Source organism: Rhodococcus sp. P4_F5, from assembly GCF_056401315.1.
This window is the reverse complement of sequence record NZ_JBFUJP010000007.1, coordinates 57672-114971: the sequence shown is the minus strand read 5'-3', so window position 1 is coordinate 114971 and position 57300 is coordinate 57672. Positions and strand designations below refer to the sequence as shown.

Genomic DNA, 57300 nt, shown 5'->3' with positions numbered 1-57300 from the left:
CTCGAGGTCCGGCTGAGCGCGGGCACCGTCACCGTCGAGCTCGACACCTCCGGCACCGTCGACCTGGTCGCCGAGCGCAAGCGGCTCGAGAAGGACCTGGCGGCCGCGGAGAAGGAGCTGGCCGGCACCGCCGCGAAGCTCGGCAACGAGGCCTTCCTGGCGAAGGCGCCCGACGCCGTCGTCGACAAGATCCGCGGGCGCCAGAGCTTCGCCACCGAGGAAGTCGCGCGGATCACCGCCCGGCTCGAGGATCTGGGGAAGGCGTGAGCATGCCCGGCTCCGAGTCCGCGGCGGTGGACCTCGCGGAGCTCGCGCAGGTCGAGGCCGAACTCGACAAGCGTTGGCCCGAGACGAAGATCGAGCCGTCGCTCACCCGGATCGCTGCCCTGATGGACCTGCTGGGGTCGCCGCAGCACGGCTACCCGGCGATCCACGTCGCCGGCACCAACGGCAAGACGTCGGTGACCCGGATGATCGACGCGCTGCTCACCCGGATGCACCGGCGGGTGGGCCGGACCACCAGCCCGCACCTGCAGATCGCCACCGAGCGCATCAGCATCGACGGCAAGCCCATCTCGCCGCGGCTCTACGTCGACACCTACCGGGAGCTCGAGCCGTACATCGGCATGGTCGACGCCCAGTCGCAGGCGGCGGGTGGGCCGGCGATGAGCAAGTTCGAGGTGCTCACCGCGATGGCGTTCGCGGCCTTCGCCGAGGCCCCGGTCGACGTCGCGGTCATCGAGGTCGGGCTCGGCGGGAAGTGGGACGCCACCAACGTGATCGACGGTCAGGTCGCGGTGATCACCCCGATCAGCCTCGACCACGTCGAGTTCCTCGGCAGCGACCTCGCCGGCATCGCGGCGGAGAAGGCCGGGATCATCAAGAAGGCGCCGGAGTCGCTGGTGCCCCGCGACACCGTCGCGATCCTCGCCGAGCAGACCCCGGAGGTCGCGGAGGTGCTGCTGCGGCGCGCGGTCGAGGCCGATGCCGCGGTGGCGCGCGAGAACTCGGAGTTCCGGGTGCTCGCCCGCCGGATCGCGGTCGGCGGCCAGCAGCTCGAACTGCAGGGCCTCGGCGGCGTGTACACCGACATCTTCCTGCCCATGCACGGCGAGCACCAGGCCCGCAACGCCGCGCTGGCGCTGGCCGCGGTGGAGGCGTTCTTCGGGGCGGGTGCGGACCGCCAGCTCGACGTCGACGCGGTCCGGGAAGGCTTTGCCTCCCTGACGAATCCGGGTCGACTCGAGCGTGTCCGCAGCGCACCGACGGTGTTCCTCGACGCCGCGCACAACCCGGACGGCGCTCGCGCGCTGGCCGCCGCGCTGGCCGACGAGTTCGACTTCCGCAAGCTCGTCGGCGTCGTCGCGGTGATGGCGGACAAGGACGTCGAGGGTCTGCTGACCGCGTTCGAGCCCGTCTTCGACGAGATCGTCGTCACCCACAACGGCTCGCCGCGCGGGATGGACGTCGAGGAGTTGGCGAACCTCGCGGTCGCGCGGTTCGGCGACGAGCGGGTGGTGGTGGCGTCGACGCTGCCCGACGCGCTCGAGACCGCCATCGAGCTGGCCGAGGAGGTCGCCGAACCCGGTGAGTCCGTCTCCGGCGCCGGCGTCGTGGTCACCGGATCCGTCGTCACCGCGGGCATGGCCCGCACCCTGTTCGGAAAGGAACCGGCGTGAGCACACCTGACAACTCGACCGCACCCGAAGGGGGCGGCGAGGGGCAACCGCACGTCGAGGGACATGCGCCAGCTGAGGGGACGGGCTTCAAGCCGCCGACGAAGGACCCGTGGAAGAGCTTCCGCGGGGTCTGCGCGGGCACGCTGATCCTGGAGGCAATCGTTGTGCTGCTGGCGATCCCGGTGGTCGCGACCGTCGGCGGGGGACTGACCGCGGCCAGCGGCACCTACCTCGTCGTGCTCGCGCTGCTGATGATCCTCGGGGCGGGCGTGCAGGGCCGGTCGTGGGGGATGGCGTTCAACATCGTGCTGCAGGTCGCGCTGGTGGCCGGCTTCGCCGTGCACATCTCGATCGGCGTGATGGGACTGGTGTTCTCGTCGGTCTGGGCGTACCTGCTGTACCTGCGCCGCRACATCGTGGACCGGATGGAACAGGGACTGCTTCCGGGTCAACGGGACTGACGTTCTAGGCTGAGTGTTGTGACTGAGCGGACCCTGGTACTGATCAAGCCCGACGGAGTGGCCCGGCGTTTCGTCGGCGAGATCCTCGGCCGTGTCGAGCGCAAGGGGCTGTCCATCACAGCCCTCGAGCTCAAGACCGCGGACGAGGCGATCGCCGCGACGCACTACGCCGAGCACGAGGGCAGGCCCTTCTACCCGGGACTGCTGGAGTTCATCACCTCCGGGCCGCTCGTCGCCGCGGTGCTCGAGGGTCCGCGGGCGATCGCGGCGTTCCGGCAGCTCGCGGGCGGTACCGACCCGGTCGAGAAGGCCGTCCCCGGTTCCATCCGCGCCGACCTGGCATTGGACGGCCAGCAGAACCTGGTGCACGGCTCCGACTCCGTCGAGTCGGCCGAGCGGGAGATCGCGCTCTGGTTCCCGCACCTGGCCCGCGGCTAGCTTCCTTTTCGTACACCCCCTTCTCGCCCCGTCGGTGACAGCCGGCGGGGCGAACTGGTACCCCGCACCCAACCTCGGGTCGTGTCATCCAAACGCCACGGCAGTCACACCGGGCCGACCGGGTGGTCCGGCGAGGCGGGCCCCGCCGGTGCGCCTTGGCGCGGCCGGTCGTTGCGGTGTGGGATACTGGTATCGGTCGGACTCACATTTGCAACACGCGGGTCCGACCGGATGACACCACGGTTCGATGCCCTCATCGCTGCCACGGTGTGCGGACACCCCGCACACCCACGGCACGCTGGATGATCAGGCGCGCGGATCACGGAGCACCGCCATCCAGCCAGGCGTCGCACGAACTGGCAGTGACCAACGGTTCACTGCCAACCGCGCGGGGCGAGAACCAGACAATCCCACGTCCACCGTCGTGGGTACACATAGCAGTGCCCTCGCGTGGCCGCGTCACACCCGGAAAGTCAAGGTGGACGCGCCCGGGGGCCCGAGGAGACTTACGTGGCCGACAAAGCGCCGCTCGAATCACAGACTTCCGCCGCAGCAGATGCGGCACCGACCTTCCCGGACAAGATCCGGGTGCACGCACTGGCGAAACTGCTCGGTGTGACCAGCAAGCAGGTGCTTGCCCAGGTCGCCGAGCTCGGCTCGGAGCTGCGCAGCGCGCAGTCCAGCGTCGATCGTTCGCTCGCCGAGCAGGTTCACGCGGCGCTGAGCGGCGCCGCGGAGACGGCAGCCCCGTCGACCGAGGTCGCGGCGGTCGAGACCCCGGCCGTCGAGGTCGAGGCCCCGGTTGCCGAGGAGCCCAAGGCCAAGGCGCCCAGGCGTCGGGCCTCCCGGGCCAAGGCGGCGAAGGCCGAGGCACCCCAGACCGAGGCACCCCAGACCGAGGCGCCCGTTGCCGAGGTCCCGGCCGCCGAGGTTCCCGAGGTCGCGGCCCCCGCGGCCGAGGCCCAGCAAGGACTGTTCACGAACCTCGACAAGCCGCATGCGCACGTGCCGGCCGCAGCCGAGAGCGCGCCTGTGTTCCAGGCGCCGCTGTTCCTGCAGCCCGAGGCGGAGCCCGCCCCGCGTCGACGCCGTGCCCGCCGCGAGGCCGCGGCACCGGACGAGAACGCTCCCATCGAGGTCACCACCGTCGAGCCGTCGACGTCGGTCGCCGAGGTCGAGGCCGCAGCGCCGACCGAGGAGGACACCGCCGCAGTCGAGGCCCCCGCGGCCGACACCACCGTGGTCGAGGATCAGCACGCCGCCGAGTCCGACGAGGAGGGCGACGCGCAGAGCCGTCGTCGCCGTCGTGGCCGTCGTGGCCGTGGCCGTGGCCGTGGCGAGCAGGGCGGCGACGAGCAGTCGACGACCGAGGAGGAGTCCGCCGAGGAGGCGACGACCGACGAGCGCACCGAGGTCGCAGCAGTCGAGACCGAGGCAGCTGCCGAGGTCGCGGAGCCGGAGTCCGAGGCAGGCGAGGCGGAGGAGGCCGAGGAGGCCGGAGACGGTTCGAGCCGTCGCCGCCGTCGCCGCCGCCGCCGCAAGGGCAGCGGTGAGGGCGCCGAGGCCGGATCCGAGGAAGACGGCGTCGCCACGGTCGTGCACGAGCGCGAGCCGCGTACCAAGGCCCGCGTCAAGGACGAGGTCCAGGGCATTTCCGGCTCCACCCGGCTCGAGGCGAAGCGTCAGCGTCGCCGCGACGGTCGCGACGCCGGCCGTCGTCGGCCGCCGATCCTGACCGAGTCCGAGTTCCTGGCCCGCCGTGAGTCCGTCGACCGGGTGATGGTGGTCCGCGAGAAGACCGGCGCCGGGCACCAGTCCGGACTGACCCAGGTCGCGGTCCTTGAGGACGGCATCCTCGTCGAGCACTTCGTCACCAGTTCGGCGTCCGCGTCGATGGTCGGCAACGTCTACCTCGGCCGCGTCCAGAACGTGCTGCCCTCCATGGAGGCCGCGTTCATCGACATCGGCCGCGGCCGCAACGGTGTGCTGTACGCCGGCGAGGTCAACTGGGAGGCCGCCGGCCTCGGCGGCAACAGCCGCAAGATCGAGCAGGCGCTGCGTCCGGGCGACCAGGTGCTCGTCCAGGTCAGCAAGGACCCGGTCGGCCACAAGGGTGCCCGCCTGACCACCCAGATCTCGCTGGCCGGCCGCTTCCTCGTGTACGTGCCCGGCGGCAGCTCCACCGGCATCAGCCGCAAGCTGCCCGACACCGAGCGCAAGCGTCTCAAGGAGATCCTGCGCGAGATCGTGCCGCCGGAGGCAGGCGTCATCATCCGCACCGCCTCCGAGGGGGTCAGTGCGGAAGAGCTCGCGCGTGACGTCACCCGGCTGCAGAGCCAGTGGGCCGACATCGAGAAGCAGGCCGCCGACGCGGACAAGAGCAAGTCGAGCAGCCCGAAGGCGCTGTACGAAGAGCCGGACATGCTGGTCAAGGTCGTCCGTGACCTGTTCAACGAGGACTTCGCCAAGATCGTCATCGAGGGCGAGAAGTCCTGGTCGACGGTGCAGAACTACATCGCTGCCGTGGCACCCGACCTGCTGCCGCGGGTCGAGCGCTACTCGCCGTCCGCCGGCGGACCCGACGTGTTCGAGGTCAAGCGGATCGACGAGCAGCTCGCCAAGGCACTCGACCGCAAGGTGTGGCTGCCCTCGGGCGGCACCCTGGTGATCGACCGCACCGAGGCGATGACCGTGGTCGACGTCAACACCGGCAAGTTCACCGGCGCCGGCGGCAACCTCGAGGAGACCGTCACCCGGAACAACCTGGAGGCGGCCGAGGAGATCGTGCGGCAGATGCGCCTGCGCGACATCGGCGGCATGATCGTCGTCGACTTCATCGACATGGTGCTCGAGTCGAACCGGGACCTGGTCCTGCGCCGGCTCACCGAGGCGCTCGGTCGCGACCGGACGCGTCATCAGGTCTCCGAGGTCACCTCGCTCGGCCTGGTCCAGATGACCCGCAAGAAGCTGGGCACGGGGCTGGTCGAGGCGTTCTCCACCACCTGTGAGCACTGCCACGGCCGCGGCATCATCGTCCACGCCGACCCGATCGAGGAGAAGTCCGGCGACGACGGCTCGCGGGCCGCTGCGTCGAAGGGCGAGTCCGGCAGCCGTAAGCGGCGTGGACGCGGCGAGAAGGCGGCCACGCAGCCCGAGGCGCCGGAGGCCAAGAACGGTCACGAGGACGTGCACGACGTGGACGCGACGGTCAAGCGTGCGCATCCGGTCGCGCTGGCGATGGCCTCGCACCACCACGACGACGAGCAGGGCCATGAGGCCGAGCAGGGTCATGAGGCCGAGCCGAAGGCCGCCGAGGAGGCGGCCGAGGCCGGTGCCTTGAAGGTCGACGAGGCGCCCGTGGTGGCAGAGGTCGCAGTGCTCGAGGCCCCGGTTGTCGAGGCCCCGGTTGTCGAGGTCGTGGCTGAGGTCGCCGAGTCCGAGGTTGCCGAGGCAGGGGTCGCCGAGACGCCGGCGGCCGAGGTCGCCGCGCCCACGCGGGGACGTCGTCGTTCGCGGCGGTCCAGCCGGTCCGCTGCGGCCCCGGTGGCCGAGGAGTCGGATGCCGTTGCGGTGCTGGTGGTCCCGACGCCGGAGCCGGTCGCGGCGTCCGTCGTCGAGGCGCCGGTTGTCGCCGAGCCCGTCGTCGAGACGGTCGTCGAGCCCGTCGTCGAGCCGGTTGTCGCGGAGCCCGAGGCCGCCGCACCTGTGAAGTCCGACGGCGAGGTCAAGGCGCCCGCGCGCCGTCCCCGTCGCCGTGCGTCGGCCCGTCCCGCGGGTCCGCCGACGGACGCGTAGGCCGGACGAGTTCGGGGTGGCGGAGCCAGTTTGACCCTGGCCGCCGCCATCCCGTAATCTTGACCGGTCGCTACTCGGCGATATCGCTCGGCTGCGCCCAACAGGGCAGCGGCGGGCGCGCCTGAGGTAGCAAGCACACCAGACCAGTCGCTCGGCTCAAGCCGCGCGAGCACGTTCGAAGAAGCAAGGGGTAGCCCTCCGATGGCAACGTACGCGATCGTCAAGACCGGCGGAAAGCAGTACAAGGTCGCTGTTGGTGACCTCGTCAAGGTCGAGAAGATCGAGGGTGAGCCCGGCACTTCTGTCTCGCTGGCCCCGGTCCTCGTCGTCGACGGATCCGAGCTGACCACCGACGCCGACAAGCTGGCCAAGGTCACGGTCACCGGCGAGGTCGTCGAGCACACCAAGGGTCCGAAGATCCGCATCCACAAGTTCAAGAACAAGACCGGCTACCACAAGCGCCAGGGTCACCGTCAGAAGCTGACGGTCCTCAAGGTCACCGGTATCAACAACTAGTTCTTCTAGACTTAGTTTGCCCGAGGAGGGTCAACAACATGGCACATAAGAAGGGTGCATCCAGCTCCCGTAACGGTCGCGATTCGAACGCACAGCGACTCGGCGTGAAGCGCTTCGGCGGTCAGTCCGTCAGCGCCGGCGAGATCCTGGTGCGTCAGCGCGGAACCCACTTCCACCCCGGCGTGAACGTCGGACGTGGCGGCGACGACACGCTGTTCGCGCTCTCCGCGGGTGCGGTCGAGTTCGGCACCAAGCGTGGCCGCAAGACCGTCAACATCGTTCCGGCCGCGGCAGAGGCCTGATTCTGCTGCGAATATCGCCTCGCGACTGATGTCGCGGAGTGACGCTAAGCTCCCAGTAGGGGYGGGCCAGGGTCTCATACCCAGCCCGCCCCTACTGTTATTTACAGACTGAGGAAGGATCCGGCAGTCATGTCCCGATTCATTGACCGCGTGGTGCTGCACGTCAGCGCCGGAAATGGCGGCAATGGCTGCGCCTCCGTTCACCGCGAGAAGTTCAAGCCGCTAGGCGGACCAGACGGTGGTAACGGAGGCCGTGGCGGTGACGTCGTGCTCGAGGTCGACCCCAACGTGCACACGCTGCTGGACTTCCACTTCCATCCCCACGCCAAGGCCGGCAACGGCAAGCAGGGCGCCGGCAGCAACCGTGAGGGCGCCAACGGCGAGGACCTGATCCTGCGGGTGCCCGACGGCACCGTCGTGCTGGACAGCGAGGGCAATGTCATCGCCGACCTCATCGGTGCCGGCACCCGCTTCGCCGCCGCGCCCGGCGGCCGTGGTGGGCTCGGCAACGCCGCGCTCTCCTCGCGGGCCCGCAAGGCGCCCGGTTTCGCGCTGCTCGGCGAGGACGGTGTCGAACGCGACCTCGTCCTGGAGCTCAAGTCGGTCGCCGACGTCGGCCTGGTCGGCTTCCCGTCCGCGGGCAAGTCGTCGCTGGTGTCCGTGCTCTCGGCCGCCAAGCCGAAGATCGCCGACTACCCGTTCACCACGCTGCGTCCGAACCTGGGCGTGGTGTCCAGCGGCGACACCACCTTCACCATCGCCGACGTCCCCGGCCTGATCCCCGGCGCCAGCGAGGGCCGTGGCCTGGGCCTGGACTTCCTGCGGCACATCGAGCGCACCGCGGTGCTCGCCCATGTGGTGGACTGCGCGACCCTCGAGCCCGGCCGCGACCCGGTCTCCGACGTCGATGCCCTCGAGGCGGAGCTGGCGGCGTACAAGCCGGCCCTGTCGGAGGACGTCAGCCTCGGTGACCTCGCCAACCGGCCGCGAATCGTGATCCTCAACAAGGCCGACGTGCCCGAGGCGGCGGAACTGGCCGAGATGGTCACCCCCGACTTCGAGAAGCGTGGTTGGCCGGTCTTCACCATCTCGGCCGTCAGCCGGGACGGCTTGCGCCCGTTGACCTTTGCGCTTGCCAAGATGGTTGCGGACTACCGCGAGGCGCATCCGAAGCCGGAGCCGAAGCGCCAGATCCTCCGTCCGGTGGCGGCCAACCAGGCCGACTTCACCGTGATCGCGGACCCCGAGTCGCCCGGTGGATTCATCGTGCGCGGAATCCGGCCGGAACGCTGGGTTCGTCAGACCGCGTTCGACAACGACGAGGCCGTCGGCTACCTCGCGGACCGGCTTGCCCGGCTCGGCGTGGAGGCCGCGCTGGTCAAGCACGGTGCGCAGCCGGGCTGCTCGGTGACCATCGGGGACGTGAGCTTCGACTGGGAGCCGCAGACCCCGGCGGGCGTCGACCTGACCCGCACCGGCCGCGGCACCGACGCGCGGCTCGACCAGGTGGAGCGCATCGGCGCGTCCGAGCGCAAGCATGCGCACCGGATCCGGCGTGGGCTCGAGGGCCTGGACCCCGAAGAACAGTGACGGCGACCGCGGCCGCATCGGACACCAGGTCGGCGATCGCCACGGCGCGCAGCATCGTCGTGAAGATCGGGTCCTCGGCGCTGACCAGCCTCGAGGAGGGGCTCGACCACGCGGCACTCGACACCCTCGCGGACGCGATCGAGGCGCGGATGCGCGCCGGCTCCGACGTCGTGGTGGTCTCCTCGGGTGCGGTGGGCGCGGGCATCGCCCCGCTGGGACTGTCCAAGCGGCCGCGGGACCTGGCCACCAAGCAGGCCGCGGCCAGCGTCGGCCAGTTGGCCCTGGCGCATGCCTGGGGGACCTCCTTCGGGCGGTACGGGCGCACGGTCGGGCAGGTGCTGCTCACCGCCGACGACCTGGCCCGACGCACCCAGCACCGCAACGCGCAGCGGACCCTGGACCGGCTGCGGGTGCTGCACGCGGTGGCGATAGTGAACGAGAACGACACAGTGGCGACCACCGAGCTGCGGTTCGGCGACAACGACCGGCTGGCCGCGATGGTCGCGCACCTGGTGCAGGCCGACGCGCTGGTGCTGCTCTCGGACGTCGACGGGCTCTACGACGGTGACCCTCGTCGCGGCGGCGCCACCCTGATCCCGGAGGTGACCAGCCCCGAGGACCTCGACGGCGTGGTCGCGGGATCTGGGGGAGCGCTCGGCACCGGCGGCATGGCCTCGAAGCTGTCCGCGGCCCGGCTCGCGGCGGACTCGGGGGTGCCGGTGCTACTCGCCGCCGCCACCGATGCCGCGGCGGCACTGACCACCGCGGGCGTCGGCACGGCGTTCGCGGCACGGCCGAATCGGATGTCGGCGCGCAAGTTCTGGGTGCGGCACGCGGCCGACACCCAGGGCGCGCTGGAGCTGGACGCGGGTGCGGTCCGGGCCGTGGTGGACCGGCGGCGCTCGCTGTTGCCCGCCGGCATCACCGGTGTGGTCGGGCGGTTCCACGGCGGCGACGTGGTGTCGCTGGTCGGTCCGGACGCCGTCCCGGTGGCGCGCGGGGTAGTGGCGTACGACTTCGACGAGCTCGGCGAGATGCTCGGCCGGTCCACCCTGGAGCTGCCGTCGGAGTTGCAGCGTCCGGTCGTGCACGCGGACGACCTGGTGCCGCTCTAGCGGTCAGGGGCCTTCGGCGGCTTGTCCTGCGGGTCGCCGATGACCTTGGGTGGTCCTTCGGGGTGCAGTGCGCCGCCCTCGTTCACCCATTCGGAGATGTCGGCGGCATCCTCGGGGGTGACAGGCTTGCGTCTGCTGAAGAGCGATTTCACCTTGTCGCTGAACTTCGACATGCCCTGAGTCTACGGATGGGCGCCCAGGGCGGTGAGGGTCTGCGAGCACCCGGCATCCAGTTTGACCGTGGCGAATTCGTCGCCACGGGTGGCGCCCCGGTTCACGATCGCGACCGGTGTGCCGTGCTTGGCCGCGTGCCGGACGAACCGCAGCCCGGACATCACGGTCAGCGACGAGCCGAGTACCAGCACCAGGTCGGCGGCGTCGACCATCGCGTAGGCCGCCGCCACCCGTGGCTTCGGCACGCTCTCGCCGAAGTACACGATGTCTGGTTTGAGGATGCCGCCGCAGCGGTCGCAGTCCACCACCCGGAAGTGCGCGGTCTCCTCGATCACCGCGTCGGCGTCCGGGGCGATCTCGACTCCCGTTGCCGCGGAGACGGATTCGGCGAAGCCGGGGTTGGCCGCGGTGAGCCGCTCGGCCAGCGAGATGCGGGAGACCCGGTGCTCGCAGGTCATGCAGCGCACCTGCGCGTAGCTGCCGTGCAGGTCGACGACCGCGCGGCTGCCGGCCTTGGTGTGCAGCAGGTCCACGTTCTGGGTGAGCACCCCGGTGACCGTCCCGGACCGCTCGAGGGCGGCGAGTGCGCGGTGGCCGACGTTGGGCACGGTGGCGTCCATGAACCGCCAGCCCAGGTGGTTGCGTGCCCAGTAGTGCCGCCGGAACGCGGCGTCGCCCATGAACTGCTGGTACGTCATCGGGTTCCGCGGTGGCGAGTCCGGGCCGCGGTAGTCGGGAATTCCCGAGTCGGTGGACATGCCGGCGCCGGTCAACGCGACCACCCGCCGGCCGTCCACCAGTGCGGCGAGCCGGGCGAACCCGGTCTCGGATTCCAGGGCCGAAACGGACATGCCCACCAGGTTAGCCGTGTCCCGGGTGGGCATGCCCGTGCGGTCGCCGGGGCCAAGCTCGCCGCCGAGTTCCCGGGCCAAGCTCTCCGCCGAGTTCCCGGGGCCAAGTTCGCCGCCGAGTTCCCGGGGCCGAGCTCGCCGCCGAGTTCCCGGGGCCGAGCTCGCTGCCGAGTTCCCGGGCCCGTGGCGTCAGACCCGGCTCGGCACCTCGACCAGCGGGTACACCCCGTTCTCGTCGTGCACCTCGCGGCCGGTGACCGGGGGGTTGAAGACGCACAGCATCCGCATCTGGGTGACCGGCTCGACCCGGTGCCGCTCGTGGCCGTCGAGCAGGTACATCGAGCCGGGACGCAGCTCGTGGACCTCGCCGTTGTCGAGGTCGGTGAGGATGCCGTCGCCCTCGATCAGCCAGACCGCCTCGACGTGGTTGGCGTAGTGGAACTCGTTGACCGAACCGGCGCGGATGGTGGTCTCGTGGAACGAGAAACCGACGCCGTCCCCGCCGAGGACGATGCGCTTGCTGCGCCAGTTGCCGTCGGCGCTGGTGACGTCCCGGTCGGTGCCGGTGATCTCTTCGGTGGTGCGCACGATCATGGGGTTGCTCCTTCGCGGTTCAGGCGCAGACCTTGGCGGTGGCCTCGGCGAGAATGCTCAGTCCGTGGTCGAGCTCGGCGTCGGTGACGGTCAGCGGCGGCAGCAGCTTGACCACCTCGTCGGACGGCCCGGAGGTCTCGGCGAGCAGGCCCTCGTCGTAGGCGAGCCCGCAGACCTTGACCGCGTGCCCCGGGTCGTCGAAGACCAGGCCCTGCACCATGCCACGCCCGCGGGTGGACACCCCGGCGAAGCGGTCCGACAGGTTCGCGAAGATCTCGTGGATGCGCTTGCCCTTGGCGGCGGTCGAGCGGCTGAGCGCGTCGTCGGACCAGTAGTGGTCGAGCGCCGCGGTCGCCGTGACGAAGGCGGGGTTGTTGCCGCGGAAGGTGCCGTTGTGCTCGCCCGGGGCCCAGACGTCGAGTTCGGGCCGCATCAGGGTCAGCGCCATCGGCAGGCCGTAGCCGCCGATCGACTTCGACAGCGTCACGATGTCGGGGGTGATGCCGGCGACCTCGAACGAGAAGAACGGACCGGTGCGGCCGCAGCCCATCTGCACGTCGTCGACGATCAGCAGGATCCCGCGGCTCGAGCACAGGTCGGCGAGCGCCCGCAGCCACTCGGGCCGGGCCACGTTGACGCCACCCTCGCCCTGGACCGTCTCGACGATCACGGCGGCGGGTCGGTTGAGTCCGCTGCCGGCGTCGTCGAGGACCCGCTCGAACCAGTGGAAGTCCTCGGTGACGCCGTTGAAGTAGTTGTCGAACGGCATCGGGGTGGCGTGGACCAGCGGGACGCCGGCCCCGGCCCGCTTCATCGAGTTGCCGGTGACCGAGAGTGACCCGAGGGTCATTCCGTGAAAGGCATTGGTGAAGTTGATGATCGACTCGCGGCCGGTGACCTTACGGGCCAGCTTGAGGGCAGCCTCGACGGCGTTGGTGCCGGTGGGGCCGGGGAACTGGACCTTGTAGTCCAGGCCCCGGGGTTCGAGGATGTTGCGCTGGAAGGTCTCGAGGAACCGGCGCTTGGCGACGGTGTTCATGTCGAGGCCGTGGGTGATTCCGTCGCCGATCAGGTAGTCGAGGAGCGCCTCCTTCATCACCGGGTTGTTGTGTCCGTAGTTCAGTGCGCCTGCGCCTGCAAAGAAGTCGAGGTAGTCGCGGCCGTCCTCGGAGCGGATCCAGGATCCGGAGGCGGAGCTGAAGACCGCCGGCCACGACCTGCTGTAGCTGCGGACCTCGGACTCCAGGCTGGCGAAGATGTTGGTCTCTTCGAGGGTGTTCACTGCTCTCCTCTGTTGCTGTCGTCGCCGATGACGTAAAGCTCTTCGGGTTCGTGCTGGTCGGGAAAGTCGTTGGAGTCGAACAATTTACGGGTTGAGATGCTGGTGTACCGACTGCGCGCGACCGAGGCGAAGAGCGCCTGCGATCCGGTGTTGTCGGGACTGATCGTCGTCTCCAGCGTTGAGACACCTTGATGTGCAAGGTGATCGAGAAGGAAGTTCAGCATCGCGGAGGCGACGCCGCGGCCGCGCAGGGCGTCGTCGACGGCAACCTGCCACACGAAGACGGTCGTCGGGTCCGTCGGCCGGACGAATCCGGTGACGAAGCCCCCGACCCGACCGTCGTGCTCGGCCACCACGGAGGTTTCCGCAAAGTCCCTGCACCACAGCAGGTAGGAGTAGCTCGAGTTCAGGTCGAGGACCTCGGTGTCGCGGGCGATCTCCCACAGCCGGGCCGCGTCGGAGACTGCGGGCCGGCGCAGGGTCGGCGTGTCGTTCGGGCTCGCAGCGCCGGGCTCTTCTTGGTGCACCGCGCCGGGTTGGTCTGGGCGCACTGTGCCGTGCTCGTCGGGGCGCTTTGCGCCGTGTCGTTGTCGGGTCCCCGTGGGGGGAACTGAAATTGGGGTCGCACTTTCTGTAACGGGCGTCATTGGTCAAACGAACGTAACAATGGGCCCAACGGATTTCAGCTTCCTGCCGCCGGGCCCACCCGAGAACCCGGCGTCGGCACTGGTGAGCGCAGCAGTGTGAGCCTGGTCACATCGGCGTGCTCAGTTGACGCTCGCCAGGGCAAACGGCAGGACCGCCGGAGCGCCCGCGGCACGCAGTTCTCGCGCCGCCATCGTCAAGGTCCAGCCGGTATCGGTGAGGTCGTCGAGCAGCAGCACCGGGCCGTCCAGCTGACCGAGATCCGGTGCCAGCCACGCCCCGGCAAGGCCCGCCACCCGGTAGGCGGAATTGGCCGCGGACACCGGGGGATGGCCCGGTGTCCGGGCGAGCGAGCCCAGGTCGGTGAGCCGTCCCACCTCGGCCAGTCGGCGGGCGAGCGAGCCCACCAGCTGCGGACGGGTTGCGGACTCCATGGCCAGCACCGACGTGGGCCGCTGGTCCCAGTCCCAGGCGGCCAGGACCTTGACGCACGCGTCGACGACCGCGTCCGGGACCGGTCCGTCGGGTCCGTCGAACAGCGCCCGCAGCCGCTGGCCCCAGCCGAGGTCGGTGAGGCGGCCGAGCACCCGACCCGGCTGCGGACCGTCGGTGATCTTGCCGGACAGCGATACCCCGAGCTTGGCGAGACCGGTCGGCCACTGCTTGCGTGGCAGCAGGTCGACGCCCGGGCGGTCCAGTCGGGCGCGGGCCTGCGAGAGTGCCTGCTCGTCGACGTCGGCGGTGAGGGTGGGACCGGCACAGTTGTCGCACCGCCCGCACGGCTGCGGTTCCGCGGTGAGGCCCGGGTCGTCGAGTTGGCGGCGCAGGAACTCCATCCGGCACATGGTGGTGCGCTGGTAGTCGACCATGGCCTGCTGCTCGGACGCACGGGCCTGTTCGAGCCGTTCGTAGCGCGGCGCGTCGTACTCCCACGGCTGACCGGTGCCGACCCAGCCGCCGCGGACCCGGCGGACCGCGCCGTCCACGTCGAGGACCTTGAGGACCATCTCGAGCCGGGACCGGTTGAGCTCCACCTGCGGCTCGAGTGCCTGCGTGGACTGCGGCCGCTCGGTGTCGAGCACCTCGATCACCCGGCGCACCACGTGCTCGCGGGGGAACGCGACGCTGGCGAAGTAGCTCCAGATCTGCCCGTCCTCGTGGCCGGGGAGCAGCACCACCTCCGCGCTGTCCGTGGAGCGGCCGGCGCGACCGACCTGCTGGTAGTAGGAGATCGGCGAGGACGGTGCGCCGAGGTGCACCACGAACCCCAGGTCCGGCTTGTCGAAGCCCATGCCGAGCGCGGAGGTCGCGACGAGCGCCTTGACCCGGTTGCCGAGCAGGTCGGCCTCTAGCGACTCGCGCTCGGCCGGGTCGGTTTGCCCGGTGTACGCGGCGACGGCGTGCCCCTGGTCGGAGAGCAGTCCGGCCAGGTCTCGTGCGGCGGACACCGTGAGGGTGTAGATGATGCCGGAGCCGGGCAGCCGGTTCAGTTGCTGGCCGAGCCACGCCGCGCGCTTGGTGGCCTCGTCGATCTGGACCACGGACATCCGCAGCGACTCGCGTTCGAGACCGCCGCGCAGCACCAGCGTCTCGGCACCCCCGACCCCGAGCTGGGCGGAGACGTCCGCGACCACCCGGTCGTTCGCCGTCGCGGTCGTCGCCAGCACCGGGATGCCCTCGCCGAGCTCGCCGATCAGGGTCCGGATCCGGCGGTAGTCGGGACGGAAGTCGTGGCCCCAGTCGGAGACGCAGTGCGCCTCGTCGACCACCACGAGGCCGGCGTCGGCGGCGAGCGAGGGCAGCACCTGGTCGCGGAAGTCTGGGTTGTTCAGTCGCTCGGGGCTGACCAGCAGCACGTCGACGTCGCCGTCGGCGATCTGGCGGTGGATCTCGTCCCACTCCGTGACGTTGCCGGAGTTGATGGTCGCCGCGCGGACCCCGGCCCGCTCCGCCGAGGACACCTGGTTGCGCATCAGTGCGAGCAGCGGCGAGACGATCACGGTCGGTCCGTGCCCGCGGGCGCGCAGCAGCTTGGCGGCGATGAAGTAGACGGCGGACTTGCCCCAGCCGGTCCGCTGGACCACCAGTGCGCGCCGGCGCTGGACGACCAGCGCCTCGATCGCCGTCCACTGGTCCTCCCGCAGGCGGGCCCCGGGTCCGGCGAGTTCACGCAGCAGGCCCTCGGCCTCGGCGCGCAGGTCCGCGCCGGTGGTGGGGTCGGCGGTGGTGGTGTTCGCGCTCATGCCTGCCATCATGCCCGTCCGCACCGACATCGAACCTGTTGTGAGGATCCGCTGTGGTAGGCGTGACAGTAGGAGGTCATGAGGCCTTCACCCCACGATCGGGAGTCGCCTGATCCGGTGAACGGGTCGGGCGGTGGGGCAGGTGCTGGCGCAGGACGCGCAGCACGGTGCCCGGGGCCAGCAGCCGCTCCGGGCGATCGACCAGGGCCGCGACGCGGATGAATTTGGTAGCGAGCACGGGATCGTGCGCGGCGGCCGCGTGCAACCGCGGAAGGTAGGCGTTGCCGATCCGCACCTTCGGGGTTCGGGCTCCGATCACTTGGGGGAATGCCAGGTCCGCTCCGGTCGACATGTCCCACGGCACGTCGATCACCTTCGCGACGTCGCGGAAGAACGCACGGGGGTGAGGTTCGGTGCCGCGGTGCAGGTGACGGCGCAGCATGATCGCCTCGAGGGCGGCGACGGTCATGCCTTGGGCGTAGATCGGGTTGAAGCTGCACAGGCCGTCTCCCGTCACCAGGAGCCCGGTAGGGAATCGGGACAGGCGCTCGTACCGCCGGCGGACGCTCGCCGGGAACCGGAAGGGCCGAATCTTCTCAAGCGGCTCCGCGCCGTCGATCGCGTCGCCGAGATCCGGGATCCGCAGGGTCCGGGCGAAGTCGAGAAAGCCGTCCGGGTCGGTCGGCGGATAGTCGCCGAGCATGCCCATCAGCGTCACCAGGAAGCGGTTGCCCTCGAGCATCTGCAGCGCGCCGCCTCGCGGATTGTCGGGTGCCGGGCCGATCACGACCCCGAGATCATCACCCAACCCCGGGGCCGGGGCTCGGTAGATCCGGGTCGCGTAGCCGAGGCCCACCTGCACCTTCTCCTCCTTCGGCGCTGCGAAACCCAATTCTGCTAACCAGGTGGGGGTACGTGAGCCCCGCCCGGTCGCGTCGACTACCAGGCCTGCGTCGAGGATCTCGCTGGCGCTGCCGTCCGCCCGTCGAAGGACCCGGATCCCGGTAACGCGGCGGCGGTCGGGCGTGGTGGTCAGGCCAGCGACGTCGCAGCGATCCACGAGGGTGATACCGGGCAGTTCGCTAACCCTGGCTCGCACATAGCCCTCCAGGAATGGTCGGCTGGCGCTGACGACGGTCATCCCGCTCTCCGGCTGCGGGAGCCTATAACCGCTCAGACACCACCTCACATCGCGCAGGTTGTCCAGGGTCGGCACCCCCAGCGCGACCAGGTCGTCGGTGAAGCCGGGGAATAGCTCCTCCAGGACTTGCTGACCGCGTTCGATCAGCACGTGGGTGTGCCAGGCTTGGGGAACGCAGCGGCGCGGCTCCGCGGTGTTCGGGAGGTGATCGTGGTCGACCACCGTCACCTGCGCATACGCCTTGGACAGCACACGGGCCGCGAGTAGGCCGGCCATGCTGGCGCCGACAACGATCGCTCGGTTACCGATCTGAGTTGTCATGGGAGCCTCCTCGATGTGATGGATGACGACTACGAGGAAGGATGCGGGCAATCGGTGCTCAGTCACCAGCCCGAATGCTGCTCAGTGGTGTTCACTGCTCGTGTCCGTAGACCTCGCGGTCCCACAACCACGCGACGACCTGCGCGACGCCCTGGGTGAGGTGGCGCCGATACGTGCTGAACGGCAACCCGAGGACCTCGGCGGCGGCCTCCTGGGTGGTTGCCGGGCGCCGATAGGTCCGGTCGACCGCGCGCAGCAGCTTGTCGTCGCGGGGATTGTCGGCCAGGGCGTCCACCGCGTCGCGGAGCACGCCGTCGAGTTCGGCGACAGCCGGCTCGGCGCCGCCCCGATCGCACACCACCCGGGTGCGCAGCAAGGGGTTGCGCCGGAGCCGATCGGGGCGGTGCCAGTCGTGCAGCGCCTGCCGGACCGCCTGCTCGAACTCGGGTTGGGACAGCACCAGCAACTCCGGTGTCGGCCGCGGCCGTTCGGCGGGGCTGTCGGACAAGGCACGCTCGGTGATCTGTTCGAGCCAGGCGTCGACCGGGACGCGGCGGAAGTCGTGCGCGAACAGCCCGTAACTGCGCGCCCCGACCTCGAAATCGGCGCCCACGGCGCGTGGAAGGTCGGCGACCGCGAAGTACTCGTTCCACCGGTCCGGCTCGGCCAGTGTGACGAAGTCCCAGGAGAGCCTCGGGGTACACAGGTACCGCTGCATGGTGATGATCGGGATGGCGTTCATCGTGGGCGACGGGTCCTGGTAGGCGTCGTCGTCGATGATGAACCGAGTCTGGGTGATCGTCTCCCCGTACCGCGGTGGCGACTGCGTGAGGGCGAAGGCCCAGGCCGCCGCGGCACCGGGATCGGCAACCAGGTCGTCGGCGGATGCGCCGCTCAGATCGATCAGGCCGAAGAATCCGCGCGGGGCGCCGTCGGGGCGGCGCACGATGTAGAACCCGGCGGGCTGACACCGGAACCAGGCGGCCGCGATGGTTGCCGACTCGGCACCCTCGTGCGAGCGGGCCAACTCGATGATCGTCTCGCGGTCCTCCGCGGACGCGGGCTCCGGGTAGTGGTGGCCCCACGACTGCCAGTCCACCGGTGACAAGACCCCAGGCAGATTGCGGAACACGAACTTCAGGTCGAAGATCAGGCGCTGCTGTTCGCGGCCGGTACATGAGGTCAACCGGCGACGGAGATGCCGCCACACGCGGTGGAACACCTGCGTGTAGGCGTCGAGGTCGCGCCATCGCAGATCCGCGTCGATGACATCGCGGGCCATGTCGTGCGGGAACAGGCCCTCCGGGCCGGCGTCGACGAACGACAGCCGCCGCAGCCACGCGAACACCTCGTGCGCGTCGTCGAGCTCGAGGACATCCCGCAGCATGGTCTCGGTGGTCACCCGGGCAAGGGCGCACACCTCGAGCGCCCTCCGGTGCAGGGGGCTCGGCTCGACCGCGATGAACCGCTCCATCAGCACCCCCATGAGGTCGGGGGTCAACGGGTCGGAGGCCACCTCGCCGCCGCGCGATGCCACATCGGCCACCAGTGCCAGCGCCAGAGGATGTCCGTGTGTGACCTGGCAGATCCGCTCATGCAGAGGCGGCGGCACCGCCACCGCGCGCAGATACTCGCGGCACTCCTCCGGGGTGAGGTTGCGCAGGGACACCACGCGCAGCAGCTCGCTCCACGCCGCGTCGGCCCGCCACAGTGGGCTCGGCGGTGTCCGGGACGCGATGAAGGTCAGTGCCGTCGCCGGTAGCCGCGGCAGTAACTGGGTGCGCATCCACTCGTCGATCGGCTCCAGAACTTCATAGGTGTCGATGAGGACGCAGAGTCGTTCCTCGTCGCGCACGATCGCGCAGTCGCGCACGGCGACCGCGTCGCGCAGCACCTCGAGAACAGCCGAGGGGGTAGGGGTGATGTCACGGCCGTCGAGCCGGACGACCGAGGCGCCGGCCTCCGCCGCGATCTCCGCGAACGCGTCGAGTAGTGCGGTCTTCCCGATTCCTCCCGGACCGTGCAAATACAGCACGGACCACCGCGGATCGGCCGACTCCAGCCTCGCCCGGACTAATTCACGCTCACCCTGGCGCCCAACGTAGGTTTGCCGGCGCCTCGAGTTCAGGACATCTCCGAGCGGTAACGAGGACCGTGCCGTGCCCTCCATACGACCAATGCTAGGAGCAGAACTACGGAGAACGCGCAAAACGGCGTGATCCGGATGTCTGGCGGTCGTTCTTGATGGCTCGAACTTCGTCCCACACCTGATGGGCGTGTCTCAAGACGATGGCAGTGGCATTTCGAGACACCGTGACAGGTCCAATCGCCGAACAACCAACGGATATAGCCTTTGCGGACTGGTCGACGGGTCTTGGGTGGCAGGGTTGGGCAGGACATGACGGGCGGCGCGACCGGGAAGCTTGGGGACTTCAYGCCGGAGGAGCTGGACAGAGCAGTCGAAGTGAATCTGCGTGTGCCGATGCCGATGACTCACCAGCTGTTGCCCGGAATGGTTCACCGTCGGCGTGGCCACTTCGTTTAGATCTCGTCGATCGCCGGCAAGGTCCCCTCCACCCGACTGGCCATCTACTCGGCGACGAAGTTCGGGCTGCGCGTTCTCGACGTCGCTCCGCCAGGATCTCCACGGATCCGGGGTGAGCACGTCGGTGATCTTTCCCGGGTCGGTCGTGGACGCCGGCATGCTGGCCGACGCACACCTCCCGTCCTCGCCGGGCTCCAAAGGTGCTTCGTCCAGTGCCGTCGGGCGTGGCGTGATCACCGCCATCGAGAAAGACCGGGCAGAAGTCGATGTCGCAGATCTCCCGGAACGCATCGCGGCGAAGCTCGGGGGCGTGGCACCCGGCCTCATGGCACGCCTGACCCAGAGGACAGACGCCATCACCTACGCCGAACAGGTGAGCAACGGCCTTCGTCCCTCCGTTGAGCTCAATTTCCGGCTGCACATGTCGGTCGGCGTATCCGCGGAACGAGAAGGGAACCGCGACCGTGAAGCCGACAACCACTGCATTCGTCCTTCGACGGAGCGAGTTGCAGGGCAACTCTCGCTCGGAATCGAACCGGCGCGACAAGGTCACGCTTCGGCACGCTCACACCGTCACATCACCGGTGGATCATGGCTGAGTGGTCGACAGGACGTGGTGCTGGTTAGGTCGCGGTGGTGGGTAGGTCTCGGGCTGGGTATAGGGCACGGTACAGACAGACGCTGTGTCGAGGTGGCGCGCTTCCGCGTGATCTCGTAGCTCGTGTGTGAGGTCAATGTCTGTGCGGCACTGGGTTTTCGGGGTTCTTCGTCGCTCCCCGGCCCGTCGTCATCGAGCAGGTACTCCATCGGGTGGTGGTAGTGGTTCAGCCTCCCGGCGCGGGTGGGGTCGATGTGTGTCGGGGGATGCCACAGGGTCCGGCCCGGGAACCGGTGGTCGGGTCCGGTCCGGGTGGTCGCCCACTGGTCCGGCCGGGGTCCGACGAGGGCGTGATGGGTCTCGCAGCCGAAGGTCAGGTCGTCGGCGTTGGTGTCGCCGCCCTCGGCCCAGTCGTTGACGTGGTGTGTCTGCGACCAGTATCCGGGGCTGGCGCAGCCGGGGAAGGTGCAGCCGCGGTCCTTGGCGTAGAGCACGATTCGCTGGTCGGYGGTGCCGAGGCGTTTGCTGCGGCCGAGGTAGAGGGGTCGGCCGTCGTCGTCGAAGATCGCGAGGTAGTGSCGGRCGCCGCGGGCGGCCATGCGSACMAGYTCGGGCATGGGGACGATGGTGCCGCCGCCGGTGACRGCGTGGCCGGTCGATTCCTGGAGGTCGCGGGCGGTCATGGTGGCGAYGACGGTGACGGGGACGCCGCGGTGTCGGCCGAGTTCGCCGGAGGCGAGGACGGAACGGAGGACGGCCTTGAGGGCGTCRTGTTGGCGTTGGCCCTGGGTGCGGTGGTCGCGGGCGGCGACCCTGGGGGCGGGTTGGGTGTCCGCAGTTCGGGTGCCCGCGGGTTCCCCTGCGGTGGAGTTGTTCTCGGGTACCTCAGACGAGGAATGGGGTTCGCCAACCGGCTGGGTCTCGTCCCGCCCTTCCTCCTCGGGATTGCACATCCCGGGCYTGGCGAGCTTGGCCATGATCGCCTCGAGATACGCGCGGCCCTCCGGGTCGGTGCAGAACGACCCCTTGGTCATCTTGTCCCGGCCCTGCGGACCGATCCGGAAGAACCGCTTGCGRGCCCGGTCGGTCTCGTCGTCSARSGTYCCGTCCGGGTCTAGGACCGCCGCGAGCCGGTGGGCCACCGCGCGCAGTTCGTCSGGYCGCAGGATCAGYGCCTGGCCGGCGAGCTGGGCCTCGGCCTGGGCGCGGGTGCCGGCGTCGACGGCGGCGGGCAGTTGGTGCAGGAACTCGCGGATCACGCCCACGTGCGTGGGGTCGAGGTCGCCGTCGTGTKCGGCGGCGGCGGTCGCGGCGAGCTTCGGCTCGAGAAGTTCTCCGCCGAGGGTGGTGGTGTGGCCGAGTTCGGTTGCCGCGTGGATCCTTTCCCCGGCCTTGGCGGSGCTGATGCGCAGGGTGTTTGCCAGCAGCTCCCGCAGTGTGGTGCCGCCGAACTCGTCGGCGGCGCGTTGTTCGAGGAGYTGGTTGACCAGKGTGTGGCCGAGGGCGGGGACGGTGCGGGCGATGCGTTCGAGTCGCACCAGCAGGGCGAGGCGGTCCCGGTTGGAGACGGCGCCGGTGTCGAGCCCGCGCAGCGACTGCATCCCGGTCTCGACGGTGCGGAGGGCGGCGGCGAGCGGGGCGTTGTCGATGACACGGTCGTCGGCGCGGTCGTGAACTGCGGTCATCGTTGTCACCCCCCGGGCCCCGATTCGACGTTCTGTTCGAAGTGCAGCGAGGGGGTACGACAAGTCCTGGGGACGAGTGAACCCGCAGGTTGCGGGCCGATTCGGGGCCACTGTCGGGATGTGGCGGTTAGCAGACGCCTTCGGGAACGCCCGGATGTGTTCCACGGTCAGGAGTCGGGTCCAGATCGCGGCGCGCGTCGATGCCGGCCACGTCACCGCGTGGCCACATCGACGACTGGTTCGGTGCAGTTGTCCCTGCGCCCTGTCGCCCTCAGTCCTCCTTGTACAACGCGTCGAAGTGGGCCCGGAAGTTCACGCCCACCACCTTCCGCTTGATCTTCAGCGTCGGCGTCAGCTCCCCGGTCTCCTGCGAGAGGTCGCGGTCGGCGATGACGAACTTCTTCACCTGCTCCGGCGTCGCGAGCTTGGCGTTGGCCGCGTCGACGGCCTGCTGGACCATTCCGACCATCTCCGGGTGCCGGGACAGTTCGGCGATCGAGTCCGGCAGACCCTGCGCCTGCGCCCACGGCAGCACCGTCTCGGGATCCAGCGTCACCAGCACGACGGGGTAGGGCCGGCGGTCGCCGTGCATCACGGCCTGGCTGATCCAGGGCGAGCGCTTGAGGTCGTTCTCCAGGTTCGCCGGGGTGAGGTTCTTCCCGCCGGAGGTGACGATGATGTCCTTCTTACGCCCGATGATCGAGACGTACCCGTCCTCGTCGATGCTCGCGAGGTCGCCGGTGCGCAGCCAGCCGTCCTCCACGGCGCCGAACGAGGCGTCCTCCATCTTGTAGTAGCCCTGAAAGATGTTGCCGCCGCGCAGAAGCAGTTCGCCGTCCTCGTCGACGCGCGCCTCGAGGCCCGGCACCGGCCGGCCCACGGTGCCGAAGCGGTGGTTGAGCACGGTGTTGACGGTCGCGCCGGTCGAGGTCTCGGTCATCCCGAAGCCCTCCATCACCGGAACCCCGCAGCCGTAGAAGAACTCCAGAATCTCCTTCGCGATGGGAGCCGCGCCGGTGGTGGCGAGCTTCAGGTTGCCGCCGAACAACGCACGCACGCCCTGGAACAGGGCGGCCTCGGCGGCGTCGAACGGCTGCTGCAGTTCCGCCGGGACGGGCTCGCCGCGCGCCTGTAGGTCGCGCACCCGGACCCCGACCGCCGCGGCGGCCAGCATCCGCTCGCGCTCGTCGGCCGGCTTGGACCCCACCGCCAGGGTGTAGATCTTCTCGAACACCCGGGGCACCGAGGGCAGGTGGGTCGGGCGGGTCGCCATCACCTCCGGCACGATCCTGGTGGTGTCGCCACCCCAGTACGCGATGACGCCACCGCGGTCGAAGGTGAGCAACTGGAACAGCAGCGCGAACGCGTGCGCCAGCGGCAGGAACAGGTACGCGACCATGTCGGTCTCGGGGTCCGGGTTGTCCCGCGCGTCGAGCGCGGTGTTCGCCTCCATGATCGCGCGGTAGTTGCCGTGCGAGAGGACGCAGCCCTTCGGCGGCCCGGTGGTCCCGGAGGTGTACATGAACACGTACGGATCGGACGGGGCCACGGCCGCGGCCCGCCGTCGCAGCTCCTCGGCGCCGAGCTCCCTTCCCCGGCGACGTATTTCGGATGCGGGGATGGCGCCGTCCGCCTCGCCGTCGAGGATCACCACCCATTCCAGCGCCGGCAACCGGTCGCGGACGGCGGCGATCTTCGCCACCTGCGCGGCGTCCTCGCAGATGATCGCGCGGGCCTCCGAGTTGCCGACCACCCACGCGCACTCGTCCGCGGAGTTGGTCGGGTAGACCGACACGTGCACGGCGCCGGCGGCGACGATGGCGAGGTGCGCGACCGACCAGTCCGGGCGGGTAGTGCCCAGCACCGCCACCCGGTCGCCCACCTCGAGCCCCAGGTCGATCAGCCCGGCGCCGAACTCCGTGACCCGCTCGGCGAGCTCGCGGTAGCTGATCTCGTCCCACTGGTCGGGCGTGCTCTGGAACCGCGCGGCGGGCCGGTTACCGTAGGCCTCGGCGGCGCGAAAAGCAAGGTCTGCGAGCGTCTTTCCTGCGATCGTCTGGTACATCGGTCAGGTGCTCCCGTCGTCCCGGTGCGACCACCTGCTGCCGGTGGGCCGCGTAGTGGGGATGCTAACTCCGCGGCGCTCCCGACGGCCGTATTCCGGGGTGTCCCGTGCCCCGGCGGGAACCGACGAGAAGAGGCTCTGCCCTGGCGCAGCCACGCCGGGTGGTCGCATACTGGGACCATGAAGGCAGCAGTTGGGGACAAACTTCATGTGCACAGCGCGACCACCGGCAGACCCGAGCAGGTCGGCGAGGTGACCGAGGTCCACGGTGCCGACGGCGCGCCGCCGTATCAAGTGCGTTTCGACGACGGCCACGAGGCATTGATGTTCCCCGGCGTGGATTGCAGCGTGGAGCACGCCGCAAACTGATCCCACGCCGGCTCCGGGCTGTCGAGTCCGGCTGGCATGTGCGTGAGGCCGCTCTGTGAGGCAGCGGAGTCAGGTCGCTTCGAGTGCTGCGTCGACCTCGGCTCTCGTCGGTGCGGCGTCCGCGCCGTGCCGGGTGGTGGCCAGCGCACCGGCGGCGACCGCACGGCGGACGGCGACGGCGGGCCCCAGTCGCCACGAGGAAGCCAGTTCTCCGGTGAAGGCGTCACCGGCGCCGGTGGTGTCGAGCACCTCCACGGCCGGCGGATCGGCGTGCATGTGCGCGCCGTCGGGTCCGTGGTGCGACGCGCCCCGGCCGCCGAAGGTGGTGACCAGGTGCGGCACCCGGCCGAGGACGGCGTCGCCGAGCTGATCGGCCTCCGTTTCGTTGACCACCAGCACGTCCACACAGTCGAGCAGTTCCGCCGGGAGCGGCTGCGCGGGGGACGGGTTGAGGATCACGGTGACGGCGTGCTCGTGGGCGTGGCGGCAGGCGGCGACGACCGTCGGCAGGGGCAGTTCCAGTTGGCACAGCAGTAGGTCGGCCGCCGCGATCGCGTCGAGCTCGCCGGCGTCGAGTTCGGTCATCGTGGCGTTCGCGCCGCCCACCACGACGATGCTGTTCTCCCCGTGGGCGTCGACGGTGATCAGGGCGACGCCGCTGGGCCCGCGGGTCTCCCGCAGCAGCCGGGCGTCGACCTCCGCGTCGACGAGGTGCTGACGCAGTTGCAGGGCGAAGGTGTCGTCGCCGACCGCGCCGAGGAAGCTCACCGCCGCGCCCGCGCGGGCCGCGGCGACTGCCTGGTTGCCGCCCTTCCCCCCGGGTCCGGTGTGCAGGGACTGGCCCAGCACCGTCTCGCCGGGCTGGGGGAGCCGGGTGGTGACGGCGACCAGGTCCATGTTGATGCTGCCGAGCACGACGACACGGGTGGCGGCGGTCGGGGGAGCATCCGGTGCGGCCATGCCTTCGACGCTAGCCGGTGGCGGGCGCCGGTTCGATGCGGACGCAGCAGTACCCGTCCTCGGGGGCGAGTCGGGCGCGACGGCCCGCGCATCCGGCGCCGTCCAGCAGTCCCTCGATCAGCCCGAGGTTCATCCCGCACACCATCGCGGTGTGCTGCTGGGCGAGGGCGTGGAACGGGCAGTTCACCAGCGTGATGTCGGTGCCCTCGACGCGGGGCTCGTAGCCGCAGCCCTCGAGCGTGCCGAGGAGGTCGTCCGGTCCGGCCTCCACGCCGATCGCTGCGCCGAGGTCCCGGGCGCGGCGGTCGAGGCTGTGCCGGGGTGACTCGCCGGTGCGTTCCGCGTCGTCGAGGGCCTGCGCCAGCAGCTGCCCCGCGAGCTCGTAGGAGCGCTGCGGCAACTGCACGGCCACCTCGCGGGCCGAACGGCGGTACAGCTTGGCGGGGCGTCCGGCGCCGGGCCCGGTGCGACCGGTGCGGCGCGCGAACTCGACGGTCAGCAGGCCCTCGTCGGCGAGCTTGTCCAGGTGGAATGCGGCGGTCTGACGGGCCATGCCGAGCGCCTCGGCGGCGTCGTCGCGGCCGACCGGGTCGCGGTGGCCGCGGACGTAGTCGTAGAGCCGGCGTCGGGCCGGTTCGTCGAGGGCCGAGACGGCCGAGATGTCCGAGGGCGGGTTCGGAGACATGACCCCATTGTAAAACCAATCAACGTTGACGTAATCTCCTCCGCGGTTCTATAGTTCATTTACATTATTTTTAGAAGGAGGAGTCATGGCGACCGAGACGAAAAGCCAGTTCAACGGGGGTCGGTCCCGCCTCGCCGATCCCGGATACCAGGCATTTGTGTTGCTGCGGACGGTGTTCACCGTGGCGCCGATCCTGTTCGGTCTCGACAAGTTCGCGAACGTGATGACCGACTGGCCCGCCTACCTCGCGCCGTGGATCGACGGGATCCTGCCGGGCACCGCACAGCAGGGCATGTACATCGTCGGAGTGATCGAGGTGGCCGCCGGACTTCTCGTGGCGATCGCGCCCAGGTTCGGTGCCTGGCTGGTGGTGGCCTGGCTCGCCGGGATCATCGTCAACCTGCTGACCCTGCCCGGCTACTACGACGTGGCGCTGCGCGACTTCGGCCTGCTGGTCGCGGCCGCCGCACTCGGTCGCCTCGCGGTCAAGTACACCGGCGGGCACGGGGCAACCCGGTGACTGCCGCGCTCGACCTCGAGGTCGCGCCGCCGACGCAGGTCCGGGCGGGACGGCTACGTCCCGCCGTGGACCGGCCCGCCGCCGAGCGTGCGGTCGCGGACCTGCTCCGCGCGCTGGGGCGTGACCCCGACGGCGTCCACCTCTCGGACACCCCGCGCCGGGTGGCGGCGTCGTACGAGGAGATGCTCACCCCGCGCGACTTCGACCTGACCACGTTCCCCAACGACGCGGGGTACGACGAACTGGTGCTGGCCCGGGACATCCCGATGATCTCGCTGTGCGAGCACCACCTGCTGCCGTTCCGCGGGGTCGCCCACGTCGGTTACCTGCCGGGCGGACGCATCCTCGGCCTGTCCAAGCTGGCGCGGGTGGTGGAACTGTTCGCGCGGGACCTGCAGGTGCAGGAGCGGCTGACGATGCAGGTGGCGGACTGGCTCGGCGAGCACCTGCAGCCCCGCGGCATCGGCGTGGTGATCGAGGCCGAGCACATGTGCATGTCGGTGCGCGGCGTGCAGGCCGCCGGGACCCGGACCGTCACCTCGGCGGTGCGCGGCACGCTGCGCGAGAACCCGGCCGCCCGGCGCGAGTTCCTCGACCTGATCAGGGGCTGACCGGCTTGCCGGGTGCGGCCGGGGAACGGCTCAGACCGTCGTCGTCGCCTTCTCCTCGCGGGACCGGAGCAGGAGGTAACCGCCGCAGACGATCACCGCGAAGACCGCGCCGACGAGCAGTGCGGTGCGGCCGGCGGAACTGAAGAACAGCAGCACCAGGACCCCCGCCAGGAAGGCCAGCGCCAGCCAGTTGGTCACCGGCGCGCCCGGCAGTCGGTAGTCCACCGCGGGCAGGCGACCGGCCCGCACCTCGTTCCGGTACCGCAGGTGGCAGACCAGGATGGTGCCCCACACGAAGATGATCCCCACGGTGGAGACCGACGTGATGTAGAGGAAGGCCCGGTCCGGGGAGATCACGTTGACCACCACGCCGATCAGCATCACGCCGGCCGACAGGGCGATGCCGGGCAGCGGCACCGACCGGCCGCTGAGCCCGCTCAGCGCCGCCGGGGCCTCTCGGCGCAGGGACAGGCTGCGCAGCATCCGGCCGGTGGAGTAGATGCCCGAGTTGCACGACGACAGCGCCGCGGTGAGCAGCACGAAGTTCATGATCCCGGCGGCGGCCGGGATGCCGATCTGCTGCAGCACCTCCACGAACGGGCTGAACCCGGCATGGAAGTCGCGCCAGCTGGCCACCGACATGATCACCACGAGCGACCCGACGTAGAACAGCCCGATCCGCAGCGGCAGCGAGTTGATCGCCTTGCGCAGCGTCGGCTTGGGATCGCGGGCCTCACCCGCGGTGACACCGATCAACTCCACACCGACGTAGGCGAACATCACGATCTGCAGGCTCATCAGCGCGGCCCCGAACCCGTTGGGAAATACGCCGCCGTCCGCCCACAGATTCGTCACCGTCGGATTGGTGGCCTGGCCGAAGCCCAGGGTGAGCACGCCGATGCCGATCAGGATCATGCCGATGATCGCGGTGATCTTGATCGCCGCGAACCAGAACTCGGCCTCGCCGAACAGCTTCACCGAGATCAGGTTGGCGCCGAACAGCAGCGCCAGCACCACCAGTGCCGTCAACCAGGTGGGTACCGCCGGAAACCAGAACTCCACGTACTTTCCGGCGACCGTGATCTCGGCCATGCACGTGGCCGTCCACACCGCCCAGTACGTCCAGCCGGTGACGAAGCCGAAGAACCGGCCGAGGAACTCCTCCGCGTACTCGCCGAAGCTGCCCGAGACCGCGCGGTAGGTGAGCAGTTCGCCCAGCGCGCGCATGATCACGAACACCGCCAGGCCGGCCGCGAGGTAGGCCAGGATCAGCGACGGGCCGGCCGACTCGATGGCGGCGCCGGAGCCGTAGAACAGGCCCGTCCCGATGGCGCCGCCGATGGCGATCATCTGGATGGTGCGCGAGTTCAACCCGCGGCTGTAGCCCTCGGACTCGTCGGCGCGGAGCGCCTCGTCGGTTGTCTGTGTCATGGGCTGCCTTCGTTGGTGCGCGGAGCGTTGGGCCGGTCGATTATGCGCCGATCGGGTCGTTACCCTGTATTCATGACCGCGGTGAACGAACCTCTGCAGGTGACCAACGACGTCCGTGAGGCCGTGCACGAGGCCGCGCGGCGCGCCCGCGTGGCGTCCCGGGTGCTCGCCCTCCTCACGACCGCCGAGAAGGACCGCGCGCTGGGTGCGGCCGCCGACGCGCTGCTCGCCGCGACCGACGAGGTGCTCGCCGCCAACGCCCGCGACATCGACGTCGCGCGTGCCGGCGGCACCGAGGAGAGCCTGCTCGACCGGCTGCGGCTGACCGCGGACCGGGTCGAGGGCATCGCCTCCGGGCTGCGTCAGGTCGCCGGCCTCGCCGACCCGGTCGGCGAGCTGGTCCGCGGCTCGACGTTGCCGAACGGCCTGGAGATCCGTCAGGTGCGGGTGCCGCTCGGGGTGGTCGGGATGGTCTACGAGGCCCGCCCCAACGTCACCGTCGACGCGTTCGGCCTCGCCCTCAAGTCCGGCAACGCGGCCCTGCTCCGCGGTTCGTCGTCGGCGGCGCACTCGAACGCCGCGCTCGTCGAGGTGCTCCGCGGGGCGCTGACCGCGCAGGGCCTTCCCGCCGACGCGGTGCAGTTGCTGCCGAGCGAGGACCGTTCCAGCGTCACGCACCTGATCCAGGCCCGCGGCCTGGTGGACGTGGTGATCCCGCGCGGCGGCGCCGGACTGATCAACGCCGTGGTGCGGGACGCGACCGTGCCGACCATCGAGACCGGGGTCGGCAACTGCCACGTCTACGTGCACGCCGCGGCGGACCTGGCGATGGCCGAGAAGATCGTGATCAACGCCAAGACCCGTCGGCCAAGCGTGTGCAACACCGCCGAGACCATCCTGGTGGACCGGGCCATCGCCGACGTGGCGGTGCCGGCCCTGACCCAGGCGCTGCAGGCCCACAGCGTCGTCATCCACGGCGACCTGCCCGGCCAGGTGCCGGCCACCGAGGCCGACTGGTCCGAGGAGTACCTGACCCTCGACGTCGCGCTCAAGGTGGTCGACGGGCTGGACGAGGCGGTCGAGCACATCGACCGCTACGGCACCGGCCACACCGAGGCCATCGTGACCGGCGACCTGGCCGCGGCCCGGGAGTTCACCGCCCGGGTGGACGCCGCCGCGGTGATGGTCAACGCCTCGACCGCGTTCACCGACGGCGAGCAGTTCGGCTTCGGCGCGGAGATCGGCATCTCCACCCAGAAGCTGCACGCCCGCGGACCGATGGGGCTCGGCGAACTCACCTCCACCAAGTGGACCGTGTGGGGCGACGGGCACGTCCGCCCGGTCTGAACCGAGCACCACCCGACCTTGATCGACCAAACCTGAGGAGCCAGTGTGGACCGCGCCCTGCCGATGACGCCGCCGATCTTCGCGAGCGTCGACGAGGTGATCACCCGGCTCGCCGAGACCGGGTACCTGGCCGACAAGGCCACCGCGACCGCGGTGTACCTCGCCGACCGGCTCGGCAAGCCGCTGCTGATCGAGGGCCCGGCCGGTGTGGGCAAGACCGAGCTGTCGCGGGCCGTCGCGCAGACCGCGGGCGCCGAACTGGTGCGACTGCAGTGCTACGAGGGCGTCGACGAGTCGCGCGCCCTCTACGAGTGGAACCACGCCAAGCAGATCCTGCGGATCCAGGCCGGCGGGGCCGGTGCGGCGGCCGGGGACGCCGCCAGCTGGGACGCCACCAAGCTGGACGTCTTCTCCGAGGAGTTCCTGCTGCCGCGGCCGTTGCTCACCGCGATCCGCCGCGAGGACCCGACCGTCCTGCTGATCGACGAGGTGGACAAGGCCGACGTCGAGATCGAGGGCCTGCTGCTCGAGGTGCTCAGCGACTTCGCGGTCACGGTGCCCGAGCTCGGCACCATCGTCGCGACCCGCAAGCCGTTCGCGGTGCTCACCTCCAACGCGACGCGGGAGCTGTCCGAGGCGCTCAAGCGCCGCTGCCTGTTCCTGCACCTGGACTTCCCGGACGCCGAGCTCGAGCGCCGCATCCTGGCCAGCCGGGTCCCCGAGCTGCCGGAGGCGGTGGCCGAGCAGCTCGTCAACACCGTCCGGGTGCTGCGCGGCATGCAGCTCAAGAAGCTGCCGTCGGTCGCCGAGACCATCGACTGGGGCCGCACCCTGCTGGCGCTGGGGATGGACACCCTCGACGACGACGCGGTCCGTGCCACCATGGGTGTGATCCTCAAGCACCGATCCGACCAGCAGCGCGCCGCCGCCGAACTGCGACTGAACTGACGTAGGAGCCCCGCATGGCCGTCACCGCCGCCGCCCCGGGCGGACCCGCCGCCCCGTACGGCCTGCCCGGGCACCTCGTGGACTTCGTCGAGGCGCTGCGTCGACGCGGGATTCCCGTCGGCCCGTCGGAGACGGTGGACGCCGGTCAGGTGATGTCGGTGCTCGACCTGCTGGATCGCGAAGCCCTGCGCGAGGGCCTGGCCTGCTCGTTGTTGCGTCGGCCGACGCACCGCGCCACCTTCGACGCACTGTTCGACCTGTGGTTCCCGGCCGCGGTCGGGGTGCGCGACGGCGGCGCCGTGGACCTGCAGATTCCGCGGCGGCCCGACGGCACCGTGGATTTCGACGCGCTGCGTGAGCTGATTGCCGGGCTGCTGGCGGACGGCTCCGCGGAGTCGCTGGAACTCACCGAGAAGCTGACCGCGCAGATGGTCGAGCAGCTCGGCCAGTACCAGTCGTCGAAGGGCCCGTCGTTCTCGGCGTACCAGGCGCTGCGGGACGTGGCACCGGAGACGCTGGTCGAGCGGATCCTCGACGGGCTGCTCGGCAACCGCGTCGAGGGCCAGCACGACGCGGGCGACTACGCCACCGAGGTGGCCCGGCGCACCGCCGCGCAGCGGGTCGCGGACTTCCGGAAGCTGGTCGAGCAGGAGACCCGGCGCCGCTCCGCCGAGCAGCTCGGCAAGGAACGGGTGGCCACCTACGGGGTGCCGCGGCTCGCCGAGGAGGTCGACTTCCTGCGCGCGTCCGACTCCGAGCTCGTCGCGCTGCGCCGCACCGTCACCCCACTCGCCCGCAAGCTCGCCAGCAGGCTGGCCGCCCGCCGCAAGCGCAGCCGTGCCGGCGCGATCGACCTGCGCAAGACGCTGCGCAAGTCGATGTCCACCGGCGGTGTCCCGATCGACCTGGTCCAGCGCAAGCCCCGGCCCGCCCGGCCGGAGCTGGTGGTGCTGTGCGACGTGTCCGGTTCGGTCGCCGGCTTCAGCAACTTCACGCTGCTGCTGGTGCACGCGCTGCGCGAGCAGTTCTCCCGGGTGCGGGTGTTCGCGTTCATCGACACCACCGACGAGGTCACCCGGTTCTTCGACGCCGGCGCCGACCTCGGCTCGGCGATGTCCCGGATGATCCGCGAGGCCGACCTGATCACGTACGACGGGCACTCGGACTACGGCAACGCGCTCGGGGTGTTCGCCGAGCGGTTCGCGCACAGCCTCACCAGCAAGTCGTCGCTGTTGATCCTGGGCGACGCGCGGAACAACTACCGGGACCCGAACCTGACGGCGCTGACCCACCTGGCCGCGGTCGCCAAGCACACGCACTGGCTGAACCCGGAGCCGACCGGGCAGTGGGGCAGCGGCGACTCGGCCGCACTGGTGTACGCCGACGCGGTGACGATGCACGAGTGCCGCTCGGCGAGCCAGCTGGCCACGGTGGTCGAGCGACTGCTGCCTGTCTGACCACGCGAGCGGAAGGCGGCGACGCACCGACCAGTAAGCTGGTCACTCGTGCAGGACGAAGTGGGTGCGACGAAGAGCGGCTCGGCGGCGACGCCGCAGCCTCGTGGGGCGAAGCCGAGGCGGCTCGGCGTCATGGGCGGCACCTTCGACCCCATCCACCACGGCCACCTCGTGGCGGCCAGTGAGGTCTCGGACCGATTCGGGCTCGACGAAGTGATCTTCGTCCCCACCGGCCAGCCCTGGCAGAAGGAGGCGCGCAGCGTCAGCCCGGCCGAGGACCGGTACCTGATGACGGTCATCGCAACCGCCTCCAACCCGGGGTTTTCCGTCAGCCGCGTCGACGTGGACCGGGAGAAGGCGACCTACACCGTCGACACCCTGCGGGACCTGCGGGCGCAGCATCCGGACGCCGAGTTGTACTTCATCACCGGTGCGGATGCGCTGGAAAACATCCTTTCCTGGCAGAATTGGGAGGAGCTGTTCCAGCTGGCGAGGTTCGTCGGCGTGTCCCGGCCCGGTTTCGAGCTCGGCATCGAGCATCTCGCCGACCACTTGGCCGATCTGCCCAAGGGTGCGCTGACGCTCGTCGAGGTGCCCGCGCTGGCGATCTCCTCGACCGAGTGCCGGCTCCGGGCCAGCGAGAACCGACCCGTCTGGTACCTGGTGCCCGACGGGGTGGTCCAGTACATCTCCAAACGCAACCTCTACCGACCGCTCGACGCAGAGCGGCTCGACGGGGCCGTCACGGTGTCGCAACCGGCACCGCACAAGATCCACCCCCAACCGCAGAACCTGGAGAACACTTAAGTGAGCGCATCCGCCGAAGCCACCGAAATGTCGCGCATCGCCGCGCTGGCAGCCGACGAGAAGCTGGCCACCGAGGTGGTCGTTCTCGACGTCTCGGAGCAGCTCGTCATCACCGACTGCTTCGTCATCGCCTCGGCGTCGAACGAGCGTCAGGTCAACTCGATCGTCGACAACGTGGAGGAGAAGCTCCGCGAGGCCGGGCACAAGCCGGTCCGCAAGGAGGGCACCCGCGAGGGCCGCTGGGCGCTGCTCGACTACATCGACATGGTCGTGCACATCCAGCACAGCGACGAGCGCGAGTTCTACGGCCTCGAGCGGCTGTGGAAGGACTGCCCGGTCGTCCCCGTCGAGGGCATCGAGGCCACCCCGCGACCCGCCGTCGACGACGAGGAGAACGCTAACCTCAACGACCGCGACGAGCCCACGCAGTGACAGCACGCCCCTCGCACGGTGTCCCGGTCCGGCGGCTGATCCTGCTCCGCCACGGGCAGACCGAGTACAACGCCGGCGACCGGATGCAGGGTCAGCTCGACACCGACCTGTCCGAGCTGGGCCGGTTTCAGGCCAAGTCCGCGGCGCGGGCCCTGGCCGAGCGCCGGCCCGCCGAGGTCGTCTCCTCGGACCTGCGGCGCGCGCTGGACACCGCGACCGCGCTCGCCGAGCAGTCAGGGCTGACCGTGAGCACCGACGAGCGGCTCCGCGAGACGCATCTCGGTGAGTGGCAGGGGCTGACCCACACCCAGGTCGACGAGCGCGACCCCGGTGCCCGAGCGGCCTGGCGCGCCGACGCACGCTGGGCCCCGCCCGGCGGCGAGAGCCGGCTCGACGTCGCGCGGCGGTCCGCCCCCGTGGTCGCCGAACTGGTCGCGCAGCGCCCGGAGTGGGGCGAGGCGCCCCTCGTCCTGGTGGCGCACGGCGGACTGATCGCCGCGCTGACCGCCGCGCTCCTGGACCTGCCGGTGGACCGCTGGGCCGTGCTCGGGGGCCTGGGCAACACCAGTTGGGTGCAGCTGAGCGGACACGGCGAACCCGATGCACTCGGCTGGCGGCTGGACGTGTGGAACGCGTCGGCTAACGTAGCCAGCGATGTCCTCTGAACTAGATTCCTCGCCGGCGTCCGACGCCGCCCGCCCGGTTCTTCTGGTGCTCGCCGACTCGCTGTCGTACTTCGGGCCGAAGGGCGGGCTGCCCGCCGACCACCCACGGATCTGGCCGAACCTTGTTGCCGCCGAACTCGGGTGGGACGTGGAGCTCGTCGCCCGGATCGGCTGGACGAGCCGCGACGCCTACTGGGCGTTGATCCAGGACCCGCGGGTGTGGGCGACGGTGCCGCGCGCGGCCGCCGTGGTCTTCGCCGTCGGCGGCATGGACTCGCTGCCGTCGCCGATCCCCACCGCGCTGCGTGAGCAGATCCGGTACGTCCGGCCGCCCGCGCTGCGCCGGGTGGTCCGGTCCGGCTACCAGTGGCTGCAGCCGCGCCTCGCGCCGCTCGGCTGGCCGGTCGCGCTGCCCCCGAAGCTGAGCGTCGAGTACCTGGAGAGTTCCCGCGCCGCGCTGGAGTACATGCGACCGGAGCTGCCGGTGATCGGCGCGCTGCCGTCCGTGCACCGCAGCGACGCCTACGCCAGCGTCCACGCCGGCCGTGCCGGTGCGGTCCGGGCCCTGCAGGCGTGGGGAGCGGAGAAGCAGGTGCCGCTCGTCGACCTCGGTGAGGCGGTGCGCGAGAACGTCTTCTCCGACCAGGGCAACCCGGACGGCATCCACTGGGGCTGGGAGGGACACGAGCGGGTGGCCGCGGCGATGCTCGCGACGATCCGGTCGGCGGTGCCCGCCGACCCGGCGCCTGTTCCCTCGGAGCCCCTTCCTTCAGAGCCGCTGCCCTCGGCCGACGGCGCCCGGTAGCCCGCCGTGCCCGTCGTCGTCGTCACCGACTCCTCTGCGTGCCTGACGCCGGAACTGGCGCGGGCGCACGGCATCCGGGTGGTGCCGATGCATCTGCTGGTGGACGGCCACGACCTGCGCGAGGGCGTGGACGAGATGCCCGCCGACCTGTCGTCCGGCGCGGTGGTCACCACCTCGGGTGCCTCGCCCGGCGAACTCGCCGAGGCCTACGCCCGCGCGCTCGAGGACAGTGAGGGCGACGGCGTGCTGGCGGTGCACCTCTCCCGGCAGCTGTCCGGCACCTGGGAGGCCGGCCGTCAGGCCGCGCAGGCCTTCGACGGCAAGGTCCGGATCGTCGACTCCCAGTCCACCGCAATGGGAACCGGCTACCCGGCGCTGGCCGCCGCCCGCGTCTCGCAGGCCGGCGGCGGACTCAAGGCCGTGTACCAGCGGGCCGTCGACGTGGCCAGCCGAGGCAAGGCCCTGATCATGGTGGACCGCCTCGAACAGCTCCGCCGGGGCGGACGCATCGGCACCGCTGCGGCACTGCTCGGGACCGCGCTGGCGGTCAAGCCGGTGCTGCACCTGGTGGACGGCAAGCTGGTGCTCAAGGAGAAGACTCGCACCATGACCAAGGCGCTGGCCCGACTCGTCGACAGCGCGGTGGACCTGGCGGCCGGGGGCGAGGCCGCGGTGGCCGTGCACCACCTGCAGGCACCCGAGCGCGCCGAGGAGGTCGCGGCGGCGCTGCAGGCCCGGATCGAGGGCATCACCGAGGTGGTGGTCGGCGAGTTCGGCATGGTGCTCGGCGCGCACGTCGGGCCCGGCGCGATCGGTGTGCTGGTGTTCCCCGGCGGCGCGGGCCCGGGGGACTGGGCCGACGTGGACGAGCAGGGCTGACTGCACAAGCACGAAATCTGCCCGCGGTGTTGCCTCGTCGGCTGGGTCGCATGAGCCCGCGGTTCTTGCTGCGGGCGCCGCATCCACGCTTGCGTGAATGCGGCGCCGTCGCCTTGTCCTGGCCTGCGCTCTCCCGGTCTGACCTGGGCTGACTTCTCCGGCTCGGCGATATCCACAGCGCCGCGGTCGATCCACAGGCGAGTTGTTTCTCCAGGTCGCGCCGCCGGGCCTTCGCCCGCTCGGACCTAACGTCGTCGGCATGCGCAGCACCGACGAGGCGAGGGACCGGATCAGGCAGCGACTGGACGCGCTCACCGGCGGCGCCCCGGGGGTCCGGGCCGGCCCGTCGGCCGACGGGCCGAATCCGGACGACGACGGGATGCGGCAGCCCGGCTGGCTGGAGCCCGACGGCGCTGCGGACGAACCGCCCCGGCCACGCGCGAGGTTCGCCCCGGGCCGTGGCGGCGTGATCGCGCTCGTGGTGGTCGGTGTCGTCGCGGCCGGCGTCGGACTGGTGGGCGCCTGGCGGGACCGCCCCTCGGCGCAGGCGGTGGCCCCGCTGCCGCAGGCGCAGACCCACGGGGCGCTCGCCGCTGCGGACCCGACGGCCGGACCGGCCGCCTCGGGCCCGCCCGACCCACCGACCGCACCGGGACCGACCTCCGTGCCCGCTGTGCCCGTGGACCTGGTGGTCAGCGTGGTCGGACTGGTGCAGACGTCGGGCCTGGTCCACCTGCCCGACGGGTCCCGGATCGCGGACGCACTGGCCGCGGCGGGCGGGCCCCGCGAGGGCGCCGACCTGCTCGGGCTGAACATGGCCCAGCGCGTCGCGGACGGCGACCAGATCCTGGTCGGGGTGGCACCCGCCGACGGGCGACCCGTCACCGCGGGCAGCGGCACGGTCAGCGCGGGCGCCGTCGGCTCGGGCGCAGCGGGCCAGGCAGGGGTGGGGGAGGCCGGGCCGGGGGCGTCCGGGGGCGGCGTCGCCGGCGGCGGTGGCCCCGGAGGGAAGGTGGACCTGAACACCGCGACGGCCGAGCAACTCGACGCGCTGCCGGGGGTGGGGCCGGTGACCGCCGCTGCAATCCTCGCCTGGCGCACGGCCAACGGGAGGTTCACGGATGTCGAGCAACTCGGCGAGGTGGACGGCATCGGCCCGGCGCGGCTGGAGAAGCTCCGCGACCTCGTCGCCGTGTAGATGACCACCCCGGAGGCGCGCGCCCTGGACCTGCGGTTGCTTCCGTCGGCGCTGATGTGCTGGGCCGCAACGCTGTTCGGGATCCAGTTCGGGTGGCGGGCGGCACTGTGGCTGGCGGTCGGGATGGCCGCCGTCGCGGCGCTGGTGGCGGGGATCGGTGTCCGGGCGGGCGTTCGTGACCGTCTTCGGCGCGAGGATCCAGGCCCGGCAGGTGGCCGCGCCGCTGGGAGCKGGTCCGGTGTGCGGGTGACCGTGTCGGCGGGAGTGCTCGCGGCGCTGCTGGTCGGGGCGGGCTTCGCGGTCGCGGTCGCGGCCCSGGAGCACGCGGCGTCGGCACATCCACTCGCGGCGGTCGCGGCGCGCGGCGGTCACGCCGACGTCACCCTCGCTCCCGTGGAGGACCCGCGTCCGGTGCGTTCGCCGTCCGGGGACACGGTGCTGATCCGGGCGACACTGCGCTCGATGGAGATCGGCGGCGCCGAGGTGGAGGTGGGCGGCGCGGTGGTGCTGTTCGCCCCGGCGGAGGGCTGGCGCGACCTGCTGCCGCGCCAGCGGGTGCGCCTGCGCGCCGAGGTCGGCCCGCCCCTGCGCCGCGACCTCACCGTCGCGGTGCTCCGGGCGGGCGGGCCGCCACGCTCGGTTGCCCAGGCGTCGTGGGCGCAGCGCGCGGCCGGGCTGGTCCGGCAGCGGTTCGCGGCCGCGTCCGCCGCGGCGCTGCCACCCGACCCGGCGGGCCTGCTGCCCGGTCTGGTGGTCGGGGACACTTCGGCGCTGCCGACGGGCGTACGCGACGACTTCACCGTCGCCGGGCTGACCCACCTGACCGCCGTATCCGGGGCCAACATCTCGATCCTGATCGGCGCGGTGCTGCTGGTCCTGCGGGCGCTTGCGCTGGGTCCGCGTACCTGCGTGGCCGTCGCGGCGATTGCGTTGGTGGCCTTCGTGATCGTGGCCCGGCCGTCTCCGAGCGTGCTTCGGGCCGCGGTGATGGGGGCGGTGGGGCTGCTGGCCCTGGTCACCGGCAGGCGCAAGCAGGCGATGCCCGCGCTCGGCGCCGCGGTGATCGTGTTGCTCGCCGTGGCGCCGGCGCTGGCGGTGGACTTCGGGTTCGCGTTGTCGGTGGCGGCGACCGCGGCGCTGGTGCTGCTCGCGCCCGGCTGGGCGCAGGGGCTGCGGTCGCGCGGCTGGCCCCGCGCGGTCGCCGAGGCGGTGGCGGTGGCGTCCGCCGCGCACGTGGTCACCGCCCCGATCGTCGCCGCGATGTCCGGCACGGTGAGCACGGTCGCGGTCCTGGCGAACCTCGCGGCGGCGCCGGTGGTCGCGTTCGTGACGGTGGTCGGCGCGATCGCCGCCCTCGGCGCGGCGGCCTGGCCGCCGCTCGGCGAACTGGTGGCGCACGCCGCCGGCCCCCCACTGTGGTGGCTGCTGTGGGTGGCCCGCCGYGCCGCCGCGGTCCCGGGCGCGACGGTGTCGGTGCCCTCGGGACCGGTGGGCGCTGCCGTCGCGGCCGCGGCGATGCTCGCCCTGTGGGCGGCGGTGCGGGCGCGCCGGGTCCGGTGGCTGGTGGCCGCGGCGGTGCTGGGTCTGGCGGCCGTGTGGGTGCCGGTCCGGGTGGTGTGGCCGGGCTGGCCGGTCGGCGACTGGGTGCTGGTGGCGTGCGACGTCGGGCAGGGGGACGCCCTGGTGCTGGCGGCCGGCGGCGGCGCCGCGGTGGTGGTCGACGCCGGACCCGACCCCGGCCCCGTCGCCGGGTGCCTGGACCGGCTCGGGGTGCGGGAGGTGGCGGCGGTGGTCCTCACCCACCTGCACGCCGATCACGTGGCCGGACTGCCTGGCGTGCTGCGGGGCCGCCGGGTGCAGGAGCTGGTGCTCGGACCGATGCGGTTGCCGGAGTACCGGTTCCGTCAGGTCCGCGACCAGGCCGCGTCGGCCGGGGTGCCGGTGCGGACGGCCCGGGCGGGGGAGCAGCTGCGGGTGGGACGGCTGACGATGCGGGTGCTCGGGCCGACCCTGCCCGCGCCGCGGGACCCGGCGGACGGCGCCGACGCGGCGAACGACCAGTCCCTGGTGCTGTCGGTGGACACCGACGTGGGCCGGGTCCTGCTCACCGGGGATGTCGAGGCGGACGGCCAGCGGGACCTGCTGAGGGACGGCGCGCCGGTGCGCGCGGACGTCCTCAAGCTGCCGCACCACGGTTCGCGCACCACCACGCCGGAGTTCCTGCGCACGGTCGGGGCGGGTCTGGTGCTGGTCTCGGTGGGCGCCGGCAACACCTTCGGGCACCCCAATCCCGGGGTGCTCGAGGAGATCCGGCGCTCGGGCGCGACGGTGGCGCGGACCGACCTCAGCGGCGACCTCGCGGTGAGCCGGTCGGGCGGCGGGGCCACTGCCATCAGCCACCGTCGGCGTGGGACCATCGTCCGGTGAGTCAGAGCACCCCGCCCGCGCAGCTGCACCTGGTCCTCGGAGACGAGGAACTGCTGGTCGAACGAGCCGTCGCCGCCATCGTCGCGGGGGTGCGGGCCGGTTCCGCCAACGGTGACGACCTGCCGGTGACCCGGCTGCGCGCCGGCGACACCAGCGGCCCCGAGCTGGCCGAGCTGCTCAGCCCGTCCCTGTTCGCCGAGGACCGGGTGATCGTGCTCGAGTCCGCGGCCGAGGCGGGCAAGGACGCGGTCGCCCTGGTGCTCGACGCGGCCGCCGCGCCGCCCGAGGGATTCGTGCTCGTCATCCTGCACTCCGGCGGCGGCCGGGCCAAGGCCATGGTCGGCGCGCTGCAGAAGTCCGGGGCGGTGACGCACGAGTGCGCGAAGCTCAAGGCCGGTGAGCGCACCGACTTCGTCCGTGGCGAGTTCCGCGCCGCGGGGGTGCGGGCGTCACCGGAGGTGATCGAGGTGGTGCTCGACGCCGTCGGCTCCGACCTCCGGGAGCTGGCCGCCGCGTGCTCGCAGCTCGCGTCGGACACCGGCGGCGTGATCGACACCGCCGCGGTGCAGCGGTACTACTCCGGCAAGGCCGAGGTCTCGGGTTTCGACGTTGCTGAGCTGGCCGTCACCGGGGACCGGGCGGCGGCGATGGAGTCGCTGCGCTGGGCGATGCTGCGCGGCGTCCCGTACGTCCTGCTCGCCGATGCCCTCGCGGACGCGGTGCACACGGTCGCCCGGGTGGCCTCCGCCGGGCGCGGCGACCCGTTCCGGATGGCGTCCGAGCTCGGCATGCCGCCGTGGAAGATCAAGAAGGCGCAGGCCCAGGCCCGCGGCTGGCGACCCGAGACCATCGGGGCGGCGCTCGGCGTGGTCGCGCAGCTCAACGCGGACGTCAAGGGTGCGGCCGCGGACGCCGACTACGCGGTCGAGTACGCGGTGGCACGAATCGTGGAGTTGCACAACTAGATCCGGATCACCGTCGGCGGCGAAGGAAGCGAGACGACATGACGGAGTGCGCCCGTGACCCCGCGCTCGACCGAGCCCTGGCGCTGGTCCGGCCGGCCGGYCTCGCCGCGGATGCGCGCACGGACGAGGGCTTCCTGGACCTGATCGGCGACCGGGAGGCGCCGCGCCCGACGGCCGCCCAACACGCCATGAACAACGGCTTCGTCGCCGCAATCTACGAAAACCTCTGGCGTCCGGTGGGTGCGGCCGCGATGGGCGTGGGTGGCCTGTCCGGGGAGTCGGAGCGGGAGCGGGCCGCAGCCGACCTCGCGCTCGGCGGCGAGCAGCGTGTCCTCGACGTGGCGTGCGGGCCGGGGAACTTCACCCACTTCTTCGGGACGCAGCTCACCGGCGACGGGATCGCGGTGGGCCTCGACATCTCCCGGCCGATGCTCGCGCAGGCGGTCCGTCGTAACCGCGGAGAGCGGGTCGCCTACGTGCGCGGTGACGCCCGGCACCTGCCCTTCGACGACGGCACCTTCGACGCGGTGTGCTGCTACGCCGCGCTGTACCTGGTTCCGGAACCGTTGACGATCGTCAACGAGCTGATCCGGGTGCTCGCGCCGGGAGGCCGGATCGCGGTGATGACGAGCTACGGGCGCGGACGCGAACCGGTGCGCTCGGCGCTGTCACTGGTCGCCGGGACCCTCGGCGTCCGGATGTTCGACCGGGACACGCTGCCGGCGATCTTCCACGCCGCCGGTCTGACCGGCGTGCGTCAGCAGTTCCACGGCCTCGCGCAGTTCCTCGGTGCAGCCAAGCCGTAGACCCTGCGCAGCGACACCTGACTGTGAGCGGCCACACCACCGTGAGCTGTCACACCCGACGAAGAGGAGACGCGAAAAACCGCCCGGTCGAGTGACCGGGCGGCTTTTCGAGCCGTAACGCGAGTTACGTCAGAGCTTGTTGGCGGCCAGCGCGAGGGCCGACTTCTTGTTGGCAGCCTGGTTGGCGTGGATGACGCCCTTGCTGGCAGCCTTGTCGAGCTTGCGGCTCACGCTGAGGAGGAGGGCGCCGGCCTTTTCCTTGTCACCGGCGGCCGCGGCCTCGCGGAAGGAACGGATCGCGGTACGCAGCGAAGACTTCACCGACTGGTTGCGCAGTCGCTGACGCTCGTTGGTACGGATCCGCTTCACCTGGGACTTGATGTTGGCCACGCGTAAAATCCTGTCGTCTTTGCTGGTTTCTGTCAAAGAAGCTTCGGGCGCACACGGGCGCCGAACTTCGAGATTACCAGGCATGGTTGTCTGATCCCAAACCGGCGCGCGAACGCTGGCCGCGCAGCTGCGGTCCGGGTCATGGTTACGGGTCTGGGTGTGTCGCACGGTGTTCGGTACCGGCGACGCAATGACACAGTACCCGCTCGACCGGTCCGGGCCCGCATTGCGTGTTGTCTGGGTGTGTGCCGACACGCTAGTTGATCTTGTTGTTCCGGTCACATGCCTCGCGTAACGTCCGCCGAGAAGTCTTCTGGCACATCCCGACCTCACACTCGAAGCAAAGGTGGCACATGTCTCCTACAGCACAGGAGTTCGTCGAGAAGGAACCGATCTCCGATGCGAAGAAGTACATCGCAGAAGGCATCGGCACATTTGTCCTGGTATTCGCCTCGGTCGGAACCGCGGTGGTGGCCGGCCCCAAGGTCGGCAACCTCGGCGTGGCGCTGGCTTTCGGTCTCACCCTGCTCTTCCTGGTCTACGCGATCGGCCCGATCTCCGGTTGCCACGTCAACCCGGCCGTCACCTTCGGGCACTTCCTGCTGGGACGCCTGAGCGCGGCGAAGGCCGGCCTCTACGTGGTCGCCCAGGTGTTCGGCGGTCTGGTTGCCGGCGTGGTGCTGTACTCGGTGGCCCAGAGCCTGCCGTCCTACGACCGCGAGTCGATGGGACTCGGCGCCAACGGCTGGGGCGCGCACAGCCCGTCCGCCATCAAGGGCCCGCTCGGCGGGGTGCTCGAGAACGGCTACGGCATGGCCGCGATGATCATCGTCGAGGTCCTGCTCACCGCGTTGCTGGTGTTCGTGGTGCTGGCATCCACCGACCAGATCTCGGACGTGCCGCTGGCCGGCATCTCCATCGGCTTCACCCTGGCGGTGATCCACCTGATGTCGATCCCGATCGACAACACCTCCGTCAACCCGGCGCGGAGCATCGCGGTCGCGCCGTACCAGGTCGGTGCGGTCCCGCAGTTGTGGGCGTTCATCGTCTTCCCGCTGGTCGGCGGCGCACTCGGGGCGCTGGCCTACCGTGGACTGTTCGGTCGCTACGACCGGCTGCAGTCCTGATCTGCTGAAGTCCTGATCCGAGGACACTCTCCGGCCGGAGGGCATCGTGGCGCGGTCCCACCGCGCGACGGTGCCCTCCGGCCGTTTCGGGACCAGGTCGTTTCGAGACGGGCCGGCCGTCAGCTCCAGCTGTAGTCGGAGCGCAGCCGCGCGGCGACCTTGTCGAAGCGCTTGCGGTCGAGGACGGCCCCCTCGCGGCGGATACCGGACTCCGGGACGTCGAGCACCCGGTCCAGGCGCACCCAGCTGGGCCGACCGTCCGAGTCCCACGGCCCGGCGCCCACGCCCAGCCAGTTCCGCTCGTCGCCGCGGCCCGCGTTCGAGGACAGCATCAACCCCAGCAGGGTGCCGCCGTCGCGCCCGACAACCAGCACCGGGCGGTCCTTGCCCTGGCTGGCGTCCTCCTCGTAGGCGACCCACGTCCACACCACCTCGCCCGGGTCGGCGCGGCCGTCGAGATCGGGGGAGTACTCGACGCGTCGGGCGCGGTGCGCGGTCGGCACCGTCGTCGACGCCACCGGCCGCCCGGGTGTCACCGTCCGGGTCGGGTTGGTGCCCTTGGGTTTCCCGGCCTCACCGCGTCCGCCCAGCAGACCCGACTTCTGCAGCTCGGCCAGCAGTCGGGGGCCGTGCTGTCGCGCCAGGTTGCCGAGTTGTGTGCCGATCGCCTTCCAGCTCTGTGCCATGGGGTTCAACCTAACCGTGCGCACGGCCGCCGCTCGGTGCGGCCATGACGTGCCGGCGCCTGCCGCTGATTCGTGGGGAGTCCGCGGGTTTCGCGGGAGATTGTCCGTTCAGACAGGAGATGTGGGTTCCCGCCAGGTCGGTTCGTGAATCAGTGGGTCCGGGGGTTCCTCTGGCAGGAAAGTCCAGCGGGTCACCATCCTTCGATGGTCGATCGAAGCCGGCTCTCGCTGCTGTGGAGTGGGAAGTTCTCGCGGTGGAGGCGAAGCCGGGCGCCGTCGTCGGCCGCTCCGGTAACGTCCGGCGGCAACCGCGGGGAGGATTCCGGCATGGATGACGGGACTGTCAATCCGACGCTGCCACTGGCCTACGACATCGCCTTCACCGCCGTCGCGGTCATGTGGATCGCGTTGACGACCGCGGCACTGGTCTCGGTGTCCCGCTCCGAACCTGATCGCGCCGGGTCGAGATACTGGTGGTCTGCGGTCGTCGTTGTGCTGCCCTTTCTCGGCGCCCTGGCCTGGTTCCTGTTCGGTGCTCCGCGACGCCAGGGCGCTCGGCGGTAGGACGCCCCGGGCACAGCACTTCCGGCCGCCAGGTCGGCGCGCACCACCTTGGCCGCGTCGACCATGCTGCGCAGCGACGCCTCCAACTCGGACGGCCCGCGGATCTCCATGCCGCGGTCGGGGTTGACCCGGGGTCGTTGCACCGGCCATCGGTGCCTCATGTGGCGAGGCCGCAGTCGTCGAGCACCTCACCGAACTCGTCCCGGATTCTCACCGGGTTCCCTCTCGCGCCCGCCTGCCGGGTCGGTGAGGCACGTGCCTCGGTTGGGGGGGGCTTCGGGGCTCCTCATGGTCTCGCCGGCGGACCGGTTGCATCGCCGGGGCGGCCCTTCTGTACGCCCCACGAATTGGCTGTCACCGCAGTTCACGGGCGGTGCCGTGGATCGGTGAGGTCGCGCCCGGTACCGTACATGACCGATACAGGTGGCCTGTTATGCGGGAGATTCCCGAATTCTGGGACGCTGTCCGGTGAACCCCGCAAACGCAAGGGTAATTTTCAGCGATGTTCTCAAAAGTCTTGGTTGCCAATCGCGGCGAGATCGCGATCCGCGCCTTCCGCGCCAGCTACGAGCTCGGCGCCGGAACTGTCGCAGTTTTCCCGTACGAGGACCGCAACTCGGTCCACCGTCTGAAGGCCGACGAGAGCTATCAGATCGGTGAGCAGGGGCACCCCGTCCGGGCATACCTGTCGATCGACGAGATCGTGGCCGCGGCGAAGAAGTCGGGCGCCGACGCGATCTACCCCGGCTACGGCTTCCTGTCCGAGAACCCGGACCTCGCCGCCGCCTGCGCCGCGGAGGGCATCACCTTCGTGGGTCCCTCGGCCGAGGTCCTCGAACTGACCGGCAACAAGGCGCGCGCGATCGCGGCGGCCAAGGCCGCGGGCCTGCCGGTGCTCAACTCGTCCGAGCCCTCCGCCGATGTGGAGGAGCTGCTGGCCGCAGCCGAGAGCATGCAGTTCCCGCTGTTCGTCAAGGCCGTCGCCGGCGGCGGTGGCCGCGGCATGCGGCGGGTGGCCGAGCCGGCGCAGCTGCGTGAGTCGATCGAGGCCGCGGCCCGTGAGGCCGAGTCCGCCTTCGGCGACGCCACCGTCTTCCTCGAGCAGGCCGTCGTCGACCCGAGGCACATCGAGGTCCAGATCCTCGCGGACGGCCAGGGCAACGTCATCCACCTCTTCGAGCGCGACTGCTCGGTGCAGCGGCGYCACCAGAAGGTGATCGAGCTCGCGCCCGCCCCGAACCTGTCCGCCGAGCTGCGCGCGAAGATCTGCGCCGACGCGGTGGCGTTCGCCAAGGAGATCAACTACTCCTGCGCCGGCACCGTCGAGTTCCTGCTCGACACCCGCGGCAACCACGTCTTCATCGAGATGAACCCGCGAATCCAGGTGGAGCACACCGTCACCGAGGAGGTGACGGACGTGGACCTGGTGCAGGCGCAGCTGCGGATCGCCTCCGGCGAGACCCTCGAAGACCTTGGGCTGAGCCAGGATTCGATCAAGCTTCGCGGTGCCGCGCTGCAGCTGCGGATCACCACCGAGGACCCGGCCAACGGATTCCGCCCCGACACCGGCCGGATCACCGCGTACCGCACCCCCGGCGGCGCGGGTGTCCGACTCGACGGCGGCGCGAACCTGGGTGCCGAGGTCGGCGCGTACTTCGACTCGATGCTCGTCAAGCTGACCTGTCGCGGCCGCGACCTGCCCGCGGCGGTGGCCCGGGCGCGGCGCGCGGTCACCGAATTCCGGATCCGTGGCGTCGCCACCAACATCCCGTTCCTGCAGGCCGTCCTCGACGACCCGGACTTCCGGGCCGGCAAGGTCACCACCTCGTTCATCGAGGAGCGGCCGCAACTGCTCACCTCACGGGCGTCGGCGGACCGCGGCACCAAGATCCTCAGCTACCTCGCCGACGTGACGGTGAACAAGCCGCACGGCGAGCGTCCGACGACGGTTTACGCACGAGACAAGCTGCCCGCGATCGACCTCTCGACGCCGCCGCCCGCCGGCTCCAAGCAGCGACTGATGCAGCTCGGCCCCGCGGGCTTCGCGGCGGCGCTGCGGGCCCAGGACGCGCTGGCCGTCACCGACACCACCTTCCGGGACGCGCACCAGTCGCTGCTGGCCACCCGGGTGCGCACCGGCGGCCTGCTCGACGTCGCCGGGCACGTCGCCCGGATGACCCCCGAACTGCTCTCCGTCGAGGCCTGGGGCGGCGCGACCTACGACGTCGCGCTGCGGTTCCTGCACGAGGATCCCTGGGAGCGGCTCGCGGCCCTGCGTGAGGCGATGCCGAACATCTGCCTGCAGATGCTGCTGCGCGGGCGCAACACCGTCGGCTACACGCCGTACCCGGAGACCGTCACCCGCGCCTTCGTCCGGGAGGCCACCGACACCGGCGTCGACATCTTCCGGATCTTCGACGCGCTCAACAACGTCGACCAGATGCGCCCGGCGATCGAGGCGGTCCGCGAGACCGGCACCGCGGTCGCCGAGGTCGCGCTGAGCTACACCGGCGACCTGTCGAACCCGAACGAGAACCTCTACACCCTCGACTACTACCTGAAGCTGGCAGAGCAGATCGTCGACGCCGGCGCCCACGTGCTGGCGATCAAGGACATGGCCGGACTGCTGCGCGCGCCCGCCGCGGCAACCCTGGTCACGGCGCTGCGAAGCAACTTCGACCTCCCGGTGCACGTGCACACCCACGACACCCCGGGCGGCCAGCTGGCCACCTACCTCGCGGCCTGGCAGGCCGGGGCGGACGCCGTCGACGGTGCGAGTGCGGCGATGGCGGGCACCACCAGCCAGCCGTCCCTGTCCGCGATCGTCGCGGCCACGGCCCACTCGTCGCGCGACACCGGTCTGGACCTGCAGGCCGTCTGCGACCTCGAGCCGTACTGGGAGGCCCTGCGGAAGGTGTACGCGCCGTTCGAGTCCGGGCTGCCGTCCCCGACCGGACGGGTGTACACCCACGAGATCCCCGGCGGTCAGCTCTCGAACCTGCGCCAGCAGGCGATCGCGCTCGGCCTCGGCAACCAGTTCGAGGAGGTGGAGGCGAAGTATGCCGCCGCGGACCGGATGCTCGGCCGGCTGGTGAAGGTCACCCCGTCCTCGAAGGTGGTCGGCGACCTCGCCCTGCACCTCGTCGGGTCGGGCGTCTCGACCGAGGACTTCGCGGAGAACCCCGCCGCCTACGACATCCCGGACTCGGTGATCGGCTTCCTGCGGGGCGAGCTCGGCCAGCCCGCCGGCGGATGGCCGGAGCCGTTCCGCACCAAGGCCCTCGCCGGCCGCGGCAGCGCCAAGCCGGAGACCGAACTGACCGAGGTGGACAAGGCCGGCCTCGACGGCACCGCGGACGAGCGGCGCAGCACCCTCAACCGGTTGCTGTTCCCCGGCCCGGCGCGGGAGTTCATCGCCCACCGGGAGAAGTACGGCGACACCTCGCAGCTGTCGGCCAACCAGTTCTTCTACGGCCTGCGCCGCGGCGAGGAGCACCGAGTCCAGCTCACCCCGGGCGTGGAACTGCTGATCGGGCTGGAGGCGATCTCCGAGCCGGACGAGCGCGGCATGCGCACGGTGATGTGCATCCTCAACGGCCAGTTGCGTCCGGTGTCGGTGCGCGACCGGTCGATCGCCAGCGAGGTGCCGGTCGCCGAGAAGGCGGACCGCGGCAACCCGGGCCACGTCGCCGCGCCGTTCGCGGGCGCCGTCACCCTCGTCGTCGCCGAGGGCCAGCACGTGGCCGCGGGCGACACCATCGCCACCATCGAGGCGATGAAGATGGAGGCCGCCATCACCGCGCCCCGGGGCGGATCCGTCACCCGGCTCGCCGTGGCGCCGGTGGCGCAGGTGGAGGGCGGCGACCTGCTGGCCGTCATCACGATCGGTGGGGAGGACAGCCCGCAGTGACTCGGATTGTCGCCGGCACCGCCGGCGGGCGTCGGCTGAAGGTGCCCACCCAGGGCACCCGGCCGACGTCGGAACGGGTACGCGAGGCCCTGTTCAGCGCGCTGGCGGCGCGGATCGACCTCGACGGCGCCAGCGTGCTCGACCTTTACGCCGGCTCGGGGGCGCTCGGACTCGAGGCGCTCTCGCGCGGAGCCGGGCACGTGCTGCTGGTCGAGACCAACGCCAAGGCCGCCGCCGTGGTGCGCGAGAACATCACCGCGCTGGGCCTGCCCGGCGCGGTGGTGCGCACCGCGCCGGCGTCCGCCGTGGTCGCCGGCCCACCCGACCGCGAGTACGACGTGGTGTTCCTCGACCCGCCGTACGCGGTGGGGGAGGACGAGGTGGCCGCGGTCCTCGCCGGGCTGGCGTCCGGCGGCTGGGTCGGCGAGGGCTCGCTGGTCGTGTTCGAGCGTGGCGTCCGGGCCCCGGAGACGGTGTGGCCGTCCGGATTCGAGACGGAGCGGGTCCGCAAGTACGGCGACACCCGGGTCGAGATCGCCTGTTACGGTCTGCAGTCATGAGCAGTGCGGTCTGCCCCGGGTCCTTCGACCCCGTCACCAACGGTCACCTCGACGTGATCGGCCGTGTCGCGGCGCAATTCGACGAGGTCATCGTCACGGTGATGATCAACAAGAACAAGCAGGGCATGTTCAGCATCGACGAACGGCTCGAGATGATGCGGGAGGCCACCGTCGACCTGCCCAACGTGCGGGTGGACTCCTGGCACGGGCTGCTGGTGGACTACGCGAAGGCCAACGGCGCCGGCACCATCGTCAAGGGCCTGCGGGGCGCCAACGACTTCGACTACGAGCTGCAGATGGCGCAGATGAACCACAAGCTGACCGGCGTCGACACGCTGTTCATCGCGACCAACCCGGTCTACAGCTACCTGTCCAGCTCGTTGGTCAAGGAGGTCGCGGCCTTCGGCGGCGACGTCGCCGACATGCTGCCGGAGAAGGTGCACGAGCGGCTGCTGGCGCGGCTGGCGGAGCGAGCCGCGCAGCGGTAGGTCTTCGACACACCGGGCGTGGCGTCGCGTCTGGGGGCGCGGCTACGGCAGACTGGTAGCCGTCACTGTCGCCGTCGGGAATTGGGGTTAGGCGTGTACCGGGTATTCGAGGCGCTCGACGAGCTCGTTGCGATCGTGGAAGAGGCGCGCGGGGTGCCGATGACGGCGGGCTGCGTCGTCCCGCGCGGCGACATGCTCGAACTCCTCGACGACGTGCGCGACGCCATCCCCGGGGAGCTCGACGACGCGCAGGACGTGCTCGACCACCGCGACAAGCTGGTCGGCGACGCCCGGGCCAATGCCGAACAGACGGTCTCGTCCGCCAACGAGGAGGCCCACACCACGCTGGCCGACGCCCGCGCCGACGCGGACCGGATCCTCGCCGACGCCAAGGCCAAGGCGGACCGGATGGTCGCCGAGGCGCAGGCGCACGCCGAGCAGCTCGTCGGCGACGCCCGCGAGGACGCGGACCGGACCGTTGCCGACGGCCAGCACGAGTACGACACCCTGACCTCGCGGGCCGCCGCGGAGGCGGAACGGATGATCGAGTCCGGCCGGTCCTCGCAGGAGCGGTCCGTCGCGGACGGTCGCGCGGAGCAGGAGCGCCTGGTCTCGGACACCGAGGTGGTCAAGGCGGCGCACGCCGAGTCCGCCCGGGTGATCGACGCGGCGCACGCCGAGTCCGACCGGCTCCGCGGGGACTGCGACCTGTACGTCGACACCAAGCTGGCGGAGTTCGAGGAGTTCCTCACCGGCACCGTCCGCTCGGTGGGCCGGGGCCGTCAGCAGCTGCGGACCGGGACCGGCATCCCGACCTACGACGAGCCCGACGAGCGCCCTTCCGAGCGTCGCCGGTAGCCGCCCGGCCGGACACGATTTCCCCTGCAGGCGCCCCATCGCGTACCGTTGAGTGGTTGCCCATTCCGGTTGGTTAGACGACGAAAGAGTGTTGCGTGTCCTCCCACAGTTCCGGCTCGCCCCGTCTGCACGACGGCGGTTTCGTGTTGGACGTCCGCTCTCTCGGCCGTCGGCCGGGGTCGACGCGGACGTTGACCAGGTCGGTGCCCGCCAAGTCCCGGATCGGCCTCGACCTCGTCGCGGTCCCGGTCGGTGCCGAGGTGGAACTGGACGCGCGCCTCGAGGCCGTCTCCGAGGGCGTGCTGGTCACCGGCACCGTCCGGGCGGACACCGAAGGCGAGTGCTCGCGGTGCCTCGAGCCGTTCACCGGTGAGCTCGACATCTACCTCACGGAGCTGTTCGCCTACCCGAACAGCGCCACCGAGGAGACGACGGAAGAGGACGAGGTGTACCGGATCGTCGACGACCTCGTCGACTTGGAGCCGGCGATCGTCAACGCCGCCGGACTAGAACTTCCGCTGCAGCCATTGTGCAGCGAAGACTGCCAGGGTTTGTGCCCCGAATGTGGGGTCCGCCTGGCGATTGCAGAATCAGGGCATGGGCATGAGATACTGGATCCTCGCTGGGCTGCCCTCGCGGGGAAAGTCGACGCTGATGCAGCATCCCAGTCCAGCAAGAGTCGAGTGAACACCGAAGCCGAGGAGAAGTAGAAGTGGCTGTCCCCAAGCGCAGAATGTCGCGGTCCAACACCCGGTCGCGTCGCAGCCAGTGGAAGGCCACCGCGCCGACCCTCATCACGTGCGCGAACCGCAGCTGCGGTGAGAAGACCCTGCCGCACATCGCGTGCCCGGCCTGTGGAACCTACAAGGGTCGTCAGGTCACCGCTGCGGTCTAGTCGCGCAGTGACGAGCAGTACGAGCAAGAGTGCTCCCGCCGGCGGCGAGGAGGGGAAACATGCATCCCTCCTCGCCGCTCTTGGCGTTGTCCTGGAAGAACCGCTGCTGACGCTGTCGTTGACGCATCGCTCGTACGCGTACGAGAACGGTGGGTTGCCGACCAACGAACGGCTCGAGTTCCTCGGTGACTCGGTGTTGGGCCTGACCATCACCGAGAACCTCTACGTCTCCCACCCGGACAAGTCCGAGGGAGAGCTGGCGAAGATTCGCGCCAGCATTGTGAACATGCACGCACTCGCGGAGGTCGCGCGGGAGTTGGGCGACGGTGGCCTCGGCGCGCACCTGCTGCTCGGCAAGGGCGAGGAGATGACCGGTGGGCGGGACAAGCCCAGCATCCTCGCCGACGGAATGGAGTCGCTGCTCGGCGCGGTGCACCTGCAGCACGGCATCGACGTTGCGCGCAGCGTGGTGCTGAACCTGTTCGCCGGACTGCTCGAGCGGGCGCCGAAGCTCGGTGCCGGTCTCGACTGGAAGACCAGCCTGCAGGAGATCACGGCGGAGCGGGGACACGGAGTGCCCGCCTACGAGATCACCGCGACCGGACCCGATCACGACAAGGAGTTCACCGCCACCGTGATGATCGCGGGTGCGGCACTGGGCGTCGGGGTAGGCCGGTCCAAGAAGGAAGCCGAACAGAAGGCTGCCGCGCTCGCCTGGCAGGCCCTCTCCGACAGCGACCCCAAGCCCGGCGACGCGGGCACCGGCGACTAGCTCGTGCCCGAACTGCCTGAGGTCGAGGTGGTCCGGCGCGGGCTCGACACACACGTCGTCGGTTCCCGCATCGACGCCGTCGAGGTGCTGCATCCCCGCGCGGTCCGACGGCACCTGCTCGGCGGCGCCGACCTGGCCGCCCAACTCGCGGGCCTGTCGGTCGCCGCGGCGCGGCGTCGAGGCAAGTACCTCTGGCTCGAACTCGCGCCCGGCGACCTCGCCGTGGTGGTGCACCTCGGGATGAGCGGGCAGATGCTGGTGCAGCCGCCGGCCGCGCCACGCGAGAAGCACCTGCGCATCCTGGCGGACCTGGACAGCGGGTCGCAGTTGCGGTTCGTGGACCAGCGCACCTTCGGCGGCTGGGCGTTGGCACCGATCGTCGAGGTGGACGGGACGGCACTGCCCGAACCGGTGGCCCACATCGCGCGCGACCCGCTGGACCCGTTGTTCGACGCGGAGTCGGTCGTTGCCGCGATCCGGGCGAAGGGATCCGAGATCAAAAGGGTGATCCTGGACCAGACGGTGCTCTCCGGGGTGGGCAACATCTATGCCGACGAAGCGTTGTGGCGCAGCAAGATCCACGGCAATCGCCCCGCGGACCGCTTGACCCGTCCGCAGTTGCGGCTGCTGCTGGACTCGGTCACCGAGGTGATGAGTGAGGCGCTGGCCCAGGGCGGCACCTCGTTCGACGCGTTGTACGTCAACGTCAACGGTGAGTCCGGCTACTTCGACCGGTCGCTGTCCGCCTACGGCCGCGAGGACCGGCCCTGCCCGCGGTGCGGCGCCCCGATCCGGCGCGAGAAGTTCATGAATCGGTCGTCGTACAGCTGCCCGAAGTGTCAGCCGCGACCGCGAGGCCGATAGCGGTCCTCGCCGAGTCTCCCGGCGCACCGTCCGGGACGAGCACCCGCCGGACGTGCCGTCGTCCGCGGCCGCATTTCGCCTGACGAAACGAGAACAGCAGGTCTCCGAGCCGGTCGCGCAGGCCGGGGCAACGGACCTGACCGAGCCGCCCACGTAAAGATCGCATCAACGCGCCAGGTCACGGCGTCAGTGAGCCGTAAGGAAGTCACCGACGGGTCGGTATCAGGAGCACTGTGCACTGTGGCCCGCCGACGGACGGCGGCAGTGAACTGTGTCGAAGAGGATGCGTGATGGCTGATCTGGCCTACGTGGTACTGATCGTCGGTGGCTTCAGCGCGTGCGCGCTGGTGCTGCGCGGACTGCAGGGCAGCGCCCTGAAGAGCGCCGGCCCGAAGAGCCGTGGTCTCGGGAGCAGGGGGAACCGTTGACCGCCGCCGGGACCCTCAGCGTGGTGCTGGTCGTTCTCGCGGCCGCGCTCGTGGTCTACCTGCTCGTCGCACTTCTCGATCCCGAGAGGTTCTGACACATGAATCCCGCACTCGCGGCGGGGCTGCAGATCGCGCTGGTACTCGCCGTACTCGCGATCTTGTACGTCCCCGTCGGTGACTACATGGCGAAGGTCTACACGACCGACACCGACCTGCGTTCCGGGGACCTGCGGGTGGAGAAGGTGCTCTACCGACTCTGCCGGATCAACGCGCGCACCGAACAGACCTGGTACGGCTACGCGGCAAGCCTGCTCGGCTTCTCCGCCGCCGGGGTCCTGTTCCTCTATCTGCTGCAACGCATCCAGGGGGTGCTGCCGCTCGGCGGCGAACTGTCCGGGGTGAGCCCGGCGGTCGCGTTCAACACCGCGGTCTCGTTCGTCACCAACACCAACTGGCAGTCGTACACGCCCGAGACCACGATGAGCCACCTCACCCAGGCGCTCGGCCTGGCCGTGCAGAACTTCGTCTCCGCGGCCGTGGGCATGGCCGTCGCGGTGGCGCTGATCCGCGGCTTCGTGCGGGTCTCCCGTGGCGGTGAGGTCGGCAACTTCTGGGTGGACCTGACCCGCGGCACGCTCCGGATCCTGCTGCCGTTCGCGTTCGTCATCGCGCTGATCCTGTTGAGCCAGGGCGTGATCCAGTCGTTCCACAGCGGGTTCTCGTCCACCGGCCTCGACGGCAGCTCGGTCACCAACGCCCTCGCACCGGTGGCCTCCCAGGAGGCGATCAAGGAACTCGGCACCAACGGCGGCGGCATCCTCGCGGCCAACTCGGCGCACCCCTTCGAGAACCCGACACCGCTGTCCAACGTCGTGGAGATCGTCGCGATCCTGCTGATCCCGGTCAGCCTGACCCGCACCTTCGGCACCATGGTCGGCAGCCGGAAGCAGGGCCTGACCGTGCTCGCGGTGATGGGGGTCCTGTGGGGTTCGCTGCTCGCCGTCACCCTCGCTGCGGAGTCCGGTCAGCGCGGCGTCGCCGCCACTGCGGCCGGCGCCATGATGGAGGGCAAGGAGGTCCGGTTCGGGATCCCCGGGTCCGTGCTGTTCGCGGTGAGCACCACCGGTACCTCGACGGGCGCCGTGAACGCGGCACACGACAGCTTCTCGCCGCTCGGTGGCGGGGCGCTGATCCTGAACATGCTGCTCGGCGAGATCGCGCCCGGCGGCGTCGGGACCGGCCTCTACGGCATCCTCGTCCTCGCAGTGGTCGCGGTGTTCGTCGGCGGGCTGCTCGTCGGACGGACTCCCGAGTTCCTCGGCAAGAAGCTCGGCAAAAGGGAGATCACGCTGGCCGCACTGTCGGTGCTGGTGATGCCGGCGCTGGTGCTGATCGGCACCGGAATCACCGTGATCCTGTCCGCCACCACCGGATTCCTCGGCAACAGCGGCCCGACGGGCAGCCCCGGGTCCATCCACGGCTTCAGCGAGGTCCTCTACGCCTACGCCTCGGCCTCGAACAACAACGGCAGCGCCTTCGGCGGGCTGACCGTCACCAGCGACTGGTTCCAGGCCTCACTCGGCCTCTGCATGCTCTTCGGTCGGTTCCTGCCGATCATCTTCGTGCTCGCCCTCGCCGGATCGCTGGCGTCGCAGAAGAAGTCGACACCCGGCGCCGGCACCCTGCCGACCGCCGGCCCGATGTTCGCCGGACTGCTCACCGGCACCGCGGTTCTCGTCGCGGCGCTGACCTTCTTCCCGGCCCTCGCGCTGGGCCCGATCGCGGAGGCACTGCAATGAGTGCGCACACCACCCTCGCCGACCCGCGCGACGCGGTCGCGGCGCCCGACCCGGTCGACGACCACGGGCACGGCCCACGGCCGGTCAAGGCCGGAATCTTCAGCCCCAGGCAGTTGTGGACCGCCCTGCCGGGCGCCTGCCGCAAGCTCACCCCACGGCACCAGGCCCGCAACCCGGTGATGTTCGTCGTGTTCGTCGGATCGGTGGTCACCACCGTGATGGCGGCGGTGGATCCGTCGCTGTTCGCGTGGCTGGTCGCGGCATGGCTCTGGTTCACCGTGCTGTTCGCGAACCTCGCCGAGTCGGTGGCCGAGGGCCGCGGCAAGGCGCAGGCCGCAAGCCTGCGGAAGGTGAAGCAGGACACCGTCGCCCATCGGATCACCGACAGCGGGTCGGTCGAGTCGGTGCCCGGGACCGAACTGGTCGTCGGTGACCGCGTGGTGGTGGTGGCCGGCGAGGTGATCCCCGGCGACGGCGACGTCGTCGAGGGCATCGCGACCGTGGACGAGTCGGCCATCACCGGCGAGTCCGCGCCGGTCGTCCGGGAGTCCGGCGGCGACCGGTGTGCCGTCACCGGCGGCACCATCGTGCTCTCCGACCGGATCGTCGTCCAGATCACCGCCGCACCCGGACAGTCGTTCGTGGACAGGATGATCGCCCTCGTCGAGGGCGCCTCCCGGCAGAAGACGCCCAACGAGATCGCCCTGAACATCCTGCTCGCGTCGTTGACCGTGATCTTCCTGCTGGCCGTGGTCGCGGTGGGCCCGATGGGGCTCTACGCCGGCCAGGAACAGGACCCGGTCAAGCTGATCGCGCTGCTGGTCTGCCTGATCCCGACCACGATCGGCGCGCTGCTCTCCGCAATCGGCATCGCGGGCATGGACCGGCTGGTGCAGCGCAACGTCCTCGCCATGTCCGGCCGTGCGGTCGAGGCCGCCGGCGACATCGACACCCTGCTGATGGACAAGACCGGCACCATCACCTTCGGCAACCGGCAGGCGACCGCGCTGCACCCGGCGCCGGGAGTGAGTGCGCCCGAGCTCGCCGCCGCGGCGCGGCTCTCCAGCCTGGCCGACGGCACCCCCGAGGGTCGCAGCATCGTCGAGCTGGTTGCCCGTGACTTCGGTCTCGCCACCGAGCCGAGCGAGGCGGAGAAGGCCGCCGAGTTCGTGCCCTTCACCGCGCAGACACGGATGAGCGGACTGGACATGGCGGGCGAGCGGATCCGCAAGGGCGCCACCGACTCGGTGCTCGCCTGGGTTCGGGCCGCCGGCGGTGTGGCGGACCCGGCGGTCGGTGCCGCCGTCGACGAGATCGCGCACGGCGGCGGCACCCCGCTGGTGGTGGCGGTCGACGGCCGGGACGGCGCGCGGGTACTGGGCGTCATCGCGCTCTCCGACGTGGTCAAGCCGGGTATCGCCGAGCGGTTCGCCGAGCTGCGGGCCATGGGCATCCGCACCGTGATGATCACCGGCGACAACCCGTTGACCGCCAAGGCGATCGCGGCCGAGGCCGGCGTCGACGACTTCATGGCCGAGGCCACCCCGGAGGACAAGCTCGAGCTGATCCGGAAGGAACAGGAGGGTGGCCGGCTGGTCGCGATGACCGGGGACGGCACCAACGACGCCCCCGCGCTGGCGCAGGCGGACGTCGGCGTCGCGATGAACACCGGGACGTCGGCGGCCAAGGAGGCCGGCAACATGGTGGACCTGGACTCCGACCCCACGAAGCTGATCGAGGTGGTGGAGATCGGCAAGCAGTTGCTGATCACCCGCGGGGCGCTGACCACCTTCTCGCTGGCCAACGACCTGGCCAAGTACTTCGCGATCCTGCCCGCGCTGTTCAGTGGGATCTACCCGCAGCTCGACGCCCTGAACATCATGCGGCTGGCGACGCCGCAGTCCGCGATCGTGTCCGCGGTGATCTTCAACGCCCTGGTGATCGTCGCGCTGATCCCGTTGGCGCTCAAGGGCGTCCGGTACCGGCCGTCCACGGCGTCGGCGCTGCTGGGACGGAACCTGCTGATCTACGGACTGGGCGGGATCGTCACGCCCTTCGTCGGCATCTGGCTGATCGACCTCGTTGTTCGACTTGTCCCTGGGATTGGGTGAGCTGTAATGCGATTCACTATCGGAATGCTCCGGCAGGTGTGGGCGGGACTGCTGGTGCTGCTGGCGCTGACCGCCTTCGTCGGGGTGCTGTACCCCGCGGCGGTGTGGGGCATCGGCCAGCTCGGCGCGGGGTCCGCGGAGGGCTCGGCGCTGCGCGACGCCAACGGCTGCGTCGTCGGCAGCTCACTGGTGGGCGTGGACCCGCAGGTGCCAGCCGGCGCCCCGGACCCGTTCTTCCACAACCGGGTGACCGGTTCGGTGGCCGACGAGGACGCCTTCGCGCCCGGCGACCCGGCGGCGGCGCTGCCGACCAACCAGGGCCCGAGCTCGGAGCTGCTGGCGTCGTTCGTCGACCAGCGTCGCGCGGCGATCGCCGACCGCGAGTCGGTGCCGCCGTCGTCCGTCCCGGTCGACGCGGTCACGGGCTCCGGCTCCGGGATCGACCCGGACATCAGTCCCGAGTACGCGCAGCTGCAGGTGCGCCGGGTGGCGGTGG

At 70.8% G+C, this 57300-nt stretch carries 54 protein-coding genes (1 of these 54 cut by a window edge); 39 read left to right on the top strand and 15 right to left on the bottom strand.

From position 1 onward, the window contains the following. The 9 genes from AC1DU4_RS06070 to proB form a co-directional block, all read left to right on the top strand. The coding region (locus tag AC1DU4_RS06070; protein WP_477838146.1) for a hypothetical protein at positions 1 to 267 on the top strand (267 nt) is incomplete at its 5' end. Positions 268 to 269: 2 nt separating this feature from the next. Continuing rightward, positions 270 to 1679 (top strand): bifunctional tetrahydrofolate synthase/dihydrofolate synthase, encoded by a 1410-nt coding sequence (gene folC / locus AC1DU4_RS06065; RefSeq protein ID WP_477838153.1) that lies wholly within the window; start codon positions 270 to 272, stop codon positions 1677 to 1679. Next, the gene (locus AC1DU4_RS06060; protein WP_477838145.1) at positions 1676 to 2140 is read left to right on the top strand and encodes a DUF4233 domain-containing protein; all 465 of its coding nucleotides are present in this window, start codon (positions 1676 to 1678) and stop codon (positions 2138 to 2140) included. The genes folC and AC1DU4_RS06060 overlap by 4 nt, the downstream gene beginning before the upstream one ends. Before the next feature lie 18 nt (positions 2141 to 2158). Continuing rightward, entirely contained in the window at positions 2159 to 2578 is a 420-nt protein-coding gene (gene ndk, locus AC1DU4_RS06055) for a nucleoside-diphosphate kinase (RefSeq protein WP_072844953.1), read from the top strand. Positions 2579 to 3088: 510 nt separating this feature from the next. Then, positions 3089 to 6373: a translation initiation factor IF-2 N-terminal domain-containing protein gene (locus AC1DU4_RS06050; protein ID WP_477838144.1), complete on the top strand. Its 3285-nt coding sequence runs from the start codon at positions 3089 to 3091 to the stop codon at positions 6371 to 6373. Between the two features lie 201 nt (positions 6374 to 6574). Beyond that, entirely contained in the window at positions 6575 to 6889 is a 315-nt protein-coding gene (gene rplU / locus AC1DU4_RS06045) for a 50S ribosomal protein L21 (RefSeq protein ID WP_477838143.1), read from the top strand. 38 nt (positions 6890 to 6927) lie between these two features. Beyond that, positions 6928 to 7191, top strand: coding sequence for a 50S ribosomal protein L27 (gene rpmA / locus AC1DU4_RS06040; RefSeq protein ID WP_005248077.1), 264 nt, complete (start codon positions 6928 to 6930; stop codon positions 7189 to 7191). A 129-nt stretch (positions 7192 to 7320) separates the two neighbouring features. Next, positions 7321 to 8781 carry a GTPase ObgE gene (gene obgE / locus AC1DU4_RS06035; RefSeq protein ID WP_477838142.1) on the top strand — a complete coding sequence of 487 codons (1461 nt, stop codon included), beginning with the start codon at positions 7321 to 7323 and terminating at the stop codon, positions 8779 to 8781. Continuing rightward, positions 8778 to 9896 (top strand): glutamate 5-kinase, encoded by a 1119-nt coding sequence (gene proB / locus AC1DU4_RS06030; RefSeq protein WP_072844957.1) that lies wholly within the window; start codon positions 8778 to 8780, stop codon positions 9894 to 9896. The genes obgE and proB overlap by 4 nt, the downstream gene beginning before the upstream one ends. Here proB and AC1DU4_RS06025 read toward each other — a convergent pair. From AC1DU4_RS06025 to AC1DU4_RS05980, 10 genes are all read right to left on the bottom strand, one after another. After that, entirely contained in the window at positions 9893 to 10069 is a 177-nt protein-coding gene (locus AC1DU4_RS06025; protein WP_477838141.1) for a hypothetical protein, read from the bottom strand. The genes proB and AC1DU4_RS06025 overlap by 4 nt on opposite strands. A gap of 9 nt (positions 10070 to 10078) precedes the next feature. Further along, positions 10079 to 10921, bottom strand: a complete 843-nt coding sequence (locus AC1DU4_RS06020) for an NAD-dependent protein deacetylase (protein ID WP_477838140.1) — start codon at positions 10919 to 10921, stop codon at positions 10079 to 10081. 189 nt (positions 10922 to 11110) lie between these two features. Further along, on the bottom strand, positions 11111 to 11515 hold the full coding sequence (locus AC1DU4_RS06015) for an ectoine synthase (RefSeq protein ID WP_477838139.1): 405 nt from the start codon (positions 11513 to 11515) through the stop codon (positions 11111 to 11113). Between the two features lie 19 nt (positions 11516 to 11534). After that, positions 11535 to 12797, bottom strand: coding sequence for a diaminobutyrate--2-oxoglutarate transaminase (ectB, locus tag AC1DU4_RS06010; RefSeq protein ID WP_477838138.1), 1263 nt, complete (start codon positions 12795 to 12797; stop codon positions 11535 to 11537). After that, positions 12794 to 13348, bottom strand: a complete 555-nt coding sequence (gene ectA / locus AC1DU4_RS06005; RefSeq protein WP_477838137.1) for a diaminobutyrate acetyltransferase — start codon at positions 13346 to 13348, stop codon at positions 12794 to 12796. Before ectA ends, ectB begins: the two co-directional genes overlap by 4 nt. Positions 13349 to 13564: 216 nt before the next feature. Continuing rightward, positions 13565 to 15685 carry a DEAD/DEAH box helicase gene (locus AC1DU4_RS06000; RefSeq protein ID WP_477838136.1) on the bottom strand — a complete coding sequence of 707 codons (2121 nt, stop codon included), beginning with the start codon at positions 15683 to 15685 and terminating at the stop codon, positions 13565 to 13567. A 76-nt stretch (positions 15686 to 15761) separates the two neighbouring features. After that, entirely contained in the window at positions 15762 to 17213 is a 1452-nt protein-coding gene (locus AC1DU4_RS05995) for an FAD-dependent oxidoreductase (RefSeq protein ID WP_477838135.1), read from the bottom strand. A gap of 25 nt (positions 17214 to 17238) precedes the next feature. Next, positions 17239 to 19317 (bottom strand): ATP-binding protein, encoded by a 2079-nt coding sequence (locus AC1DU4_RS05990; RefSeq protein ID WP_477838134.1) that lies wholly within the window; start codon positions 19315 to 19317, stop codon positions 17239 to 17241. Positions 19318 to 20265: 948 nt separating this feature from the next. After that, positions 20266 to 21975, bottom strand: coding sequence for an HNH endonuclease signature motif containing protein (locus tag AC1DU4_RS05985; protein WP_477838133.1), 1710 nt, complete (start codon positions 21973 to 21975; stop codon positions 20266 to 20268). 271 nt (positions 21976 to 22246) lie between these two features. Next, the gene (locus tag AC1DU4_RS05980; protein ID WP_477838132.1) at positions 22247 to 24040 is read right to left on the bottom strand and encodes an AMP-dependent synthetase/ligase; all 1794 of its coding nucleotides are present in this window, start codon (positions 24038 to 24040) and stop codon (positions 22247 to 22249) included. 180 nt (positions 24041 to 24220) lie between these two features. Here AC1DU4_RS05980 and AC1DU4_RS05975 point away from each other — a divergent pair, with 180 nt between their 5' ends. After that, positions 24221 to 24409 (top strand): DUF1918 domain-containing protein, encoded by a 189-nt coding sequence (locus tag AC1DU4_RS05975; RefSeq protein ID WP_072845023.1) that lies wholly within the window; start codon positions 24221 to 24223, stop codon positions 24407 to 24409. Between the two features lie 69 nt (positions 24410 to 24478). Here AC1DU4_RS05975 and AC1DU4_RS05970 read toward each other — a convergent pair whose 3' ends face one another. Next, the gene (locus AC1DU4_RS05970; RefSeq protein WP_477838131.1) at positions 24479 to 25369 is read right to left on the bottom strand and encodes a ribokinase; all 891 of its coding nucleotides are present in this window, start codon (positions 25367 to 25369) and stop codon (positions 24479 to 24481) included. 10 nt (positions 25370 to 25379) lie between these two features. Continuing rightward, positions 25380 to 26054, bottom strand: a complete 675-nt coding sequence (locus tag AC1DU4_RS05965; protein ID WP_477838130.1) for a helix-turn-helix transcriptional regulator — start codon at positions 26052 to 26054, stop codon at positions 25380 to 25382. A gap of 85 nt (positions 26055 to 26139) precedes the next feature. Here AC1DU4_RS05965 and AC1DU4_RS05960 point away from each other — a divergent pair, with 85 nt between their 5' ends. After that, the gene (locus AC1DU4_RS05960; RefSeq protein ID WP_477838129.1) at positions 26140 to 26574 is read left to right on the top strand and encodes a hypothetical protein; all 435 of its coding nucleotides are present in this window, start codon (positions 26140 to 26142) and stop codon (positions 26572 to 26574) included. A 65-nt stretch (positions 26575 to 26639) separates the two neighbouring features. Then, positions 26640 to 27185 (top strand): GTP cyclohydrolase I FolE, encoded by a 546-nt coding sequence (gene folE, locus AC1DU4_RS05955; protein WP_477838152.1) that lies wholly within the window; start codon positions 26640 to 26642, stop codon positions 27183 to 27185. 30 nt (positions 27186 to 27215) lie between these two features. Here the strand turns inward: folE and AC1DU4_RS05950 are convergent, their stop codons facing one another. Then, complete coding sequence (locus tag AC1DU4_RS05950; protein WP_477838128.1) at positions 27216 to 28616, bottom strand: amino acid permease; 1401 nt, start codon at positions 28614 to 28616, stop codon at positions 27216 to 27218. Between the two features lie 72 nt (positions 28617 to 28688). Between AC1DU4_RS05950 and AC1DU4_RS05945 the strand changes: the two genes are divergently transcribed. The 12 genes from AC1DU4_RS05945 to AC1DU4_RS05890 all read left to right on the top strand — a co-directional run bounded on the left by AC1DU4_RS05945 (position 28689) and on the right by AC1DU4_RS05890 (position 41352). Further along, on the top strand, positions 28689 to 29963 hold the full coding sequence (locus tag AC1DU4_RS05945; RefSeq protein ID WP_477838127.1) for a glutamate-5-semialdehyde dehydrogenase: 1275 nt from the start codon (positions 28689 to 28691) through the stop codon (positions 29961 to 29963). 63 nt (positions 29964 to 30026) lie between these two features. Next, the gene (locus tag AC1DU4_RS05940) at positions 30027 to 30911 is read left to right on the top strand and encodes an AAA family ATPase (protein WP_425439075.1); all 885 of its coding nucleotides are present in this window, start codon (positions 30027 to 30029) and stop codon (positions 30909 to 30911) included. A 14-nt stretch (positions 30912 to 30925) separates the two neighbouring features. Continuing rightward, the gene (locus AC1DU4_RS05935; RefSeq protein ID WP_477838126.1) at positions 30926 to 32368 is read left to right on the top strand and encodes a vWA domain-containing protein; all 1443 of its coding nucleotides are present in this window, start codon (positions 30926 to 30928) and stop codon (positions 32366 to 32368) included. Between the two features lie 132 nt (positions 32369 to 32500). Next, a complete protein-coding gene (nadD, locus tag AC1DU4_RS05930; RefSeq protein ID WP_245709525.1) occupies positions 32501 to 33175 on the top strand; it encodes a nicotinate-nucleotide adenylyltransferase in 675 nt (224 codons plus the stop codon). After that, complete coding sequence (rsfS, locus tag AC1DU4_RS05925; protein ID WP_072844972.1) at positions 33176 to 33607, top strand: ribosome silencing factor; 432 nt, start codon at positions 33176 to 33178, stop codon at positions 33605 to 33607. It abuts the gene before it with no gap. Next, the gene (locus AC1DU4_RS05920; protein ID WP_477838125.1) at positions 33604 to 34272 is read left to right on the top strand and encodes a histidine phosphatase family protein; all 669 of its coding nucleotides are present in this window, start codon (positions 33604 to 33606) and stop codon (positions 34270 to 34272) included. The genes rsfS and AC1DU4_RS05920 overlap by 4 nt, the downstream gene beginning before the upstream one ends. Next, positions 34262 to 35077 (top strand): diglucosylglycerate octanoyltransferase, encoded by an 816-nt coding sequence (gene octT / locus AC1DU4_RS05915; protein ID WP_477838124.1) that lies wholly within the window; start codon positions 34262 to 34264, stop codon positions 35075 to 35077. Before AC1DU4_RS05920 ends, octT begins: the two co-directional genes overlap by 11 nt. Before the next feature lie 6 nt (positions 35078 to 35083). Next, entirely contained in the window at positions 35084 to 35956 is an 873-nt protein-coding gene (locus tag AC1DU4_RS05910; protein ID WP_477838123.1) for a DegV family protein, read from the top strand. A gap of 259 nt (positions 35957 to 36215) precedes the next feature. Then, the gene (locus tag AC1DU4_RS05905; protein WP_477838122.1) at positions 36216 to 37154 is read left to right on the top strand and encodes a ComEA family DNA-binding protein; all 939 of its coding nucleotides are present in this window, start codon (positions 36216 to 36218) and stop codon (positions 37152 to 37154) included. Next, positions 37155 to 39581: a ComEC/Rec2 family competence protein gene (locus AC1DU4_RS05900; RefSeq protein ID WP_477838121.1), complete on the top strand. Its 2427-nt coding sequence runs from the start codon at positions 37155 to 37157 to the stop codon at positions 39579 to 39581. Beyond that, on the top strand, positions 39578 to 40546 hold the full coding sequence (gene holA, locus AC1DU4_RS05895) for a DNA polymerase III subunit delta (RefSeq protein WP_477838120.1): 969 nt from the start codon (positions 39578 to 39580) through the stop codon (positions 40544 to 40546). The genes AC1DU4_RS05900 and holA overlap by 4 nt, the downstream gene beginning before the upstream one ends. A gap of 38 nt (positions 40547 to 40584) precedes the next feature. After that, positions 40585 to 41352 (top strand): class I SAM-dependent methyltransferase, encoded by a 768-nt coding sequence (locus AC1DU4_RS05890; protein ID WP_477838119.1) that lies wholly within the window; start codon positions 40585 to 40587, stop codon positions 41350 to 41352. A gap of 129 nt (positions 41353 to 41481) precedes the next feature. Here AC1DU4_RS05890 and rpsT read toward each other — a convergent pair whose 3' ends face one another. Next, positions 41482 to 41742 carry a 30S ribosomal protein S20 gene (gene rpsT / locus AC1DU4_RS05885; protein ID WP_072844981.1) on the bottom strand — a complete coding sequence of 87 codons (261 nt, stop codon included), beginning with the start codon at positions 41740 to 41742 and terminating at the stop codon, positions 41482 to 41484. 353 nt (positions 41743 to 42095) lie between these two features. On the opposite strand from rpsT, the gene AC1DU4_RS05880 reads away from it, so the two are divergent. Next, positions 42096 to 42869 (top strand): aquaporin, encoded by a 774-nt coding sequence (locus AC1DU4_RS05880; protein WP_477838118.1) that lies wholly within the window; start codon positions 42096 to 42098, stop codon positions 42867 to 42869. A gap of 119 nt (positions 42870 to 42988) precedes the next feature. Here the strand turns inward: AC1DU4_RS05880 and AC1DU4_RS05875 are convergent, their stop codons facing one another. Then, positions 42989 to 43555: a type II toxin-antitoxin system PemK/MazF family toxin gene (locus tag AC1DU4_RS05875; RefSeq protein WP_477838117.1), complete on the bottom strand. Its 567-nt coding sequence runs from the start codon at positions 43553 to 43555 to the stop codon at positions 42989 to 42991. A 204-nt stretch (positions 43556 to 43759) separates the two neighbouring features. Between AC1DU4_RS05875 and AC1DU4_RS05870 the strand changes: the two genes are divergently transcribed. The 14 genes from AC1DU4_RS05870 to AC1DU4_RS05805 form a co-directional block, all read left to right on the top strand. Further along, complete coding sequence (locus AC1DU4_RS05870; RefSeq protein WP_477838116.1) at positions 43760 to 44119, top strand: PLD nuclease N-terminal domain-containing protein; 360 nt, start codon at positions 43760 to 43762, stop codon at positions 44117 to 44119. A 502-nt stretch (positions 44120 to 44621) separates the two neighbouring features. Beyond that, positions 44622 to 48029: a pyruvate carboxylase gene (locus AC1DU4_RS05865; RefSeq protein ID WP_477838115.1), complete on the top strand. Its 3408-nt coding sequence runs from the start codon at positions 44622 to 44624 to the stop codon at positions 48027 to 48029. Further along, positions 48026 to 48589 (top strand): 16S rRNA (guanine(966)-N(2))-methyltransferase RsmD, encoded by a 564-nt coding sequence (rsmD, locus tag AC1DU4_RS05860; RefSeq protein WP_072844985.1) that lies wholly within the window; start codon positions 48026 to 48028, stop codon positions 48587 to 48589. The genes AC1DU4_RS05865 and rsmD overlap by 4 nt, the downstream gene beginning before the upstream one ends. Continuing rightward, positions 48586 to 49077, top strand: a complete 492-nt coding sequence (gene coaD, locus AC1DU4_RS05855) for a pantetheine-phosphate adenylyltransferase (protein ID WP_477838114.1) — start codon at positions 48586 to 48588, stop codon at positions 49075 to 49077. The genes rsmD and coaD overlap by 4 nt, the downstream gene beginning before the upstream one ends. Before the next feature lie 93 nt (positions 49078 to 49170). Further along, a complete protein-coding gene (locus AC1DU4_RS05850; RefSeq protein WP_477838113.1) occupies positions 49171 to 49935 on the top strand; it encodes a DivIVA domain-containing protein in 765 nt (254 codons plus the stop codon). 95 nt (positions 49936 to 50030) lie between these two features. Then, on the top strand, positions 50031 to 50645 hold the full coding sequence (locus AC1DU4_RS05845) for a YceD family protein (protein WP_477838112.1): 615 nt from the start codon (positions 50031 to 50033) through the stop codon (positions 50643 to 50645). Positions 50646 to 50647: 2 nt separating this feature from the next. Further along, the gene (gene rpmF / locus AC1DU4_RS05840) at positions 50648 to 50830 is read left to right on the top strand and encodes a 50S ribosomal protein L32 (protein WP_072844989.1); all 183 of its coding nucleotides are present in this window, start codon (positions 50648 to 50650) and stop codon (positions 50828 to 50830) included. Between the two features lie 7 nt (positions 50831 to 50837). Continuing rightward, complete coding sequence (rnc, locus tag AC1DU4_RS05835) at positions 50838 to 51602, top strand: ribonuclease III (protein ID WP_072844990.1); 765 nt, start codon at positions 50838 to 50840, stop codon at positions 51600 to 51602. A gap of 3 nt (positions 51603 to 51605) precedes the next feature. After that, on the top strand, positions 51606 to 52466 hold the full coding sequence (mutM, locus tag AC1DU4_RS05830) for a bifunctional DNA-formamidopyrimidine glycosylase/DNA-(apurinic or apyrimidinic site) lyase (protein WP_477838111.1): 861 nt from the start codon (positions 51606 to 51608) through the stop codon (positions 52464 to 52466). Positions 52467 to 52756: 290 nt separating this feature from the next. Further along, a complete protein-coding gene (locus AC1DU4_RS05825) occupies positions 52757 to 52894 on the top strand; it encodes a hypothetical protein (RefSeq protein ID WP_477838110.1) in 138 nt (45 codons plus the stop codon). Beyond that, complete coding sequence (kdpF, locus tag AC1DU4_RS05820) at positions 52891 to 52989, top strand: K(+)-transporting ATPase subunit F (protein ID WP_477838109.1); 99 nt, start codon at positions 52891 to 52893, stop codon at positions 52987 to 52989. The genes AC1DU4_RS05825 and kdpF overlap by 4 nt, the downstream gene beginning before the upstream one ends. A 3-nt stretch (positions 52990 to 52992) precedes the next feature. Beyond that, the gene (gene kdpA, locus AC1DU4_RS05815) at positions 52993 to 54693 is read left to right on the top strand and encodes a potassium-transporting ATPase subunit KdpA (protein ID WP_477838108.1); all 1701 of its coding nucleotides are present in this window, start codon (positions 52993 to 52995) and stop codon (positions 54691 to 54693) included. Next, complete coding sequence (gene kdpB, locus AC1DU4_RS05810) at positions 54690 to 56804, top strand: potassium-transporting ATPase subunit KdpB (protein WP_477838107.1); 2115 nt, start codon at positions 54690 to 54692, stop codon at positions 56802 to 56804. The genes kdpA and kdpB overlap by 4 nt, the downstream gene beginning before the upstream one ends. A gap of 6 nt (positions 56805 to 56810) precedes the next feature. Further along, positions 56811 to 57300 carry the 5' portion of a potassium-transporting ATPase subunit C gene (locus AC1DU4_RS05805; RefSeq protein ID WP_477838106.1) on the top strand. 161 nt of this gene lie beyond the right edge of the window, so only the first 490 of its 651 coding nucleotides appear in the window; its start codon is at positions 56811 to 56813; its stop codon lies beyond the right edge, outside the window.

What these genes read in the sequence shown, in the direction of transcription:
- folC (WP_477838153.1), top strand. Translation starts at nt 270, where the DNA reads ATGCCCGGCTCCGAGTCCGCGGCGGTGGACCTCGCGGAGCTCGCGCAG.
- rplU (WP_477838143.1), top strand. Translation starts at nt 6,575, where the DNA reads ATGGCAACGTACGCGATCGTCAAGACCGGCGGAAAGCAGTACAAGGTC.
- rpmA (WP_005248077.1), top strand. Translation starts at nt 6,928, where the DNA reads ATGGCACATAAGAAGGGTGCATCCAGCTCCCGTAACGGTCGCGATTCG.
- obgE (WP_477838142.1), top strand. Translation starts at nt 7,321, where the DNA reads ATGTCCCGATTCATTGACCGCGTGGTGCTGCACGTCAGCGCCGGAAAT.
- AC1DU4_RS06025 (WP_477838141.1), bottom strand. Translation starts at nt 10,069, where the DNA reads ATGTCGAAGTTCAGCGACAAGGTGAAATCGCTCTTCAGCAGACGCAAG.
- AC1DU4_RS06020 (WP_477838140.1), bottom strand. Translation starts at nt 10,921, where the DNA reads ATGTCCGTTTCGGCCCTGGAATCCGAGACCGGGTTCGCCCGGCTCGCC.
- AC1DU4_RS06015 (WP_477838139.1), bottom strand. Translation starts at nt 11,515, where the DNA reads ATGATCGTGCGCACCACCGAAGAGATCACCGGCACCGACCGGGACGTC.
- AC1DU4_RS06000 (WP_477838136.1), bottom strand. Translation starts at nt 15,685, where the DNA reads ATGAGCGCGAACACCACCACCGCCGACCCCACCACCGGCGCGGACCTG.
- AC1DU4_RS05990 (WP_477838134.1), bottom strand. Translation starts at nt 19,317, where the DNA reads ATGGAGGGCACGGCACGGTCCTCGTTACCGCTCGGAGATGTCCTGAAC.
- AC1DU4_RS05980 (WP_477838132.1), bottom strand. Translation starts at nt 24,040, where the DNA reads ATGTACCAGACGATCGCAGGAAAGACGCTCGCAGACCTTGCTTTTCGC.
- AC1DU4_RS05975 (WP_072845023.1), top strand. Translation starts at nt 24,221, where the DNA reads ATGAAGGCAGCAGTTGGGGACAAACTTCATGTGCACAGCGCGACCACC.
- AC1DU4_RS05970 (WP_477838131.1), bottom strand. Translation starts at nt 25,369, where the DNA reads ATGGCCGCACCGGATGCTCCCCCGACCGCCGCCACCCGTGTCGTCGTG.
- AC1DU4_RS05965 (WP_477838130.1), bottom strand. Translation starts at nt 26,054, where the DNA reads ATGTCTCCGAACCCGCCCTCGGACATCTCGGCCGTCTCGGCCCTCGAC.
- AC1DU4_RS05960 (WP_477838129.1), top strand. Translation starts at nt 26,140, where the DNA reads ATGGCGACCGAGACGAAAAGCCAGTTCAACGGGGGTCGGTCCCGCCTC.
- AC1DU4_RS05950 (WP_477838128.1), bottom strand. Translation starts at nt 28,616, where the DNA reads ATGACACAGACAACCGACGAGGCGCTCCGCGCCGACGAGTCCGAGGGC.
- AC1DU4_RS05945 (WP_477838127.1), top strand. Translation starts at nt 28,689, where the DNA reads ATGACCGCGGTGAACGAACCTCTGCAGGTGACCAACGACGTCCGTGAG.
- AC1DU4_RS05940 (WP_425439075.1), top strand. Translation starts at nt 30,027, where the DNA reads ATGACGCCGCCGATCTTCGCGAGCGTCGACGAGGTGATCACCCGGCTC.
- AC1DU4_RS05935 (WP_477838126.1), top strand. Translation starts at nt 30,926, where the DNA reads ATGGCCGTCACCGCCGCCGCCCCGGGCGGACCCGCCGCCCCGTACGGC.
- nadD (WP_245709525.1), top strand. Translation starts at nt 32,501, where the DNA reads ATGGGCGGCACCTTCGACCCCATCCACCACGGCCACCTCGTGGCGGCC.
- octT (WP_477838124.1), top strand. Translation starts at nt 34,262, where the DNA reads ATGTCCTCTGAACTAGATTCCTCGCCGGCGTCCGACGCCGCCCGCCCG.
- AC1DU4_RS05905 (WP_477838122.1), top strand. Translation starts at nt 36,216, where the DNA reads ATGCGCAGCACCGACGAGGCGAGGGACCGGATCAGGCAGCGACTGGAC.
- AC1DU4_RS05880 (WP_477838118.1), top strand. Translation starts at nt 42,096, where the DNA reads ATGTCTCCTACAGCACAGGAGTTCGTCGAGAAGGAACCGATCTCCGAT.
- AC1DU4_RS05875 (WP_477838117.1), bottom strand. Translation starts at nt 43,555, where the DNA reads ATGGCACAGAGCTGGAAGGCGATCGGCACACAACTCGGCAACCTGGCG.
- AC1DU4_RS05870 (WP_477838116.1), top strand. Translation starts at nt 43,760, where the DNA reads ATGGTCGATCGAAGCCGGCTCTCGCTGCTGTGGAGTGGGAAGTTCTCG.
- coaD (WP_477838114.1), top strand. Translation starts at nt 48,586, where the DNA reads ATGAGCAGTGCGGTCTGCCCCGGGTCCTTCGACCCCGTCACCAACGGT.
- AC1DU4_RS05825 (WP_477838110.1), top strand. Translation starts at nt 52,757, where the DNA reads ATGGCTGATCTGGCCTACGTGGTACTGATCGTCGGTGGCTTCAGCGCG.
- kdpA (WP_477838108.1), top strand. Translation starts at nt 52,993, where the DNA reads ATGAATCCCGCACTCGCGGCGGGGCTGCAGATCGCGCTGGTACTCGCC.
- kdpB (WP_477838107.1), top strand. Translation starts at nt 54,690, where the DNA reads ATGAGTGCGCACACCACCCTCGCCGACCCGCGCGACGCGGTCGCGGCG.